At 38.8% G+C, this 57671-nt stretch carries 55 protein-coding genes (2 of these 55 cut by a window edge); 23 read left to right on the top strand and 32 right to left on the bottom strand.

Annotated features, from left to right (window positions below; genetic code table 11):
* Window positions 1–685, bottom strand: the 5' portion of a protein-coding gene (locus HYV86_04585) for a glycosyltransferase family 4 protein (protein ID MBI2573110.1). 320 nt of this gene lie to the left of the window's left edge; only the first 685 of its 1005 coding nucleotides appear in the window; it begins with the start codon at window positions 683–685; its stop codon lies beyond the left edge, outside the window.
* A 66-nt stretch (window positions 686–751) separates the two neighbouring features.
* Window positions 752–2080 carry a nucleotidyltransferase family protein gene (locus HYV86_04580; protein MBI2573109.1) on the bottom strand — a complete coding sequence of 443 codons (1329 nt, stop codon included), beginning with the start codon at window positions 2078–2080 and terminating at the stop codon, window positions 752–754.
* A 91-nt stretch (window positions 2081–2171) separates the two neighbouring features.
* Between HYV86_04580 and HYV86_04575 the strand changes: the two genes are divergently transcribed.
* From HYV86_04575 to HYV86_04560, 4 genes are read left to right on the top strand one after another with little or no spacing between them, the layout of a single operon-like run.
* Window positions 2172–3275, top strand: coding sequence for a DegT/DnrJ/EryC1/StrS family aminotransferase (locus tag HYV86_04575; protein MBI2573108.1), 1104 nt, complete (start codon window positions 2172–2174; stop codon window positions 3273–3275).
* A 53-nt stretch (window positions 3276–3328) separates the two neighbouring features.
* Window positions 3329–4435, top strand: a complete 1107-nt coding sequence (locus tag HYV86_04570; protein MBI2573107.1) for a GDP-mannose 4,6-dehydratase — start codon at window positions 3329–3331, stop codon at window positions 4433–4435.
* Between the two features lie 5 nt (window positions 4436–4440).
* On the top strand, window positions 4441–5211 hold the full coding sequence (locus HYV86_04565; protein ID MBI2573106.1) for a class I SAM-dependent methyltransferase: 771 nt from the start codon (window positions 4441–4443) through the stop codon (window positions 5209–5211).
* Between the two features lie 50 nt (window positions 5212–5261).
* Window positions 5262–6134: a hypothetical protein gene (locus tag HYV86_04560; GenBank protein MBI2573105.1), complete on the top strand. Its 873-nt coding sequence runs from the start codon at window positions 5262–5264 to the stop codon at window positions 6132–6134.
* Here HYV86_04560 and HYV86_04555 read toward each other — a convergent pair.
* Complete coding sequence (locus HYV86_04555; GenBank protein MBI2573104.1) at window positions 6112–6603, bottom strand: NUDIX domain-containing protein; 492 nt, start codon at window positions 6601–6603, stop codon at window positions 6112–6114. The genes HYV86_04560 and HYV86_04555 overlap by 23 nt on opposite strands.
* A gap of 87 nt (window positions 6604–6690) precedes the next feature.
* Between HYV86_04555 and HYV86_04550 the strand changes: the two genes are divergently transcribed.
* The 3 genes from HYV86_04550 to HYV86_04540 are packed head-to-tail and all read left to right on the top strand — an operon-like array spanning window position 6691 to window position 8982.
* Window positions 6691–7230 carry a hypothetical protein gene (locus HYV86_04550; protein ID MBI2573103.1) on the top strand — a complete coding sequence of 180 codons (540 nt, stop codon included), beginning with the start codon at window positions 6691–6693 and terminating at the stop codon, window positions 7228–7230.
* Complete coding sequence (locus tag HYV86_04545) at window positions 7227–8030, top strand: HAD family phosphatase (GenBank protein ID MBI2573102.1); 804 nt, start codon at window positions 7227–7229, stop codon at window positions 8028–8030. The genes HYV86_04550 and HYV86_04545 overlap by 4 nt, the downstream gene beginning before the upstream one ends.
* Entirely contained in the window at window positions 8020–8982 is a 963-nt protein-coding gene (locus tag HYV86_04540) for a hypothetical protein (protein ID MBI2573101.1), read from the top strand. The genes HYV86_04545 and HYV86_04540 overlap by 11 nt, the downstream gene beginning before the upstream one ends.
* Window positions 8983–9065: 83 nt before the next feature.
* On the opposite strand, the gene HYV86_04535 is transcribed toward HYV86_04540, so the two are convergent.
* The 7 genes from HYV86_04535 to HYV86_04505 all read right to left on the bottom strand — a co-directional run bounded on the left by HYV86_04535 (window position 9066) and on the right by HYV86_04505 (window position 16186).
* Window positions 9066–10061, bottom strand: coding sequence for a GDP-mannose 4,6-dehydratase (locus tag HYV86_04535; GenBank protein MBI2573100.1), 996 nt, complete (start codon window positions 10059–10061; stop codon window positions 9066–9068).
* 57 nt (window positions 10062–10118) lie between these two features.
* Window positions 10119–11375 carry a class I SAM-dependent methyltransferase gene (locus tag HYV86_04530; GenBank protein MBI2573099.1) on the bottom strand — a complete coding sequence of 419 codons (1257 nt, stop codon included), beginning with the start codon at window positions 11373–11375 and terminating at the stop codon, window positions 10119–10121.
* Window positions 11376–11491: 116 nt separating this feature from the next.
* Window positions 11492–11908, bottom strand: a complete 417-nt coding sequence (locus HYV86_04525; GenBank protein MBI2573098.1) for a GtrA family protein — start codon at window positions 11906–11908, stop codon at window positions 11492–11494.
* Window positions 11905–12717 (bottom strand): polyprenol monophosphomannose synthase, encoded by an 813-nt coding sequence (locus HYV86_04520; protein ID MBI2573097.1) that lies wholly within the window; start codon window positions 12715–12717, stop codon window positions 11905–11907. The genes HYV86_04525 and HYV86_04520 overlap by 4 nt, the downstream gene beginning before the upstream one ends.
* A 27-nt stretch (window positions 12718–12744) precedes the next feature.
* A complete protein-coding gene (locus HYV86_04515) occupies window positions 12745–13932 on the bottom strand; it encodes a DegT/DnrJ/EryC1/StrS family aminotransferase (GenBank protein MBI2573096.1) in 1188 nt (395 codons plus the stop codon).
* Window positions 13933–13947: 15 nt separating this feature from the next.
* Window positions 13948–14364, bottom strand: a complete 417-nt coding sequence (locus tag HYV86_04510; protein ID MBI2573095.1) for a hypothetical protein — start codon at window positions 14362–14364, stop codon at window positions 13948–13950.
* 4 nt (window positions 14365–14368) lie between these two features.
* Window positions 14369–16186 carry a glycosyltransferase family 39 protein gene (locus tag HYV86_04505; GenBank protein ID MBI2573094.1) on the bottom strand — a complete coding sequence of 606 codons (1818 nt, stop codon included), beginning with the start codon at window positions 16184–16186 and terminating at the stop codon, window positions 14369–14371.
* Window positions 16187–16460: 274 nt separating this feature from the next.
* Here HYV86_04505 and HYV86_04500 point away from each other — a divergent pair, with 274 nt between their 5' ends.
* The 4 genes from HYV86_04500 (at window position 16461) to HYV86_04485 (ending at window position 23488) form a co-directional block, all read left to right on the top strand.
* Window positions 16461–17513, top strand: a complete 1053-nt coding sequence (locus HYV86_04500; protein MBI2573093.1) for a hypothetical protein — start codon at window positions 16461–16463, stop codon at window positions 17511–17513.
* A gap of 65 nt (window positions 17514–17578) precedes the next feature.
* The gene (locus HYV86_04495) at window positions 17579–18331 is read left to right on the top strand and encodes an NTP transferase domain-containing protein (GenBank protein ID MBI2573092.1); all 753 of its coding nucleotides are present in this window, start codon (window positions 17579–17581) and stop codon (window positions 18329–18331) included.
* Between the two features lie 95 nt (window positions 18332–18426).
* On the top strand, window positions 18427–20808 hold the full coding sequence (locus tag HYV86_04490; GenBank protein ID MBI2573091.1) for an ATP-binding protein: 2382 nt from the start codon (window positions 18427–18429) through the stop codon (window positions 20806–20808).
* 1027 nt (window positions 20809–21835) lie between these two features.
* Window positions 21836–23488 (top strand): sigma-70 family RNA polymerase sigma factor, encoded by a 1653-nt coding sequence (locus HYV86_04485; GenBank protein MBI2573090.1) that lies wholly within the window; start codon window positions 21836–21838, stop codon window positions 23486–23488.
* 32 nt (window positions 23489–23520) lie between these two features.
* Here HYV86_04485 and HYV86_04480 read toward each other — a convergent pair whose 3' ends face one another.
* Window positions 23521–24528, bottom strand: coding sequence for a hypothetical protein (locus HYV86_04480; GenBank protein MBI2573089.1), 1008 nt, complete (start codon window positions 24526–24528; stop codon window positions 23521–23523).
* A 101-nt stretch (window positions 24529–24629) separates the two neighbouring features.
* On the opposite strand from HYV86_04480, the gene HYV86_04475 reads away from it, so the two are divergent.
* Window positions 24630–25235 carry an HAD family phosphatase gene (locus tag HYV86_04475; protein ID MBI2573088.1) on the top strand — a complete coding sequence of 202 codons (606 nt, stop codon included), beginning with the start codon at window positions 24630–24632 and terminating at the stop codon, window positions 25233–25235.
* Between the two features lie 2 nt (window positions 25236–25237).
* Here HYV86_04475 and HYV86_04470 read toward each other — a convergent pair whose 3' ends face one another.
* A complete protein-coding gene (locus HYV86_04470; GenBank protein ID MBI2573087.1) occupies window positions 25238–26212 on the bottom strand; it encodes an SDR family NAD(P)-dependent oxidoreductase in 975 nt (324 codons plus the stop codon).
* A gap of 89 nt (window positions 26213–26301) precedes the next feature.
* Between HYV86_04470 and HYV86_04465 the strand changes: the two genes are divergently transcribed.
* Together HYV86_04465 and HYV86_04460 are read left to right on the top strand one after the other, a co-directional pair.
* Window positions 26302–26784 carry an NUDIX domain-containing protein gene (locus HYV86_04465; GenBank protein ID MBI2573086.1) on the top strand — a complete coding sequence of 161 codons (483 nt, stop codon included), beginning with the start codon at window positions 26302–26304 and terminating at the stop codon, window positions 26782–26784.
* Window positions 26785–26857: 73 nt separating this feature from the next.
* Window positions 26858–27217, top strand: a complete 360-nt coding sequence (locus tag HYV86_04460; GenBank protein ID MBI2573085.1) for a hypothetical protein — start codon at window positions 26858–26860, stop codon at window positions 27215–27217.
* Here HYV86_04460 and HYV86_04455 read toward each other — a convergent pair.
* The 8 genes from HYV86_04455 to HYV86_04420 form a co-directional block, all read right to left on the bottom strand.
* The gene (locus HYV86_04455) at window positions 27214–28278 is read right to left on the bottom strand and encodes a glycosyltransferase family 4 protein (protein ID MBI2573084.1); all 1065 of its coding nucleotides are present in this window, start codon (window positions 28276–28278) and stop codon (window positions 27214–27216) included. The genes HYV86_04460 and HYV86_04455 overlap by 4 nt on opposite strands.
* Window positions 28275–28943, bottom strand: a complete 669-nt coding sequence (locus HYV86_04450; protein ID MBI2573083.1) for an NDP-hexose 2,3-dehydratase family protein — start codon at window positions 28941–28943, stop codon at window positions 28275–28277. The genes HYV86_04455 and HYV86_04450 overlap by 4 nt, the downstream gene beginning before the upstream one ends.
* Window positions 28940–30208: a glycosyltransferase family 4 protein gene (locus HYV86_04445; GenBank protein MBI2573082.1), complete on the bottom strand. Its 1269-nt coding sequence runs from the start codon at window positions 30206–30208 to the stop codon at window positions 28940–28942. Before HYV86_04445 ends, HYV86_04450 begins: the two co-directional genes overlap by 4 nt.
* A gap of 2 nt (window positions 30209–30210) precedes the next feature.
* Entirely contained in the window at window positions 30211–30624 is a 414-nt protein-coding gene (locus HYV86_04440) for a DUF2304 domain-containing protein (protein ID MBI2573081.1), read from the bottom strand.
* Window positions 30621–31277 carry a glycosyltransferase family 2 protein gene (locus HYV86_04435; protein ID MBI2573080.1) on the bottom strand — a complete coding sequence of 219 codons (657 nt, stop codon included), beginning with the start codon at window positions 31275–31277 and terminating at the stop codon, window positions 30621–30623. Before HYV86_04435 ends, HYV86_04440 begins: the two co-directional genes overlap by 4 nt.
* Before the next feature lie 161 nt (window positions 31278–31438).
* Entirely contained in the window at window positions 31439–32149 is a 711-nt protein-coding gene (locus tag HYV86_04430; protein MBI2573079.1) for an FkbM family methyltransferase, read from the bottom strand.
* Between the two features lie 3 nt (window positions 32150–32152).
* The gene (locus HYV86_04425; GenBank protein MBI2573078.1) at window positions 32153–34993 is read right to left on the bottom strand and encodes a hypothetical protein; all 2841 of its coding nucleotides are present in this window, start codon (window positions 34991–34993) and stop codon (window positions 32153–32155) included.
* A 189-nt stretch (window positions 34994–35182) separates the two neighbouring features.
* Window positions 35183–35872, bottom strand: a complete 690-nt coding sequence (locus tag HYV86_04420) for a hypothetical protein (protein MBI2573077.1) — start codon at window positions 35870–35872, stop codon at window positions 35183–35185.
* Window positions 35873–35955: 83 nt separating this feature from the next.
* On the opposite strand from HYV86_04420, the gene HYV86_04415 reads away from it, so the two are divergent.
* Window positions 35956–36498 (top strand): nucleotidyltransferase domain-containing protein, encoded by a 543-nt coding sequence (locus tag HYV86_04415; GenBank protein ID MBI2573076.1) that lies wholly within the window; start codon window positions 35956–35958, stop codon window positions 36496–36498.
* The gene (locus HYV86_04410) at window positions 36485–36937 is read left to right on the top strand and encodes a hypothetical protein (GenBank protein ID MBI2573075.1); all 453 of its coding nucleotides are present in this window, start codon (window positions 36485–36487) and stop codon (window positions 36935–36937) included. Before HYV86_04415 ends, HYV86_04410 begins: the two co-directional genes overlap by 14 nt.
* 31 nt (window positions 36938–36968) lie before the next feature.
* On the opposite strand, the gene HYV86_04405 is transcribed toward HYV86_04410, so the two are convergent.
* Together HYV86_04405 and HYV86_04400 are read right to left on the bottom strand one after the other, a co-directional pair.
* Complete coding sequence (locus tag HYV86_04405; GenBank protein ID MBI2573074.1) at window positions 36969–38813, bottom strand: ATP citrate synthase; 1845 nt, start codon at window positions 38811–38813, stop codon at window positions 36969–36971.
* 127 nt (window positions 38814–38940) lie between these two features.
* Window positions 38941–40200 carry an ATPase gene (locus tag HYV86_04400; protein MBI2573073.1) on the bottom strand — a complete coding sequence of 420 codons (1260 nt, stop codon included), beginning with the start codon at window positions 40198–40200 and terminating at the stop codon, window positions 38941–38943.
* 213 nt (window positions 40201–40413) lie between these two features.
* Between HYV86_04400 and HYV86_04395 the strand changes: the two genes are divergently transcribed.
* Window positions 40414–43005: a hypothetical protein gene (locus HYV86_04395; GenBank protein ID MBI2573072.1), complete on the top strand. Its 2592-nt coding sequence runs from the start codon at window positions 40414–40416 to the stop codon at window positions 43003–43005.
* Window positions 43006–43104: 99 nt separating this feature from the next.
* Window positions 43105–43575 carry a TIGR00270 family protein gene (locus HYV86_04390; GenBank protein MBI2573071.1) on the top strand — a complete coding sequence of 157 codons (471 nt, stop codon included), beginning with the start codon at window positions 43105–43107 and terminating at the stop codon, window positions 43573–43575.
* Window positions 43576–43626: 51 nt separating this feature from the next.
* Here the strand turns inward: HYV86_04390 and HYV86_04385 are convergent, their stop codons facing one another.
* Entirely contained in the window at window positions 43627–44067 is a 441-nt protein-coding gene (locus tag HYV86_04385) for a phosphatase PAP2 family protein (GenBank protein MBI2573070.1), read from the bottom strand.
* A gap of 50 nt (window positions 44068–44117) precedes the next feature.
* Between HYV86_04385 and HYV86_04380 the strand changes: the two genes are divergently transcribed.
* Together HYV86_04380 and HYV86_04375 are read left to right on the top strand one after the other, a co-directional pair.
* Window positions 44118–44450 (top strand): hypothetical protein, encoded by a 333-nt coding sequence (locus HYV86_04380; protein ID MBI2573069.1) that lies wholly within the window; start codon window positions 44118–44120, stop codon window positions 44448–44450.
* Window positions 44451–44452: 2 nt separating this feature from the next.
* Window positions 44453–45592 (top strand): hypothetical protein, encoded by a 1140-nt coding sequence (locus tag HYV86_04375; protein ID MBI2573068.1) that lies wholly within the window; start codon window positions 44453–44455, stop codon window positions 45590–45592.
* Here the strand turns inward: HYV86_04375 and HYV86_04370 are convergent.
* The 7 genes from HYV86_04370 to HYV86_04340 all read right to left on the bottom strand — a co-directional run bounded on the left by HYV86_04370 (window position 45578) and on the right by HYV86_04340 (window position 54353).
* Window positions 45578–46225 (bottom strand): hypothetical protein, encoded by a 648-nt coding sequence (locus HYV86_04370; GenBank protein ID MBI2573067.1) that lies wholly within the window; start codon window positions 46223–46225, stop codon window positions 45578–45580. The two genes, HYV86_04375 and HYV86_04370, sit on opposite strands and share 15 nt — an antisense overlap.
* A 164-nt stretch (window positions 46226–46389) precedes the next feature.
* Entirely contained in the window at window positions 46390–47244 is an 855-nt protein-coding gene (locus HYV86_04365; GenBank protein ID MBI2573066.1) for a UbiA prenyltransferase family protein, read from the bottom strand.
* Window positions 47222–49345 carry a hypothetical protein gene (locus tag HYV86_04360; GenBank protein MBI2573065.1) on the bottom strand — a complete coding sequence of 708 codons (2124 nt, stop codon included), beginning with the start codon at window positions 49343–49345 and terminating at the stop codon, window positions 47222–47224. Before HYV86_04360 ends, HYV86_04365 begins: the two co-directional genes overlap by 23 nt.
* A gap of 9 nt (window positions 49346–49354) precedes the next feature.
* Complete coding sequence (locus HYV86_04355) at window positions 49355–50074, bottom strand: hypothetical protein (GenBank protein ID MBI2573064.1); 720 nt, start codon at window positions 50072–50074, stop codon at window positions 49355–49357.
* Window positions 50075–50101: 27 nt separating this feature from the next.
* Window positions 50102–51370, bottom strand: coding sequence for a glycosyltransferase family 2 protein (locus HYV86_04350; protein MBI2573063.1), 1269 nt, complete (start codon window positions 51368–51370; stop codon window positions 50102–50104).
* Window positions 51371–51457: 87 nt separating this feature from the next.
* Window positions 51458–52831, bottom strand: coding sequence for a hypothetical protein (locus HYV86_04345; protein ID MBI2573062.1), 1374 nt, complete (start codon window positions 52829–52831; stop codon window positions 51458–51460).
* A gap of 1 nt (window position 52832) precedes the next feature.
* Window positions 52833–54353, bottom strand: a complete 1521-nt coding sequence (locus HYV86_04340; protein ID MBI2573061.1) for a glycosyltransferase family 39 protein — start codon at window positions 54351–54353, stop codon at window positions 52833–52835.
* A 97-nt stretch (window positions 54354–54450) separates the two neighbouring features.
* Between HYV86_04340 and radB the strand changes: the two genes are divergently transcribed.
* From radB to HYV86_04325, 3 genes are all read left to right on the top strand, one after another.
* Complete coding sequence (radB, locus tag HYV86_04335; protein ID MBI2573060.1) at window positions 54451–55125, top strand: DNA repair and recombination protein RadB; 675 nt, start codon at window positions 54451–54453, stop codon at window positions 55123–55125.
* Between the two features lie 32 nt (window positions 55126–55157).
* Window positions 55158–55742, top strand: a complete 585-nt coding sequence (locus HYV86_04330; GenBank protein ID MBI2573059.1) for a hypothetical protein — start codon at window positions 55158–55160, stop codon at window positions 55740–55742.
* A gap of 336 nt (window positions 55743–56078) precedes the next feature.
* Window positions 56079–56705 carry a 30S ribosomal protein S2 gene (locus HYV86_04325; protein MBI2573058.1) on the top strand — a complete coding sequence of 209 codons (627 nt, stop codon included), beginning with the start codon at window positions 56079–56081 and terminating at the stop codon, window positions 56703–56705.
* A gap of 54 nt (window positions 56706–56759) precedes the next feature.
* Here the strand turns inward: HYV86_04325 and HYV86_04320 are convergent, their stop codons facing one another.
* Window positions 56760–57272: a hypothetical protein gene (locus tag HYV86_04320; protein MBI2573057.1), complete on the bottom strand. Its 513-nt coding sequence runs from the start codon at window positions 57270–57272 to the stop codon at window positions 56760–56762.
* Window positions 57272–57671, bottom strand: the 3' portion of a protein-coding gene (locus tag HYV86_04315; protein ID MBI2573056.1) for a hypothetical protein. 149 nt of this gene lie beyond the right edge of the window; 400 of the gene's 549 nt are visible here — the last part of the coding sequence; the start codon falls outside the window, past its right edge — the gene reads right to left on this strand; its stop codon occupies window positions 57272–57274. The genes HYV86_04320 and HYV86_04315 overlap by 1 nt, the downstream gene beginning before the upstream one ends.

Here is a 57671-nt window from a genome sequence, read left to right as displayed (position 1 = left end):
CAACTTTTCCTTTGAAGGTTATACCTGCGGTTCTTTTAATTCGACGATGATATTTTGTATTGGTTTTAATTGAGGAGTCACAAATAGTTAAAGTTAGATCGGGAATATTCTTTCTTACTTTTTCAAATGCATCAAGAACATCTTGAATTCCTTTGTAGGGGCTTAAATGACTCATAAACAGAAGCGAAGGAACAAGGGAACGTGAGGCTGATCGTTTATAATTTGGAATCAATGGGGCAATACGAGTTTTTGCGATGTCTTTAAATGGTGTTTTCTCTAAAACATCCTGTTGATATTTTGTTTGGTAGGTAATGTGATCAATTCTGTTTTGAAATGAAGGCAGGAGGAGTGGCGTCCAGAGGCGTTGCCAAAATCCGTTGCAGTTTCCATCAAAGAATGTTAAAATTTGTTTTTTTGCATTTACTCTTTGTACTAGACGTAAAAATAGTGGTGAAGGATGAGAAAGATAATGCATGATGTCAGTATTTACTTCTATGCTGTGAAATGATTTGATATAGCGAACGGTAATTCCTTCTCGCGCTAAGGTCATGTTTTTTCTTGAAGTAGAAATTATTTCTATTTCGTGTCCTTCTTTACGCATAGCTTGCGCCATCCACCAAGCTTGTTTACGGATGCCTTCAGCGAGGGGAAATGATAAATCGTGTACGTAGTAGGTGATTTTCACGTAAAATTAGGGGTTTTGGGGCTTTTTAAGATTTGTTGAACTAGAGACTCTGTGCCACCCAATAGCCTAATCTTTCGCGTATTTCTTCGCCACATCTCTCCAAATCGCTTCTAGAAGTACATCGACTGTTTTGTCTTTAGCACCACTTGTTTCAATCACTGGAATGTTCACCAATGTTGCAATCTTTTCATAGGTTTGGTAATGATCAACTAATTGTTGGTGACTCATTTCTTGCTTGCGCGCTTCGATAACTTCAATGGGTGCTTTGAGTAGGAAGATAAAATCTGGTCGTGGATAGATTTGTATTAGCCATTGGCACCAACGACTTTCACGCACATGCTGGTAGTGCACAAACATATCGTAAAAATAACGGTCAATGAGTAAGATTCGACGGCTAGTGTGACGTAATCCAACATTCCAAAAGTATTTTGCGAGATAGTCAATAAATGTATAGGTGAAGATGATTGATTGTTTGAAACTTGTTTTGGACTTGTTTTGATCAGTTTGCTTGGTCTGATTAGTTTTTTCTACAATTTTGTATTCTTTCTTTCTCATCACGCCAGAGATAATCCTTGTTGTGGGAAGAAATGGTTTCCAACCAAAGTAAATATTTTGTATTTTGAGGCTGAACTTTTCGAAAAACGTTGGGAGGTGTTGTTGTGTATTCTTAATTATGGTTGATTTTCCTGATCCGTCAACACCGATAAAGCAGATAGTTGTGGTGCGTTTAGATGGAATCACTTTTTTTGCAAGAAATCGCAAGGTTCTATTTACTAATTGGATGAGGCGAGAAGTATCTACACTTGAGCGCAGAAGTGACGTTACAATTTCAAAGGTACTAAAATGAATTGCGGCAGAGGTACGGTCTTGAAGTTTAGTGATGAGCAAGTTATACGCGGCATTCCAATTATTATCGCTGGTTTGTTTGAGGATATACTTGTAATCAAGTTTTTTGTCTAGAAGATGATGAAGAAGTGTGGTTTTGTATTCGTTAAGTCCGTGATTTTTAAATAGAGCTTGGGCAGCGTAAATCAGCAGTTCGTCTTCATTGCTTGGCACAACGATGGTGGGTTGCGGTGTTTGTTTTCGTTTAAAGAGCTCTTCTTTGGTTAGAACGATCCATCCTAACCAAGATACTTCTTTGTAGAGGTCGATGACGAGCAATTCGCTGTCTTGCTTTTTGGCGAGAAAAGATCGATATCCTTCTTTATCGATTTCAATGAAGCCGTCACGGAGTAACAGGTTTTTGGCTTTGCGATAGTCTTCATCTGTTTCTACAAGAAGGTCGAGATCAGTGAGAGGGCGATGATGGATGTGGGGGTAGCGCAGGAGCAGATAAGAGATCTTTTTCTCAGCGAGTTTGAGAAGGATGGACTTGTATGCTTGTTCTGGCATGGAGAAACGATGCTGAATGGTCTTTTATGTGTTGTGGTATTCTGTTTTCTAATTCATAATGTTTATAACTTGTTTTGGTCTTGTTAGTAGTATGCGTAAAGTCAATCTTGTTCGTCCAAAACTTCATGATTTTAATCTCTTTTGTGAACGGGCTAAGAGTGCGTTTGAGAGTGGTCTTCTTACTAACAATGGTCCATTTGCACAAGAATTTGAAGCTAAAGCATCAGCGTATATGTCTACTCCCACGTTAGCGTTTTCTAATGGCACGTATCCCATTACTATGGTATTGCAGGGTCTTGGATGTACTAAGGGTGAAATTATCATTCCCAGTTTCACGTTTGTTGCGAGTGCGCATGCGGCGGTTGCTGCGGGATTGACGCCTGTATTTGTTGATGTGGACAAAGAAACCTACACCCTTGATCCTGTTGCTGTTGAGAAAGCAATTACATCAAAGACAGTGGCAATTATGGGTGTGCATGTGTTTGGTAATCCGTGTGATATCGATGCATTGCAGCGTATTGCGGATAAACATAAAGTCCCTTTGATTTTTGATGCCGCACATGCTTTTGGTTCAACGTATAAAGGAAAAAAAATCGGCGGGTTTGGTGCTGCAGAAACATTTAGCACTCATGCGACCAAAACTTTAATTTCTGTAGAGGGGGGATTAGTTTCCACACATCATCCAGCATTGATTGAATATTTGAAGAAAGCTCGCAATTTTGGGTTATATAATGCGTATGATAGTGAATTTATTGGTACTAATGCAAAGATGAGTGAACTTCATGCAATTGTAGGTCTTGATAGTTTGGCACACATTGATGAAGCGGTAGCTGCTAAGCAACATGTTGTGTCGTTGTACAAAAAATATCTGGCTAATGTTAGCGGGGTTCATTTTCAGCGTGAACAACGCGATTCTTTTAATGCGAATTTCTTTTTTAGTATCATTATTGATGCTGCGAAATTTGGTATGGATCGTGATCAATTAGCTGAGGAATTAGAGAAACAAGGTGTGATGGTACGTAAGTACTTCTTTAAGCCGTTACATCAACATTTATCGTATCGCGAGTGGAATAGTGTGTCTTTACCTAATACTGAATGGATTGCGAATAATATTCTTTGTTTGCCAACACATACTTCATTAACTGACGACGATGTGGAATATGTGTGTGAGAAGATTAGATGCTGTTCTAAGTAATATCATTTTTCACTCGAAATCTTTTTAAACCATCCCTCTCAAAACACTCTATCGTGAAACGCGCACTTATTACTGGCATTACCGGTCAAGACGGTCCTTATTTGGCAAAATTTCTGTTAGAAAAAGGCTACAAAGTTTTTGGTACTTATCGTCGAGTTTCTACTGCTAATTTTTGGCGTCTACAAGATTTAGGTATTCTTAAACAAATTACTCTTATTCCTGCAGATATGAGTGATATGTCTTCTCTTTTAGAAGCTGTAACTATTTCAGAACCTGATGAGATTTATAACTTGGCGGCACAGAGTTTTGTTGGAAACTCTTTCGATCAACCGTTATTAACCAGCGATGTTGATGCAAGCGGTTCTACTCGCTTTCTGGAAATTATTCGGCATGTTAAGAAGAATATTCGTTTCTATCAAGCGTCAACTTCAGAATTATATGGGGCTTGTGAAAAAGTACCTCAAGATGAAAATACACCTATGATCCCTAATTCACCGTATGCTGCGGCAAAATTATATTCATTTCATATGACTCGAATTTATCGTCATTCTTATGGAATGTTTGCGTGCAATGGTATTCTTTTTAATCATGAGAGTCCTCTACGGGGTCTTGAATTTGTAACTCGTAAAATTACTAATTCTGTTGCGCGTATTAAACTAGGTTTACAACATGAATTACGGTTAGGAAATATTGACACTAAGCGTGATTGGGGATATGCTCCTGATTATGTTAAAGCAATGTGGCTTATTTTACAACAAGATGAACCTGATGATTACGTTATTTCTACAGGTGAGATGCATTCTGTTCGCGAGTTTGTTGAGGAAGCATTCAAAGTAGTGGGATTAAATTGGAAAGATTTTGTCCATACTGACGAACGCTTAAAACGCCCTCTTGATGTTTATCAATTATGTGGTAATAATGGCAAAGCGCGTAAAGTGTTGAAGTGGAAACCACAAGTGACGTTTAAAGAGTTAGTTAAAATTATGGTGGAAACTGATTTAGCTCGCTGGAAGCGTTATATTGGTGGTGAAGTATTCCCATGGGATGCGCCAAATCATACTAATGAAGTGGATATTGTCTCACGTAATGTTGTTCGAGATAAAGAAAAAGAAGCGGGAAAGTCCCGTGGTAAAGGTAAGTTCTCTCTCAAAGGCTGGTAGATCTTATGGATTTGCGAGAATATGAAACATTATTTTCATTAGAGGAAAAGTATTGGTGGTTTGTAGGTCAACGGTGTGTGGTGGAGAAGTTTCTCAAATCAATGGGTACTTCTTCCCATCATCGTTTTCTTGATGTTGGGTGTGGCACTGGTATTAATTTAGTTCTGTTAGGAAAGTATGGCAAAGCCGAAGGGTTAGATTACGCTGATGAAGCGGTAGAATTTTGTTCTCAACGTGGTTTGAAGATTGTACAGGGTAATGCTATGAGTTTGCCATTTGCCGATGGAACATTTGATGCGGTGACTGCGTTAGGAGTATTCTATCACAAGGCGATTACAGACGATGTGTTGGCGATGAGAGAAGCTTTTAGGGTATTGAAGCCTGGTGGGAAATTTTTGCAGCTGGATCCTGCGATGATGTGTCTATGGGGTAAGCATGATGAAGCATTTCATGGTGTGCGACGGTATAGTCGGACGGAGTTGAAACGTAAGTTTGAGACTGCTGGTTTTGTGGTGGAGAAATGTCGTTATATTAATACAGCATTGTTTCCTGTGGTGTGGTTGGTTCGTAAGTTAGGGCGCTTTAGTTCAAAGAAACCTGAATCTGATGTGCAACCTGTTAACTCTGTTGTGAATTTGATTTTAACAAAGTGGTATTGCTTTGAAGTGTGGGTAGCGTGGTATGTGCCAATGCCGTTTGGTGTTAATGTGTTTGCGGTGGGAAGGAAGCCTGTTGATAAAAAAGATAAAAAACAGAATTTTATTCATAAAATTTAAAAAAGAAGGTTTGGGTTAAGTTTTTAAGGGTAGATGTTGAAGGTAGAATTATGGCTGATTATCAATCTTTAGATCAATTTATTAGACCTCCTCATTCAAATAGTGATGAAGAACGTATAAAAATAGTGGGTGGGGGTATTGAATTTTATGTTCCTCGTGGGGATGTTGAAGTTGCAGTTATGAATGATTCTGATAGTTCGTTGTGGCATGCTTTAACTCACGATGTAGGTGTTAAGACTAAAATGATGGGTAGTGAACCAAAAATGGATGATTTACCTTTCAATCGTGTCTCTGCGGGGCAATCGTTTGCTTTTCCACCTGGTCATGTTGGTCTAGTCGTTGTTCCAGCCGGTAGCATTTCTGTTTATCTTCAAAATGGGATGTACGATAGGTCTGCTGGTGAGAATGGTCTTATTGTTACTCATGATGGCAATAATGATGCTGATTACTTAGCTCAACATGGTTATCGACGACGTCAGATTATGGATCTTACTGATCAAGTCAAAACGTATCAAGTTCCAGATGGTCAGGAAGTTACTCCTGAAGAATTATGGAGATTTGGTCTTGGACTTCATCATCATCCTGTAAATCCTCATCGAACAAGTGAGCAATATCCACAAGGAACACCAATTACTGAACGCTATATGGCTCTTTCATCTGAAGGATTCTATTGGGGATTTGAAGCAGTCGAAGGTAACACTGAGTTTGAGCCAGGTACACGTTTTGCGGGTCATGTTCCTCAATATCATGTGCTTACTGTCCCTTGTAACATGTGGCATGTTGTTTCACCTATGCCTGGGCTGAAATTTGTAGGTATTACCAGTGATCCATTTAGTAAGACTAAAGAAGGAGCACCACGTAAAGATGACGCAACCTGGTTTTATGATCTACGAGATGAACTTATGGATGTTCAAAGACGTTAGAATCTTTTAACACTTGCTCAAAGACGTTAGAATCTTTTAACACTTGCTTCACATACTCATGCAAGTTATTTTCTATTTTATTCACCCATTTATGTTTTTCTTGGGTTTTGTCTAATGAGATTACGACGTTTTTGTCTTTTGGTTTGACGAGAAAGCACACGGAAAGATAATGCACGCCCGTTTTCACGTCCGGAAATGGTGCGGTATCAAAGAAGACTTCATAACAGTTAATCTTTCTGACAATTTCGACTTCGATACCTACCTCTTGGAGGGCTTTGCGTTTGACTGCTGTTTCGAGAGTTTCGTTTTTTTGTACTCTGCCACCAGGAATCCACCATTGGCCTTTGGCGGGCTCATCTTTACGCAAGGCGAGAAGGACTTTGTTGTTGTGAACAAGGACGAAGTCTACAGCAGGAATTGGCATGTGTTCGAGGATTTGCGTGTAGAGAGTGGAAGGGATTTGTGACATATAGAAAGAATGTTCTTGACTTCTTTATTAATTTTGGTGTTACTTTCAAGAAGCAAATTTATAAAATAGGTTCTCTATGTCTTTGTTATGGCAATGGAAATACATGCTCAACGGTTAAGACAATGTTTTTTATTTCGTGAATGGAGCACTAACAGTGATTCTTATGCAACACCCTCTTTATCTGGAGAGGAATTTACGTTATATAGGGTGAGTGAAACTTTAATTCATTATGTTCCTCGATTTGGCGTGCTTCTTGATTTTGCAAATGATACGGCTGAATCATTATTACGGGCAATCGCTACTGGGAGTAATATTCCTGGATATGAACGGTCTTTGGATCAGTGGACCGAGAATTCAGGAGATAATGATGATCGCACAAGAGCTGACTTAGTACATGGCACGCGTTCTAGACTATTAGAACCGTATTTTAGAAATTCGGACGACGCAGATGAGGCTCGTCGTGCTTTGTATGGGGAACGCTATCCTGGAATTGCTTTATACGGGCCTTCAAAAGCTCAGGTTCTTGCGCAAATGCTTGATGCGTGCGAAGGTGTGCAAATACCGGGACACAAACCACAACATTATAAAGATTTGAGTGAATTGTTGAAACGTGAATTTTCAAGATGATCTATAAGGCTATTCTTGCAGACATTGACGGAACACTAATCGAAAATGGTAATATCTCTTCTGTTCACGCTGAGTTACAAACATTAATTCAACAATTTCGTTCTACGGGTGTTTTGTTTTCATTATGTTCTGGTCGAGCGCTTGCTGAACAGCGGCTTTTTTATGGTCTTCTTTTGGGGGAAAATAAACCTCATGAAACAGAGGCAATTTTATATGAAAGTTCAAGTATTTACTTTCCTCAATCTAGGCAGTCTCATCAATGCGGCGGTTTGACAAAAAGCCAAATGAGTGCTGTTCAAAAATTCATTGTTGAGAAAAATCTTCTGGATGGTTTAGTTGAACAAGAGAATAGTGAAACATACCAAACTTCATTAGGCTATGTCACTCCTTCCTTCTTTGCCCATAGTCCAGGAGATAGAGTTCTGCTCACTCAAGTATTTCTACGTGTCAAGCCGATTCTCGAGAAAGAGTTTTCATTCTTACGAGTAGTGCAGTCTGCTGATGCTATTGATATTTTAGCAAAAGGAATTCACAAAGGACTGGTGGTTGAAGCGTACTCACGGCGTACTGGTATTGCATTATCGCAGATGGTAGTTATCGGTGATTCTGGCAACGACTTAGAGATGTTTGAAATCGTAGGCAAAGCGGGTGGTATGGTTGCGTATGTGGGCAATGATATAGAACAGGAGAAATTTGTTCAAAAGTTCCATAATGCTTATATACCTCAAAAAAGGGGAGTAGAAGGTACAATAAATGTTCTGAAATTTATATTTAATGGGGGAATTAACAATGGCAAATGATACTTATGAAGCGGTGAAATTTGACAACCAAAGATATTCAGGCGTAGGCGTGCCAAGGATTGATAACCTTAATCGTTCTTATGCTTCACAAGCTCACGCAATTGTTTTTGTTGAAGGTTCTGTTCAAGCCAATCCTTCACAGGGTATTGGTCAAGATTTAACTCCTGCAAACTACATCGCTACTGTTTTAGAACCGGCTATCAAAAGAGGAGAAGTTGCTGATGGTTCTCAAGGTCCGTTTGATGATCGAAAACATCGTTTTCATTCTTTCAGTTTAAGAAGGGTTGAGGGTGGAAGTGAACCTGTTTTATTGGTTCATACTGCGCCAACAACGTATCAAGCTTTTAGGGCTGAACTAGAGGCTGAAAAAGATCCTGCTCGTGGAAGATCTTATTTTGAAGGTCTTATAACTCGAACACGTACTTCTCTTTTCGATGAATATGCATTTCATTCTCGTATTGGCGGCGTAGGCGGCTTAGTATTTTCAAAAACTGGGGCTGTGTATGTCGGAACACGTGCTGAGGGAAATGATGTTGCAGGCCTTGCCGATGCAGTCAGTGCACATATGCCTTTTTTTGGCTACGATCCAAAAGATATTGATCTAAATCTAGCTCTGTTAAAAGCGGTGCAGCGTGAACGTGGAGTTCTTGCTCAAGACATTGTTGCAACAGAATTTATTGGTGCTGGTGGAGACAAATATAGGGGCGATTTTGACTTTGTTTGGTTAATTCATACAAGCTTGCCTGATGAACATTTTACTGGTGATGCGTGGAAACAATATGCTGGTAGAAAAAATGCACAAACTCGATTAGTTGCTGCTCGATCTATGGAAGATGTAGAAAGAATGCTTCAAGCCGATCAGCTTCCTGATGGAACCAAAACGGCTGGCATGCATTATACGTTAGAACATGCTTTGAGAAATATTAATGCTGATGATTTTAAATCTCGTTAAATTCTTTTTTTCTTTCCTTCTTTTTCTAGAATGATAATTGAACAATAAAATACGATAAAAACAATAAAGAAATAATCAAAAACTTAATGCTTCTGTTTCTCTACTTCTTCCAAGGCAGCGTCCATCATGATTTTGACTAACTGCTTGAATTTAACAGAAGGAACAGTGCCAATGGCATGTTTCAATTTTGTGGTGTCACCAAGTAAAATGCTGGTGTTGCCTGGTCGCGCGAAGCGTGGATCGAATTCAACATGATCTTGTGCTTTTAATCCAACATACGCGAATGCTTCGTCTAAGAATTCATGAATAGAATGAACTTCGCCAGTACAAATGATGAAATCATCAGGTTGGTCAAGTTGCATGATTTTCCACGCAATTTCCATGTATTCTTTGGCGTAGCCAAAGTCAATTTTAGCATCGAGATTTCCTAACATGATTTTTTGTTGCAAACCCTTCTTGATACGCGCAACACCACGAACGATTTTACCAGTAACATATTCTTCGGTGCGTCGAGGTGATTCATGATTGTAAAAGACTCCCGTATATACTGGCATCTTAAACACATCACGATAATAACGACATAAAACATAGGCAAAGGCTTTGCCAGCACCATAGGGACTTTGAGGACGCAGTGGTGTTTCTTCATTTTGCACAGCGTCTTTACTCATACCAAAGATGTTGGATGAAACTGGTTGAAAGAATTTCATCTTAGGATCGATTTGTTTGATGATTTCAAGAATGCGTCCAACTGCTGAGCCGGTAATGTCGCAAGAATATCCAACGCCGTCATAACTCCAACTGACGTGATCTTGGTCAGCTTCGTTGTAGATCTCTTCTGGTCGTACGTTGTTAATCACACGGTAGAGTGAAGTTGGATCTGCTAAATCGCCGCGATGTAGCGTGATCTTGTCCATAATGTGTTTGATATTAACAGTATTGCCTGTTGCGGATCGGCGATAAAAGCCGTGTACGTCGTAGCCTTTCTCCAATAGGAGTTCAGCTAAATATGAGCCATCTTGTCCAGTAATTCCGAGTACGAGGACTTTTTTCTTAGTGGTTGGATTGTGAGTTGTTGTCATAGAAGTTATATTAGGGGGCTGATTTAAAAGGATTTTGATAGAAAAAAGAATTCAAACCTATTCCACAACCCTGAAAGTCGGCAATGGCACAATAAACTTGCCCCCTCGACTACGCCACTCTGCTTCTCGTTCATACATCTCTTTAAAGAAGGCATATGGCAAGACTAAGAAGTAATCAGGCTGTGCGGCACGTGCCTCGTCTTCAGACACAATCGGAATCATACTGCCAACAGTATAGCGTCCCCATTTAAACTGAGTGCGTTCAGCTGCTTTTTCGATGATGGTGTGATCTAATCCATAATATTGTAAGATGACATTTCCTTTGGTTGAAGCGCCATAGACCCAGACTTTCTTACCTTGGGCAACTTCTTGTTTGATGAAATTAACACATTTGTGTTTTTCAGTTTCAATGCGGTAATAAAAGTCAAGATAGGTTTTTTTGTCTTGGAGGTTTTTTTCAGCTTCTTTAATTGCAGCAACACGTTGCGCAGCTCCCGCAAATTCATTAGTTTTGGTGCCTTGGCGTCGGGCATAGATGCGGTAACTTTGACCGTTGACTTCGTTGATTTCAACATCAAAGACTTCAAGTCCATTTTTGTTAAAGAGATATTCAAGCGATGCGAATGAATAATATTCAAGATGTTCATGGCAGATGTTTCCTACATCGTTAGTATCAAGCATGTTCTTTGCGCACATGAGTTGGGCGATAAACACACCATCAGGTGTTAGTGCGTCTTTAGCATCTTCAACAAATTGGTTGGGATCTTCCATATCGTAGAACATACCAATCGCTGTCACCACTTTTGCTTTTTTGTCTAGGGTTTTATTATAATTTTGAATGGTCCAGAAATCATGGATGTGGTGTGTAATACCTTGCTTGCCTTCTTCTGCTAAATTATTTGCAGGCTCAACTCCTACGGTAATGAGTCCAGGTACTTGGTAGGTGCGTAACATTGTTCCATCGTTGGAGCCAATATCAAGTACGACATCGCCAGCTTTGAGATGTTGGAGTTGCTCAGCTTTATGAGTTATGTCGCGTAACGCTTTTTTCATGGTATCAGTCACACCTGATTTATACCAATAAAATCCAGCGTAGAGCAGTTCTTGTGGAGCAGTATGTTTGAGCTGGACTAAGGTGCAATTTTCACAAAAGACCATTTCTAATGGGGCTTTAGGACAGCGTGTAATGTCTTCTCTTTTTTCTAAGAAATTGTTGACGTATTGATCACCAAGGGTGAAAAGAAAGGTAAGTTTTGGAGAATAACAGACACGACAGGTTGAACGTGTGGTATAGGTTTGTGGAGAGTGATGCATAATTGTTATTGCTGTTTGAAGATATTTAAAATTATCTGTTGTGGATTAGTATGTGTCAGGGTTGAGGGAATTAATTGGTATTGAGAATTAGTTGGCATTCTATTATTATGTGATTATTATTCTACTTTGTCAATTTTAAAAACAAACTTGCGGTTCAAGATATAATTGAGCATGGAAAAGAATCCCGCGCTAATAACAATTGCTCCGTAAGGATAGGTTTGAAATAGAGAAATATACTTAGTTAGAAGAGAAACCCCTCCAAAGTTAAGAGCAGTAATTACCAAAAAAATAATTGCGTAGTGAAGAAATTCTCCTTTGCGCTTGAAAGTAATAAAACAATGATACGGGAAGAGTACGACGACTTCTAGACAAAGAACTAAGCCATATGAGACAATGAACGGAATATGAAAATATTTATCGAAGAGAAATGTTAATGTGAGATTGATAACAAGCCCTATCCCTCCACCAAAAAGGAATTTTGTGTAGCGAATAAGATCTCCTTTCCAATGTGCCCATAGTTCTTTCGTGTTCATGATGATCCAAACCTAATTTTAAGAATTCGCCAACCATATTGTGCTCCGGCTTTGAAGAGATGCAATACGCTTGTATCTAATTTTGATTTGCCGCCTTTGCGATAGTTGTACTCATAGCCTATTTCAATAATGTTGTAACCTTGTTTATGGGCTTTGTAGAGGAATTCAGCGAAGTATTCACCAAAACCGTGTGGTGAGAAATGGACTTTGTCTGTGACGCTGCGTTTCACAGCGATAAAACCGGAGGTGTAATCTCGCGCATAAAATCCTAATATACAGGAGGCGTAGATGTTAAAAATCCAACTCATTGCGGCGCGCCATTGTGCTCGTTTGTCCTTGCCGTGTTTGGCATAACGTGAACCAACAACAATGTCATTTTTTTCATTAAGATGAGATACTAATTTTGGCACATCTTCAGGTGGTAATCCTAAATCACAATCCATCCAGACTACGACGTTACCTGTTGCTTCGCGAATGCCACGATCAAGAGCAGAGGCTAATCCACGTTCGTGTAGGCGACGAATGACGCGTACTTTTGGGTCATTTAGATCTTGCGCGATTTTCCACGTGAGGTCTGGGCTGTTATCGTCAACGATAATGATCTCGTGAAGGTCATCTTTGAGTGCTGCGCTGATTCGTTCAATGGCTTCAACGATGTTTTCTTTTTCGTTATAAGATGGAAGAACAACGGAGACTTTGTTTATTGATATTGGCTGAGCACTATTGGGAAAGATATCTGATTCTGTGGTATGAGATTGTATTTGTTCTGCTCTTTTTTCTCCCTTTTTTTTACTGCTTTGACGTGCCATGATTTGTGTTAACTTTTATTGTTAATCTTATTGCAATTCTTGCTGAATCTTTTTAATGGTATTTACAATGTAGTCAATTTCGTGTTCTGTTAAATGACTTGAAGAAGGGAGGTAAAAGCCTCGTGTTTCAAGAAATTCTGCATGAGGAAATGCGCCAGTGCAATTTGGTTTGTTTTTTCCTTTGTAATTAATGTAACACGGTTGTTTGTGCATGCCGATAAAGAAAGTTCTGGTTTCTACGCCGCGTTTTTGCAGTTCTGCGCAGAGTTGGTGCATGGTTAGACCAAACGAATCTTGAATTACCAGTCCGTACATCCAATAAACATTTTTTGCCCATGGTGCTTGAGGTGGGGTGATAAGACCCTGAATTCCTGCGGCTTTGATTTTTTGTGTGTAGAGCACAGCGTTGCGACGACGAGCATTTACTAACTCATCAATGCGTTCAACTTGCGCTAAACCAATGGCTGCTTGAATGTTGGTAAGACGGAAATTGTATCCTGTTTCTTGATGGAGAAAACGAGGTTGTCCAAAGTAATGGTTTCGTAAATCTTTGGCGCGTTTTGCCCATTGTTCGTTGTTTGTAACAACCATGCCACCTTCACCAGTAGTGATAATTTTATTTGCGTAAAAGCTAAAACAGGCGATGTCACCAATCGAGCCAATTTTGTGTCCTTTGTATTCAGCGCCGTGTCCTTCGGCTGCGTCTTCAATGACAGGGATGTTATGTTTACGGGCAATAGCCATAACTGGATCCATATCTACAGGATGTCCGTAGGTATGCACGACCATAATGGCTTTGGTGCGTGGCGTAATCTTTTTTTCAATTTGAGCAGGGTCGATGTTCCATGTTTCTAATTCGGAATCAACAAAGACCGGTGTTGCCCCAAGCTGTACGATAGGGTTACATGATCCAATCATGGTGAAACTGGGAAGAATGACTTCGTCGCCTTCGCCAATATTCATCGCTGCGAGAGCAAGATGAATAGCAAGAGTACCATTGGCACAGCTAATGCCATACTTTGTTCCACAATATTGTGAGAATTTTTCTTCGAATTGAGTAATATATTTTCCTGCTGATGAGATCCAGCCAGTTTGAATTGCTTCTGTTACATACTTTAATTCATTGCCGGTAAGGGTTGGTTCACAAACAGGAATGGTGCGTTGAGGTGGAAGCGGGGGAAGAGTTTGGGTTGTTGAACTGGTTGTTTGTGTCATGATATTTATTCACCTTTAATTATCCTGGAAAAATTCTTTTTCTACGTCACGACCACGATATGGTCCTTGTTTTAGTTCAAGCATTTTACTTTCTTCAAGAAAGACTACTTTGTGACCGCAGTTAAGTAAGAGAGCATCTCCTGATTCTAAGATTACGATACTGTGCTTGATTTTATTATGATACAAAGTTACTTCTAATTTTCCCTGAATAAGGTAGAAAAATTCTTGGGCAGGGATGTTATGCAGATTACTAAACGGGATGTGTTGGTGCGGATCGATGAGTGTTCCTTTTGGGCGTAGATGCATTCCTAATTGAAATGGAAATTCATCTGGAGTGAAAAAACTCGCACCCGGTGTAGAAAATGCCGCTTTAATATGGATTGCTAGTATTTGTTCTTGGTCTTTGATGATGTTAGTGTTTGCTGTGGTCATGGTGTTATTGTATTTCTTTCTCTTCTTTTTTATTTTCTTCTCTTATTTCTTCGGTTGTTGTTTTTTCAACAAATGTTGATTTAGAGTGTTCTTTATTGGAATGTTGATTTGCTTTACTTATGGCAATATACATTAAGTAGACAATAGTGACTAAAATTAGGAGTAATTCAAGGTAGAGCACAAGCATTCCTGCATAATGGGCTAGAAATCCAACTCCTTTAGGTTCATAGTAATCATCATTATTTTCTTTTGCTCTCCAAGCAATTGAATATCCCCAAAACTGGTTATTTTGATCTATGAGTGTGTATATATTCGAGCTAACTTGGACTGTTCCTTTATAGATTATAAAGTGATGTCGTGCTCCTGCTTTTTGTTCATTTCCTGAAACTTCTGCAACTTTTTCAAGATTTTGTGTAATTGCTCTACTAATTACTTCACTTTGATTGGCAATTCGATTATAGTCTTCAGTTCTCCACGCACAGGTGGTTTGCGGACCACATTCTACATAATAGAATGGAATGTTGATCTTTGGTCCATTATAATCTTTAAGACTATTTGAATATTGTACGAATGTGTCTGTTTGCATATAGTACTTACGTCCAAAAGACCAAGCATGAATCCCATTATAGATTCGTTGATCTGCGACAATTAACGCGTTGCTTTCTATATGTTCGTGAACATATTCTCTGAGATTAAGAACTGAGGAATCGGACGTAAAATCGGTTCGAAGCATGAAAAGAGTAGTGATTATGATTATGCCTATTATAGTCGGTTTTAGCAGGCTATATTTTGGTTTGGTTGCGAGATACTCCCAGAGCCAATTCATACCAACACCAGCAAAGAGACTACAGGTGAGGGGGATAAAGATGTAATGGGTCGGACTTCCAGTAACTCCTGCAAGGTATATTAAGAATGGGATAATTCCAGCAATGAAAAGAGTTATTGCAGCGTTATATTTCTTAGTACGATGGGCGATGATAAATCCGAATATGCTAAAGAAGATGAGCAGGAAATCAATTTTAAGAAATTCAATTCCTCTACTTGAAAAGACACTGGCGAGGGTGTTGGTGTTCCATGCTTTATTTTCAAATCCTGCAAACGCATTTTTTCCTACTCCAAAAAAATCTGAAACATAGTAATCCGTATATCCTGTGTTCTGATATACTAACATGTTGTAGATGATTAATGGACTAAGGGCGATTACGGCAATTATTAATGCTGTGCCGAGGTGTTTTGTTATCTCTTTTCGTTGATGGGGATGTTTATTCCATTTTTGCGCTAATACTATTACAAAAGCAGGCGCAAGAAGCAATACTAAGTTACGGCTTAGAACTGCGAGGATGAAAAAAAGTGAGGTAAGATAGAGATAGGTTTTTTGAGTTTCTTTAAGGTAATAGAGAAAGAAATAGATGCTTAAGAGGGCGAGACTAAATCCCATCATATCCATTTCATAATTATATCTGATGGCGAATGCGGACACGGCAAAAAAGAATGCGGCAAATAGTCCGGTTCTAGAACTGTTAAAATGATCTTTCCCTATCAGAAAGAGTATAATTGTGCTGAGTACTGCGAAAATGATGGAGGTGAGTCGAGCGGTGAGTGAAGTAGGTCCAAAGAGCATAAACCAGATGTCGGTGAAATGTGAATAGAGAGTTCCTTGCTGAAGTGTTGAGAGAACATTTGCTTGGTTGATGTTGATGGCGTTAACAGTATAGACCATTTCGTCTGGTTTCATTTCTACGTTTATTGCAGCAAAATAACGCAAGGTAAAACACAGAAGCATAATTGCTATGAGAATAAGACTGGTCTTGCTTAACTTCATGTTATTCTGTTTTCTCTTGTTTCTTTTAAATATTTGTGTGGTTTGGGTACTCTGTCCTAAGCTCGTTTTGATTTGGCTTGCATCGAGTTCAGCTCTCGCCAGTTTCATAGCTTCTTTCGTTCCAGCCCCGTATGGGGCAACCCCCGGAACTCTTAGGATGTTTTATAAAAAATAACTTCACAAAAGATGCAAACCTTTTTAGGACAGAGTGTGGTTTGAGCTTATCGATACTTTCTTCATAACTATTATAAAGTGCTGCAGGGTTGGTTTATGCATGGTTACTCTTGCTCTTCCTGCTTTGGCTTCACATGAGGGTCAGGTACGTTATGTTGTTTCATTGCTAGACGATTTAGTGGTAAAGCAGGGTTTTCACGCAGGAATTCAATTGTTGTTATTTAGTAATGTGATAGATGATGTTGCGGTTGCGCGAGATGTGGAACGTATTTCAAAAAACGTTGTACCTTCCTCATTTCGTAAAATATTTCATGCACCTATTTCTCCCCATGCTTATGACTCTCGCTTGAATTTGGCATGCGAAGAGAGTGTTGAAGTGTATGTCAATCTGGCTCACCTTGTAGAACGCTGTGGTGGCGAGTCAATGATTATTCATACTAATTGCACCTACGATGCAACTCAATGGAAATCACCGTTAACTGACCGTGAATATATTTCCAAAACTGTTTTACCAAAAGTGTATGCTCATATCAAAGCAATTATTGATCAAAGTCCTATCCCTATCTTATTAGAAAATCTTCCGAATCCACTCAAAGGCGATGCTACTGCTAATCCTCATCAGACGGTGTTTGATCCATTTTTAGCAACCATTGGGCAGATAAAGGAATTTTATGACAGCGTTGATCCACGTCTTGATTTTTGTTTTGATACTTCGCATTATGGTATTTTAGCGCGTCAAGTGAATCGACTTGCAGCAAAATATGGCGTCCAGATTACTTCTCATCATATTGATCAAGAAGGTCTTAAACTCTACCCCCAAGATGTCCTACCACAACCTTCGCTATTAGAATTATACCCTGAATTAAAGCGTTATTTTAAGAAAAAAATAACCTGTGTGCAGTTGGCAGATTACCGTGGAGAATGGCGTGCTGCTCAGGGAATTGATAAGGGGTCAGTGTTTGACGAGGGATATGTTGTGGGAGAGGGCGATTTAGGACAAGAATTGTTGGACATGACGGTTGCGTATGCTCGCGATTACCCTACTGGTATTATTTCTGTTGACGTGGGGGTAGCTGATTTTTTGAAACGTGATGAGCAGATTGTGAGTTTGAACAGAGTGGTTGCAGCGTTGAAGAAGGCGAAGGTGCGCTAAGGTTTTTTTTGATCTAAATCATTCATCCACAATCTATATAAAGCCGTTTTTGAGTGTTATTTTATATGTCTGGTGTGAATACTATTGTAAGTCAAGATGATCGTTCTGCGTGGCCAGTTGTTTTGCTTTGCGGAGGTAAAGGTACTCGAATGTGGCCTTTAACAGAGGATGTTCCTAAACCGCTCATTCCTATTGGGGGCAAACCCATTTTATGGCATATCATGGATCGCTATTCATCGTACGGTTACACTCATTTTATTGTGTGCTTAGGGCATATGAAAGAGAAAATTCGTTCTTATTTTGCTAATCCTGCTAATATCAATCCTACATGGAAAATTGAATTGGTTGATACTGGTGAAGAGAGTTCTAAATCAGAACGTATTGCGCAAGTTAAACACTTGATTAAAACTGATCATTTTCTACTAAGTTATGGAGATGATTTGTCTTCGGTTGATATTAACCATGTGGTCGATACTCATTTGTCGCGTGGGAAGATGGTGACTCTTACGTCCGTTCCGTTGCATTCTGAGTTTGGGGTGTTGGAATTAGATGATAAACATCATGTGCGTTCATTTCGAGAAAAACCACGGCTTTCTGAATATTGGATTAATGGTGGTTTTTATGTTTGCAATAAACAAGTTTTGAGCAATTTAGAGGGTGGCGAGTTTGAAGATGTCGTGCTAAAGAAATTGGCTGCTGCTGGCGAAGTGACTGCGTATAAATTTGAAGGCTTCTGGAAGTGCATGAACACCAGCAAGGAAGCAATTGAATTTAACAAGATGTGGGATGAAGGAAAAGTGTTGTGGAAGAAAGGGTAATTTTACATTGATGGATTCATCAATTGATTAATTAATTGGTAATAGTGTTTCTAAATTAATAATCTTTATAAGGGAAAAATACACTTCTGATCTTAATGACTGACACTTCTGGGGTAATACATGTTTCTCGACGTCATGCAAGTGATTTAGGTGTTATGATTGGCGATACGATTTTTCCGAGTCCAATTCATGCAATTCATGAATTGGGCGGCAATGCGCATGATGCCGATGCAAGTACATTTTCTGTAATATATCAACCAGGTTCACAGGGTCGTCTTGTTTTAGAGGATGACGGTTTTGGAATGAGTCCTGGCCAAGGTCTTGAAGATTTTTTTCAGATTGGGGGAAGTACCAAACGAGATCTTAAGAGAGAGGGAAAAACGACCCCTCGAGGTCGCCGACCTATTGGTAATTTTGGATGGGGATCTCTTGCGGTGCGTTATCTTGCTCAAAGTCATGTTTTTGAGAGCTGGAGAGGGGGAGTCTATTCTCGTGTTGAAGAAGTGTTTAGTGAAACAGATCAAGATTATGATCCCATTCGAGTTGTTACGCAATCTTGTGATCCTCAATTACATGGTACCAAATTAACCCTTACAAATCTTCGAGAAGTAACTCAAAGTATTAATTTAGATCATTTAATGCGATCTCTGTCGACACAAATGCCCGTTGAGCTGAGTGATTTCCAAATGAGGGTTAATGGTGTTCAGGTTACTCCACCAGCGCTTACAGCGGCTACTAAATATGTTTTTGGTGTTTCAGACAAAGAGTTAGGTGAGGTAACGGGGACGATTTATTATTCTCCTAAAAATTTGGGCGATCTCTCGGGCGTGTACGTTAAAGTAAATGGACGCGCGATTGGTGGCCGTAATCTGGATTTACTTACCACTCTTTCTGCTGCTATGGCAAGTAGGACATATGCGGTAGCTCATGCTCAAGGAATGGAAACGGAAATTAGATTTACTCGAAGAGAAGTAGGTACTGGTGAGAAAGCTGATCGTCTTTATGGCATTCTAGAAACTGAATTACGTCGGGTACGACAAGATCAAGAGGGAAGCGCTGTTGATACTAAATTACATGATGCCTATCGTTTTGTAGCCGAACAATTACCCTTGCTTGGAACAAGATTAGCACGCGTATTAGGGGAAGAAGGTGCGTATACTTTTAATTTTAGTGATACTCGAGCAGGAGATATGCTTAATGTGGATCGATCTGGAAAAATAGTGTATGTCAATCCCCGCAGTGACGCATTTCGTATGCATGGTGTTGCTCGTCGTGAAATTGATTCTACTCTAGCATTGTTATTGGAACGATCTCTTGCTTGCGCAGTTACTACAAGACCTGCAGACTGGTCGCGCATGGCTCTTCTTGCGCAGGAATTAGGAAAAGAAAGTCATCCTCGTGTAGGCAAAGGAAGATCGTTTTATCTTAAAGATGTGCTTCCTCGCGCTGAAGTTCCTGGAGAAAAAGCGGATAGTACTCTACCTATTGTTCCTACTCGATTATATTCTTATCATGAAGCGGCTCTACGCAGTGGATGGCATCGCGAGTTGCAGAAACGCCTTGCCGAAGCAGGAAGACTTACGACTACGCATGAACAAGTGTTGGGATCTGATCTTGAAACTGCTATGGCTGCGCTTTCTGATTATACAACTTTATTTCAGGTTGTACGTGGTATTGCTATTCCTGATGGCATGTCTGCGGCATGGCCTGGAAATACTGAACGTAAGATTGAGGCACGCTTAAATCGAGATCCTTCTTCTCGTCCTTCATGGATCTTAGACTTAAATCAAACTGAAGAGGGTAATTCTCTTTATGCTGTTCATAGCAAAGATATTACTCGTTTTAAAGAATATATTTTAGGAAGAAGTACTGATGAGGTAGATTATTCTACTCTTGAATCTCCTTTTGAAGTTGCTACTGTCTTGAGTACTCAGTATCAATCCGCATTTACAAATCGCTTTTTTGCTGATTTAGTTAAGAGGTGTGTTTTACGCGCAGATGTTTTTCAATTTAATAGCACTCAAGAAGAAGTTAAAGTTGTTGCAGCGGATCTTGCTTCACGTTTATCTCATTTAGGGTTGGGTGAGCGTCCTTCGTCTGGACATATTCATTTGACTCAACTCTCGGAGTTGTTGTATGTCACATCAGATGATGATCTTGAAAATGCGTTTGCCCATTTGACACAGCCAACAGGTTCTCGTATGGTTTCATATGATGTTGCAAGATCATTGTATCAAGCATTGGTGACTGGTTTTTGTAGAACTATTCAAGATAATCTTTCACGAAATTCCGTAATGAAAGGGTTAGGATACCTGACTGCAAATGAAGCGATTAAAAGTATGGGAGAAAGAGGAATAAGACCTCGAGATGCACAAGTAGGTTTAACAAGAGCAGGAGAGAGTCGCGTTTTAGGTATGTATCATCGAGATTTTGTTAGTTCCTATGTACCATCATCTCCAGTAGGTCCTAAAACTTAATTTTGTTTAGGGCTTCCTTCATATGATTCTACGGGGTTTATGATTTATGAATCAATCTTTTTCAACACTTACTGAATCGATACGAACACTCCAGGGACGAGGACTTTTTGAAATAATTCTGGAAGATCAGGTACAACGATTGGGTTTGAGTAATTATGTTACTGGGTGTTCTCCAGTCATTTCGAGTTCAGGTACCGGTTATTACGTTGCGAGTGTTGCTGCTGGTTTACTGCGAGATGATAATTTTCATCGAGAATATGCAGACACCATTCCCTCGCTTCCTTTGCATCTATCTCTTGATGAATTACGTTTGATTCGCCATCATGGTGAAATTGAACTAGATGAAAGTGTAGTTACTTCTCGTTTGGATACATTGATTTATGAGGGTGTTGTACCTGCTCGTGATGGTCGTGTACCTGTTACTTATATTGATTTAATTTTGGAAGATTATATTTGTGCTCAATTTGGTGATACACCCACATATTCTTCAGAAATTGTATTTCCTACCTTATGGGATGTTGTTCGCAGTGTAACGCCTGTCACAAAAATCAATGGAGCAGCGCAACAACTCAATACGGTTAGTGTTACAGGGGTAGCTGAAGAAAAAGTTACGCTGGATCAAGATCAATCGATTTCTGGTGCTACTCCTACACCTGAGTCTGGAAGTGTTGCTGCTTTCATTGAGAATTCTTCTTCCTCTTCTTCAGGTCCTGCTAAAGGGATGGGTCGTCAAACTAAACATGGAGATGATCCTTTAGGATATTATAAAGAACACTATAAGGGATTGACGCGGGGTCAGTTACAAAGAGAAGATTCTACTTTATATGCTCGACTTCGTCGTGAAAATTTAATAGATCAGGTTCCTCTTGGTGAAAGAGGTGGTTTTAGATCGAGAACAGCCGCATCAGGTACCGGAAATGAAGAAATATATTCTCCTGCGTTGGATGGGGTTAATGCTGATGGCACTGAAAAAGAGGCGAAAGAACGAAGAGGTAACTCTACTGGTAATGAGAATGATATTATTCGAATGTACCTTTCACAGGCTGGCGAAATTCCATTGTTGAATCGTGAGAAAGAAGTTGATTTGTCACAGAAAATTGAACAGGGATATCATTCTTTGTTAAGAAAAGTGTTACGTTTTGAGGGGTACGATGCTGACTTTGTTGGTTTAATGGTGTTACGCAACGGTTTATCGTTGAGTGGCGCAGCGGAAGCGATCGATCCTTTTTATGACCTTATTAGTCCCGTATTAGAAGATCCTTCTACAGCAGTTACGGGAGTTGATGCGTTGAAGCAGAGTCTTCTTGGTCTTTGTTCTGATTCAATTAAGCCTGCTGTACTTGAGCAAGTTGTAAGAACATTTTCCACTTGTGATGGAGGGAGAAAATCGCCTCGTTATGCGGATTATGTTTCACGATTAAATAGTTTTCTTGATCAGCGAGATTATACTAATCTGATTTTGACACTTTGTGAACCGGCGAAAGCAGAGAACGTACGGTTAGGTGAAAGAGAAATATTGTCGGTTCTTCGTTTAAAATATGCTTCTGATACTCATGGGTCAGAAGAGTTGGCGACAGATGGTTCTTCTGAACCACACAAAGAAGAAGGTGATGGATTAAGAATTCTCAAACAGTTTCGAAATTATCAAAAAGTATTACAACGGGCTATTGCAAAAGAAGATGGGGCGCGTGTAGATCAAGCAATTGAGGATCAAGTCAATTATTTTTATAGCAATTTTTATAATAAGATCAATGACAATGATGTCGAACTTGGTTCTGGAGAGGGTTTAGGCGAGAGTTCAGATTTTGTTCATCGAGCAGATTACGTTCTTGATCGTGCTGAGGTTATGCAAATTGCAACAAAGTTAGTTAATCAATATGGAAGAAATGACCGTGTTCGAGGTCTACAACAAATTATAGCTGAAATTGAGGGTTATACTGATCACTTTGTTAAAGCAAATCTTCGATTAGTGGTAAGTATTGCAAAAAAGTATCTTAATCGCGGTCTTTCTTTTTTAGATTTAATTCAAGAGGGGAATGCAGGCGCGATGCACGCAGTAGAAAAATTTGAGTATCAGCGTGGGTATAAATTTAGCACGTATGCATCTTGGTGGGTTCGTCAAGCAGTTACAAGAGCTATTGCGGATCAGGGAAGAACAATTCGTGTCCCGGTTCATTTGGGAGAGAAATATAACAAAATCAGACGAGAATTGGCACGTCGTGAGGCAGAAGGCCTTGATACTTCTTCTGAGGTTGTTGCAGAACATTTAGGATATGAATTAAAGCATTATGAGACAGTTTTGAGGTCTTTTACAAATGCAATTTCTCTTTCAACGCCAGTTGGTGATGATCATAGCGAACTTGGTGATTTTGTGGCAGGTCATGTAGAAGATCCCGGTATAGAATCGACAAGATTATCTTTGGAACAAAACGTACAAGGTTTTCTGCGAGATCATTTGGATGAACGGGAGCAAAAAGTTCTTTCGCTACGCTTTGGAATAGGAGTACAACGGGATCATACTTTAGAAGAAGTGGGTACTTTTTTTGATCTTACTCGAGAACGTATTCGACAGATTGAAGCGCAGGCACTTAGAAAATTACGTAAAGTGCGATGGGACCCACGTTTTGACGAGTTAATGAAATATTGGGCGTCGTTAGAAGGGGTTGGTGATGGTGATTGAGGGAATTTCTGAGTTATTATTCTTATTATGGTTCAGAATAACTGATACTCATCCATTAACTCTTCTGCTGCTTTGATTGTTCGTTCAAGTCCATGTTTATTTATGCAATGCACAAGAATGGGGAGTGCTCCATGCGCCAAGACTTTTCTTGCATTTTCTTGCCATAGTTTCGTTGCGTCATAGCGGTGTTCTCGTAAAAATTGTGTAACTGATTCAGGGTCGTCATCGACGAATACTAATTCACTGTGTTCAAGTTGATCGGTGCTTGTTCTCCAGCGTTCTTCTACTTGCACTGCTGTTAAATTCGTTCTGATTCGGGGAACGTATAACGAATTGTTTGAAATTTTATGTTCAAAGATTCGACCTAAAAATTCGAGGGTAATGATATCTTCTGGTTTTAAACCAAGTTCTTCATCTGCTTCTATAAATGTGGTGTCAAATAAAAGGTGTCCTACAACTTCTACTGAGCCTGCGGGCGTTACCATAAATGTATTGCTATATGCTGCGCCTGCTCGTAATCCTAATGGGATCTTGTTATCAATGGTTACTACCACTCCGGCTATTGAGGCTGAGTCATTGTTTGTTTGGGGAATTATGTTTCTTCTTCCTAGTTGCGTAATATAACTGTGATTTACGAGAGCATCAATTTCAAGAGTATTGGTTTCTGAGTTGTATTTGTCTGGGACAGCAGCATCACGGCGAAAGAGAAGAGGTTTGTTAAACCAGGGGATATAAATTCCTGCAGCAACTTGTTGCCAATCTGTTCTTGATATTGCTTGTCTTGAGAGAAGATCTGTAACTTCTCTTTTCCAATCATCATCCGCAGCAAGGCGACTTTTCACTGCGCTACCTTGGTCTGGTGTATACTTCAATGTTGGGACATTTTCCAAACCTAATGCTCTTTGTGTTTCTTGGACACGTTCTGCAACACGCGAGGTAAATTCTCTGAGGTATTGTGCATCAGGTAATTCTGAGATTCTTATCTGGTCTGGTTGTGCAAGAGGAGTACGATAGCGTTCGCAGAGAGTTACAAGAGCCATATTTGTAAATAGTAAATGGTGCTTTTTAAATTTTTACAAAATTATTACTATTAAATGACAACTTTAGCAAGGTTTAAAAATAACTTCTTATTTTCAAAGATATGTCTTATCGCGCATTGATTTTTGATTGGGGTGGAGTTTTGATAGATAATCCTGCACAAGCTCTTCTGGATTATTGTGCTACACGTTTTGATACTACTCGTGATGAACTTAAAGCAGTCTTAGATCCCCATTTTGCTGATTTTCAACGAGGTCGAATTGAGGAAGATACTCTCTGGGAAATTGCTGCGATGAAATTAGGTTGCGAAAAGCCTAAGATTTTTTCATTATGGGGAGAAGCTTTTCGTTGTGTATATCAACCAAAAAGTGAAATGTTTGATCTTGTACGTGAAGTACGAGCCGCTGGATATAAAACAGGGTTTCTTTCAAACACGGAAGAAGCTCCAAGACGTTTCTTCGCCGAACAGGGATATCATGCTCTTTTTGATGCAACGGTTTTTTCCTGCGCAGAGGGTATAGTTAAGCCTGAAACAGCAATTTATCTATTGGAATTGGAACGATTGGGTGTCAAAGCAAATAAATCTGTTTTCATTGATGATAATCAAACCTATGTTGATGGTGCGAGAGCTGTAGGAATTACCGGAATTTTGTTTGAGAGCCCACAGCAGGTTCGTCAAGAATTACAAAAATTAGGGTTTAAAATTTAGCTCTACTTCTTCCCAAAATATCCCTTGTACCATTCGAGTGTCTTACTCAACCCTTGTTCAAGCGAATGACGTGGTTTCCAGCCAAGAAGTTTTTCTGCTTTGGCTCGGGAGAGGTACTGTACGTCAATTTCACCTTTGGCTTGTCCTAAGACTTTGGGTTGAACTTGTTTGCCAGCAACTTTAACAATGGTGTTGACAAGTTCAAGAACACTGACGGGTTTTTCTGAAGAAAAGTTGAATGCTTGTCCAACAATTTCAGGTCGGTGCATATTTTCTGCTAATGTGATATAAGCATCTGCGGCGTCTTCAACGTACATGTAATCACGCTGAGGGGTACCATCGCTACGAATGATGAGTTCTTGTCCGGTGATGATTGATTTGAATGTGTCGGGAACAATACGTCCAAAATTAATGTCAGCTCCTCCATAGATGTTGGCTTTACGTGTAACACAGATTGGCAAATTGTACATTTTGTGATAACAGCGAGCTAAGACGTCAGCACAGACTTTGGATGCGTCATAAGGATATATTCCTCGCAATTCTGATTCTTCAGTATACGGAAGTTCTTCATGAATGCCATACGCCTTGTCGGTTGAAGCAACAATTAATGCTTTAAATCGAGGGGAGGCAACTTCGCGTACTGCTTCGAGTAATGTCCAGGTACCTTTGATGTTGGTTTCAAATGTGCTTAATGGTGAACGATTGGCAATCTGCACAAGGGCTTGCGCGGCGAGATGGAAACAATATTCGATTTCGTATTCATTGATGATACGGCGGAGAAGGGAAAAGTCAGTGATGTCGCCGTGGACAATATTCACTTTATGTTCTATGTGATGAAGTTTGAGGGCGGATTCTTTTTTGTCATCTCTGGCTAGGACTACGACGTTGGCTCCACGTTCTACGAGAACTTTGGCAATCCAGCCACCAATGAAACCATCAGCACCAGTGATAAAGACGTTTTTGTTTGACCAATCCATGGGTATTAGTCAGGATAGGGGCTTTTTAAAAGTTATGGATATTAAATTGTGTCAATGGCATTATATATCCTTACTTTTTCTTGAAACCTATGTCCCATCTTCATGATAAAATTGATTTTACTGTAGAGGTATTTATTGTCTGTGGTAACGAGGTTTTGTTACGAATTCATGATAAGTATAAATTTTGGTTAAGTGTGGGTGGTCATATTGAGCTTGATGAAGATCCTTGTCAAGCAGCTATTCGTGAGGTTAAAGAGGAAGTTGGTCTTGATGTCACCCTTTATCATGATAATTCATATTTATTGCGACAAGATGAAAAGTACAAAGAATTGATAGCTCCTTGCTTTATGAATCGACATCGAATCAGTTCAACACATGAGCATATCAGTCTAGTTTATTTTGGCATTGCAACAACAAAAGATCTTATTCTTTGTGATAATGAAAAAAGTGATGGGTGTAAATGGTTTACGAGTGAGGAATTAGATGATCCCGTTTATGGGGTTCGAGAACAGGTTAAGATATATGCAAAACGTGCTATTGCTGTAGTTGGTACTGGTAGAAAAGAAGCGTAATTTTGTTATTCTTAGGTGAGGGTAGCATTAGATTTATATTTCTGTTATTTCTCTTTATTCTAGGTGATTATTTATGGATGTTAAACATACTCTTTTGTCTGATTTTCAGGCCATGCTTTCTATGGTTCAACCTTATGTGCTCGATGCTCACAAGTTAGATGCATCAGCTGTTGCTGATTGTATTCGTGATGTGGAACGACGGGCGATGCAGGCTGGTGTGACGGTCAAAATGCCCGGTAGCGGTATTGCAAGTGATGATAAAAAGAAAATTGATATGTATCTTGGTCAAGTCCATACTTCTATTAAAAGTGTGCGTGATTTAGGTGATTCCATGTTGCTTGCAGATAAAAATTCGCAGTATTTTTCTGCAAGAATGGCAGATATGTCTCGGTCAGTTCAGCAGGGAATTTCGTTGATCAAAGGGATGAATTAGAGAATTTTATTTTTAGTTTTTTTCCTTTCTTTCATAATATCTTCATAAACTCTTTCCAATTCCTTACCAAACTTCTCCCAGGTATATTGTTTAGCTAATACAAAATTCTTCTCTCCCATCTTAGTAGCTCTATCTGCGTGTTTCATCAGTTTATCAATGGCATGAGCCATGTCCTCAATATCTCCAATCTTGCAAGCGTATCCCTCGTATTCTAGCGGAACTGTTGAGACGATCGCACAGCCAGCGGCCATGGCTTCAACAACAGTAAAACCAAATGTTTCGCCGTAGGATGGCAGAAAGAAGACTTGGGATTTGCCATACATTTCAAAAAATGGTGTGCCATCTTTAAGTCGCATAGGTGAGAATGTTACATTGGGTGTTGCTTGTGCTTTGAGTTTTGCTTCCTCTTCGCCCCATCCCATCATCACAAACTTATGTTGAGGCAATTTTGCAGCAACGGCAAGTACGTCATACACACCTTTTTGCCTGGCGAAACGACCACTAAAGAGAATGAATGGTTCTTTGACGAGTGGTTTGTAATGTTGCGTATCAACGCCAGGATGGATGATTATTGATTTTTCTGTGTTGATATTATGTTCTTGGGCAAACTGTTGAGAGAATGTACTAAGAAAAATCTTTTTGGTATAAGAACGGTTGACTTGGATTCTTTCGATAATTTTAGATATAGTGCCTTTGAATCCTGGTCGTAATTCTTGCCATTGTTTGCCCCAAAAACTCATGACAAATAATAAAACGGGCTTACGCTGGATTTTTCCAATCAGCCATGAAGGAAAGCACCCATTATACGTTGCGGTTTGGATGATGTCTGCCCATTTTGCTTCTTTGTAAATAGAATAGAATGCAAGATTAAGCAGGAAGCGACTGCGTTTAAGACGTTTGGTTGGGATTTTTTCGTAGTGTGTGATTTTAGAATCACCCGTTGTTAGCACACGCACCTCATGACCTTGTTCAACAAGTTTTTTGGCGGTTTCATAAACAAGCTTTTCTCCACCACCGGCAAAGTCAGGCATGAATAATTCATGGACAAGAAGAATTTTCACTCTTGCACCCCTATCTTTTTTATTTTCGAACTTTTTACTCCATTTTTTATTTCCATTACGCCTGAGATCATAATGTGCCCTAACATTTGGGTAAGATGGTCTCCTACTAGATTGAGTTTTTGTAACTCTTTTATTTCTTCAAGTGTTGCCCAAAAAAAATGATCTTGCGTTGGGGTCTGTGTTTGAAGTTGCACAAAGAGATATTCGTTATGTTTTCCATAGAACATGCCTGCGTCTTGTGGAGCAGCAAAACGGAATAAAGCAGGCTTTGTGATAAGGTCTTTGTAGGGGATAGGATATTTGTTGACGTTCTCATGGTTTGATTGGATAGTGGTGGTGAGAACGATGTGACCGGGTGTCGAGTTTCCTGCTTCTGCTTTAGCTTGCACGAGAAATTTGTCTTTGTATTGCGCTAAGAGCACTACTCCATGTGCTTGACGTTCTTGAAATTGATGTGGTGATGTTGAATGGATCATGGCATTTTCATACCATGGCTCACCAGGTTTTTGATATGCAACAATTACGACTTCGTAATATTTTCCATCTTTTTTTTCAAGTTTACCTTGTGATGTTATGTGCCATTCTTTTGATTCTGTAAGGGGAATAATCTTTTGTTGAAGTGTACTTTTCTGCTGTTCTTCTTTAAACCAAGTGAGGATGTTCATTTTTCTTCTTTTACTTTTTTAGCATCTTCGAAACGTTCAATGTGCAAATCTTTTGTCCTGCTTCCCCGGAGGGAGCGTCCCCCCGCGACGGACTCGTTATTGTCATTGTTTACGTTTCGACCTGATGATGCTAAAAAAAGTAATTTCTCATATAATGTAAGGTACTGTTTAATGGTTTCGTCCCAGGAAAAAGTCTTTTTTTCTTTGGTAGAAAATTCATTATTCATGACGTGTATCATTGCTTTGCTAAGTTCAGTGGTTGATCCAGCTTTAAACATTCTATATTTCCCCGAGACGACTTCGGGCAACGACCCTGCATCACTTACGATTACTGGTGTGCCAAGACTTATTGCTTCGAGGGTAGTATAACCAAAACCTTCAGCAAGCGAAGGTATAATCACACAGTCTGCAGCGAGAATGTAATTACCTAATTTTTCGTAGGGCACCGATTCTTCTATAGTAATAACCTGTTCGAGTTTTTTGTCTTTGATACGTTGGACTAATGCGTCATAGCGAGGTTTATAGGAATCTTTTGATCCTAAGAGCATTAAGAGTCGTGCGTGTGGGTGACTTTTGTGGAGCTCTTGCATAGAATCAATGAGTGTTTCAAAGCCTTTAGATGCTCCTGGTCTGCCCCAGGCAAAGAAAAGAAATTCGCTTTCTGTTCTGTATTTTTTTCGAATTGCTTGGGTTTGTGTTGGTGAGAAGTTCTCTGGGTTCCAGAAAGTGGAATCAAATCCGTTATAAATTCGATGTATTCTATTTTGTTTTATGCCATGCGAGAGGAGATCTTTTTTAGTGGCATCAGAAACACTGACATAGGCATCATAATTGGGGATGTAGATTAGTCGTTCCAATAAGTTATGAATCGCGCTTTTGAACCAAGAAAATCCAGTGACTTTTTGCCATTTACCTATCCAGATTTCGTGTACCATGAGAACGACGGGCTTACGTCGAATTTTTGCGGCAATCCATGCAGGAAATGCTGCGTTGAAAGTAGTAGCTTGGATGATGTCAATATTTTTTGTTTCTTTGATCGTTCGCCAGATTCCTGTGAAGCTGAAGAGGTAGCGGGAGTTGGCAGAATGAACACGTTTTATGATCACGCCGTGATGTGTTTCTTGTGTTGGCGTTTGAGGAAATTTATGTGTTACAACGCTAACTTCATGTCCTCGTTTAACATACCCCTCTGCAAGATTGCTCAGAACTACTTCTGCACCTCCAAAATGAGGATAATAATTTTCACACACGACAAGAATTTTCATTTTTATCTATTCTCATTCTCGTCGTTTTTTGGTTCTTTATTGATCTCTTTATTATTGCTTTCTTTATGGTGGGTGTGCTGCGTATGGGGGTGCGCTACTGCGGTTTCACGCACAAGTTGTTCCATTTTTCTTTCCATTTTTTTTACAAGGCTATAGTTGTAAAAACCTAAACCCAGAATGGTAAAGAATCCTACTACTACAAAAAAATCAAGGCGACGATAAAAATTGAGAGGTTTAATGATGGCATCAAGAATTGATGGGACGATGGCGAGTGCGATAAGAACAATCCATCCCACCATCCAAATACTACATTCTATACTACTAATTTCTTTGCGTTTATATTTGACAAAAGTAAAATACATCATGGCTACGCCAAAAATAATTCCTAATAATTGAATCCAAAATGTTGTGCTCATCGAAAGATCCTCCATGCGATCATTTTTAAGACGATTTTGACACCATCAATTACCGTTGTTCCTTTGTAACGGTCGCCATAAATTGTTTCAATAGGATATTGGGTATGGGTTAGTTTTGCTTTTCCAGCATTAACGATCATTTCAGTTTCCATAAAATAATCTGTTACACGCCAGCGAATTTTAGGATAAATATTTGCATTAAATGAACGATAGCCACATTGACTATCTTCTACTTTAATGCCGTAGAGTACGCGTAAAACTTGATTTATAAACGTATTGCCGAAGCGAAAGACAAACGGCATGCTCTTGGTAATGATGCGTTTGCCAAAAATAATGTCATGTGAATCAAGTAGTTCAAAAAAATGGGGAATATGGGCTGGGTCGTGCTGGCCATCAGCATCCATAACAACTATTCTTGTAGCTCCTTTAGTAAGGGCATAATCGCAGCCGGTTTTGAGTGCTGCGCCTTTACCAAGATTAACATTGTGGCGTAGGGTAATAACATCATGCTTTTGCGCTTCCTGGCTGGTGTGATCTTTTGAGCCGTCATCAACGACAATGATATGTGTTGAGGGGATGTATTTAACGGTTTTAGTAAGAACTTGTCCAATATTTTTTCCTTCGTTATAAGCAGGAATAATCACATAATCCATAGTATTCTTCCTCTAAAAGACGGCTTATAAACATTGTGAAATGGAGGTTTAAATCAAATAAGCAGAAATATTCAATGTTTTCTTTAAATAGTGAAGTATACTTTAAGATGTCAAAATGATAGAACTAGGATGATTGGTTGTATTGAAAGTATGTTAGTGAATTATGTCAATTTCTCTTTGGGTAAAAATAATTGATTATGTCCAATTTTGGTCGTGGCAACATACTCCTGTTCTTGGAGTAGGAGATTGATTGGTGCAGCGTCTTGTCCGAGCTCTAATAATAAGACTGGTCGACTTTCTTTAAGTAAACGTGTCATACCTTGAATTACTTTATATTCAAATCCTTCGGTGTCGATTTTGATAAAATCTGCATGGGGAATTATATCATCTAATTTGTTTAAAGATACCATTTCGCTTTGATCTGTTTTTATGGAAAGGCTGTTATTTCCAAAACACGTTTTGTCAAGATATAATGCAACTTCGCCTTTCGTATCACCTATGGCTGTTCTTATTGGTTCTATGTTGGTAGTTTGGTTATCTTTGATGTTTTTGTTAAGTAATTCAAATGATTTTGAAGTTGGTTCTATTGCAATTACTTTTTGTGCTTGGAGGTGTTTAGCACAATATAGGCTATAAAAACCAAAAGAAGCACCAACATCTACCACTATTGATTTACTATTCACATGCTGGTTAAAGATTGGCAACAGTCGACTAAATGTATTTTTAGAATAAATATAATACGGAACAATCTCGGGCTGAATATTAAATAAAATTCCTTCTCTTTTGATTGTTTTTGGGTGTATCCATTTCCAGAAGAAGGTTTTTGAAGGAAATATTATTTTATGAAATAAATAGGATCTTACTTTTTTCATCTTCTATGTTCTGTTTGAACTCGCCTCTTTCTTGAGTGCTTCATTCTGACACTCCCAGTCAACTTTCCAGGTTAAAATTCGTTGTCCATCAATTTGGCGACCATCGTCATATTTGTCAAAGCAATACAATCCTTTTCCTTCAAAGAAGAAAAGGCGAGTAAACATACTATTTGCTTGGAGAGGGTCGGCAAGTAATGCGGCATACTGTTCTCCAGATGGAATAAGAACAACCGAGAATCCTGCTTTATTTCCAGTGAGTTCTTTTTCAAGAATATCTGTGGATGTAGGATACACGATGCTGTTGGGAACTAGTCCGGGTGCTTCGATGATGGTTGCGTTCATGGTTGTTAGATTTACATGAACTGTTGCGCGTTGTCCTTGAAGATTTATTGGGCAACGAAGTGTGTCGTTATTCGGTCTGGCACAGCCATTTGGTCCGCTAATATAGCTTGGCCAAGGAGCAATCCAACGATCTCCACTAGTGCTTTGAATTTCTTGATAATTTTTCTGCGCTTGTTCTAGGCTCATTTTAAATGAGTTATTCATGTATTGTATTGCTTGTTCTTTTGTCTCAAGCTTTTTGACATTTTGATAAATGGTGGCACGACTAAAGTCCCATGCACCAAAATGCCCCCACACACCACTCTTACCAATCATATCTTGAGAGGTGATAAGATAATTGGGAATAAGATCTTCGCAATGCGTGTAAGTGAGCATATCTTGCGCTTGTTCTAATGTGAGACCAAATTCTTGATATTTTTTGATTGCTAGATTTCGATCTTTGATGAGCACAACTTTGTTGATGATCGAAATAGACTTGAGACTATCTTGGGTGTATTCATCTAATTTGTGTGGTGCAGTTTCTTGTGCGCAGTTAAGCATGCGTAGTATTCCCACTGATTCAGCCTGATTGCTGGTGAGAAGCGCTTTTCCTACCCAATGAATACGTTCGCCTTGATCTCCTCCATCAAAAGTAACCATACGTTCAGAGATGCTATAGAACCAGTGTCCAAAATCCCACCAACTGGTAATAATCGCACTTGGTCCTTCATTTTTTATTTTAGTAAGAAGATTTACCCATGTATCATTAATATTTGGGGTAAGGCTACGACTAAGATCATACGCTGTACTTAATGGACTAATGAGTGTGAGTAACAGCATAACACTGACAATAACAATACTGGCAATCTTGGGTAGATGCATTTCTTTTTCAAGCCAGTTGCGTACCCAGGTATAAATGAAACCCATGGCAAAGCCAACAGCAAGAGCAAATGCAGGGGCCATGAGAATGCCAAAGCGAACACCTTTTGTTGATGCATATGTTGTTCCGGCAAACCAGATTAAAATGACAATAGCAGTGATGGCAAAATGGCGTTCTGCTTTATGTTGTTTGAAAGCATGCCAGATAACAGTGCAGATACCAAATATTGCTAAGGCAAAGAAAAATTTGCCACCTAATGAGTTGATAATACTATCAAATGAAACTGTGTTAAATTCGGCAACGGTGGTTAAGACGTTTGGCCAAATGCTTTTGATACCCACTTCTTTAAGTGTGATAAATTGAATCGGGCGAACGAATGCTCGTATAAAAAGTGTAAAGTTTTGAAATAGTGTGACAAAAATTCCTGTGGTGAGAATGATTGTTCCTAAAATTGTTGCTCTTTGAATGATATTTTCTTTGAAAAGATTTCTCTGGTTGCGATGGGTTGCAAACCAAATTGCTGATTCTAATGCGATGGCTGCAATGATAAATAAGAATGAATACCACCATCCTGTCCAAGCAGCGGAATGTACAGCAATGGTAAGGCCAGTAAGAGCTGCAAGGGCGATACGATAGGTTCTTTTTTGCGTGCTGTAACTTTCGATAAAGAGCCAAACGGCAAGGAGAGGAAATAAGATGTTAAATGAGTCGGTATCGGAGAAACCAGCAGGAGTACGTACTAAGAGTGCTCCATTAATTGCAAGGATTGTTGCTGCAAAAAATCCCCCTACATTTCCGGCGATTTTTCGTCCAATAAAAAATGCAGGGATTAATGAAAGGCCTATCAAGAGTACGGGCAATAGGAACATTGCACGCATTAGACTGATGTCTCGATCAAAAAGGTGTAGGAATTGGTAGAGATATGCTCCAAGATACGGGTTTAATTGCACTGACACTTTTTTGTCAATTCTTCCGTCACGTAAACTAAAATACGAAACGCCATCTTTGATTTCATCTCCCAAATGTCCATGGGCAAGATAATTTCGCGCTTCACTATACCATAGATACGGGTCGATTTCAAGTAAATAAGTGTCGCCTTTTTCGTCTTGGTACTGGCTACGATATTGTTCTGAGAGAAATTGGATATCTTGTTCAACGCGATCTTTATTTTGTTCAATGGCTTTGGAGAATTCCTGATCTACCAATGAGTTAAGATTCTGCGGGGGCAGATTAGGATATTGTGCTGCAACTTGGGTTTGAATTTGGTTACGATACATGTTATGTACAGTTTGACGCGCCCATTCATCCGTTATTGGCAATTCTGATGTTTGCATACGGAAGAATGTTGAAAGTCCAAATGCGAGAAGGATAAGAAAGAGAGGAATGATCCATCGTGCGTGTTTTGTCCAAAGGTTTTTCACATCAACGGTTTCATCTGATTTTGTTCCATGATGTGTTTGATGGGTTGTTGGTTGGTGAGTTTGATGTTGAGTTGGTAAATGTTCTTTTTTTTCAGAAACGGTGTCTGATGAAAATAATGAAGTGATTTTCTTGCCTATGCTTTTTACATCTAGGGAGAAATCGTCTTTCTTTTCATCGGTTTTATGTTCTGTCTGAGAATGCTCTGAATGTTGCTTGTCCACCTTGTGGGATTTGTGAGGAGGTTGGTTTATAAAACTTGTTGTGGTGCGTTATGCGTATTGAGGCAGCGTAAATGAGGGGATGTATAACTCGAATGAGAATAATTTGTGAAGATCTCGTAATTTCTCTTTTTTGTATTTTTTCGAGACTTTCTAGAAGAGCTTCTTTTAAGTAACCGATCTATTTACTTTCTAGGTCATTCTTTCAATTTGAATCGTGGCTTCTTCGATTTCAAATGAGCCAGAAAAACCCGAGTATGTACTGGTTATTTTATTAACACCCCATTTTAATTTAATACTTTTATTTAGTTCTTCACCATTTACTTTGACGTAAATTCTCGTATTAGGGGTTAATATTACTTCATCTGTTTGGAACTCCAGGTTTATAATTCGTAGTGGCATAGGCTGACTACCAGAAAATGTTTGTTTTAATGCGAAGTTTATCTTTTGTCCGGGGAGTAAACTATGGTATTCTATTGGTTCAGGTACATTGGTAGGTGAGAGACTTTCTCCAGAGTCGAATTTTATAATTACCTTATAAGAGATAGGAGCTAAATGGCCTTCAATTTTCTCGAGGGTTCTAGAATACTCATCTAATTTACGTAAGTCACTACGCAACTTACTTACAAGTGGGAATAATCTTTCTCTCGCAGCAGCGACAATAACATGTGCGTTCCTTTTTCGATCTTTTAACCCTTGAAGACCATTCTCTATTTTCTGCCAGTCTGTCCCTAAGTTTTTTGCTACACCCTCAATATCTTTGAGAACTGTTGTAATCCCCGATACATCTTCAGTAAGAGTTTTAGCTTCAGCAAGAATTCTTCCTATCTCCTTTTTTTCAAGTTCTTTCCAAGCCTTTGCGTCTTTACCTAAGATTCCCATAAATATCTTAAGTTCAGAAAAATGTATTTAAACTTTTCTGAATCACAATCTTTATAAAAATAGTATGGTTTAACCGTACTAAAATGAAGACTTCAATGAAAGAGCTGTTTTTCAACCATCCCACCAAGCAATGGCACTTTGAAGGGTTATTAAAAAAATGTGGATTAAGTCGAGCTCAAACCAATGAGTGGCTCAAGAAGCTACAGGCTGAAAGATTAGTGAAGCGAGTTAAACCGGCTGGCAAGATGCCGTATTATGTTGCAAATTATGAGGAACCACACTATCAAAATTCTAAAAGATTTTTTGGACTTACTGCGCTTCATGAAGTAGGTCTTTTAGACTATCTTGTCTCTCTTGAGAAGACTGATAGTGTTATTCTTTTTGGCAGCTTTGCCCGTTGGGATTGGCACGAGGGAAGTGATATTGATCTTTTTGTATACGGTGATGTTGATGAAGTTTTGGTAGGCAGATTTGCTGCAAAGCTTAAACGTGAGATACAGATATTTTCCGCAAGGAATCAGAAAGATCTTACAAAGATGGGGGGTCCATTACTGCGAAACATTCTAAAAGGAATGACCATAAAAGGAAACATCCCTCTTGAGGTAATTAAGAATGCGGCAGTATAAAACAGTTGAAGAAGCGTATGATATTTGTCTTACTCAAGGAGAAATTGTTCCAAAGGCAGAACTCGAGAAAGAAAGAATTAAATCTTTTATAGATGGTGCAATTGATCGATATCAAGATGTTAAAGATTTAGTTACGAAGAAACGTTGGGTCAATGCGTATATTATTAGTTATGATGTCCTGCATCAACTTACTGAAGCGTACATTCTCTTTGATAAGATAAAAGTAAAATCTCACTTATGTCTATTTTCATATCTTTGTGTTAAACATCCAACACTTGAAATCAGCTGGGATTTTTTTGAAAAAGTGAGGACAAAACGTAATGGTGTTTCTTATTATGGAACCCCAATTACTCAAAAAGATTGGCAGGAAGTTTCGTTGCAATTCTCACTTTATATTGGTTTGTTGAAGGAAAGGATTGAAGAGGAATTAAAACAATAAAATTCTATAGATATACATCTAGGTGTTAATCTTACAAATAACAAATATCATCTGTGGGATGGCGATACAAGCCTTCGCCTAATCTTTTCTGATCAAGAATATGTCCAATGATGCCAATACTACGTGAGACTGCAAAAATTCCATTCATATACCCCACTGCAACAATATCTTTAATTTCATCATCCGAGAATAATTTTGATCCTTCAAGCACATCTAAGAAGAGCGCAGCGATAGTGCCATCAACATTGAGAATTAAAGAATCTGCTTTCTTGGTTGTTTCATCTTCAACACTTAATGCGTATTGCAAATATTTTGTTTGTGGAAAGTTCTTTTTGGCAAAATCTTTGAGTAACTCAACACGTTTGTCAGGATTCTTTTTAGATTTGACACGGTGTCCAATACCGGGGATGCGAATGCCTTTTTGTTTCATTTCTTCGATGAATACTGCGGGGGTGAGTTTGCGATCAACTGCATCTTTGAAATATTTTACAGCATCGTCAATCGCGCCACCATGCACTGGACCGATGGTGCTTAATCCGGCAATCAATGAGCTAATGACATCTTTTCCCGCGCGTGCAGCAACCATGGCGTTATGTGCTGTCGCAACAGCTGGTCCGTGATCGGCACATAGAATAATACATTCGCTAAGAAACTTGCTAAAGTATGGTGGCAATTGTTTTTTGAACCAGAGCAAACCAATAACATCTCCTACACTCAGGTTTTTTTCCACAACGGTAGAAATAGGGATTTTATTATACGTTGGTTCATCGCCGCGATCATCTGAAATGGTTGATGTAAATGATGAAGGTCTGCGTACTAATCCTTGTTTTACAAGTTGATTGTAGTCTTGCGGAATAGCAGGAGGTTGTGTTTCTGTTTTAGGCATGATCTTTTTTTGCAGCACTAGCTCGTTATATACTTTATGGATCGTCGCTTCAAATGATTCAAAATTTTCAGGTACGGTAATCCCTGCGTTTTTGAGCGCTTTGTTTTTTGCTTGCGCTGTTTCCTCGTCTTTATTGGCTTTGGCGCCAGCGTGACCAAATTGCACTGAGAAAGGAAAAAGGTTTGCACAGGTTCCCGAAACCCACATCACAATTGGTTTGGTAATTTTCTTTTGTTGTTTTGCTTCAATAATTTCGTATTCAGCACGTCCACCCAGTTCGCCAAGCGCAATGATCATTTTGATATTGGGATTTTGTTCAAAACGTAGAATGTGATCAAGAAGGGTTGAACCTGGAAACACATCTCCTCCAATCGCCACTCCTTCATAGATTCCATCTGTGGCGCGTGAAATGATATGAAACATCTCATTCATCATGCCGCCAGATTTAGAGACATATCCTACGCTGCCTGGTCGGTAGAGTTTTGCTTTGAGAATGTTTTCAATCATTCCACCAGCATGGCCCACACGAAATTGTCCTGCAACAAGTGCACCAACGGTTGCTGGACCAATGATCGTTTTGTGATGTTCTTTGGCGATTGCAATAAGTTCTTTGACTTGGCGTTCAGGAATTCCTTCTGCAACGATAGTGATAGTTTTGATTGATGGAGTGAGAATGGCTTCTTTAGATGATTGATACGCGGAGCGAAAGGATGCAAAGTTAATGATGGAATCGATTGCTGGGTGATTTTGTACTGCTTCGTGCAGAGTTGGATAGATAGGAAGCAAGATCTCTGTTGCTCCAAAAAACGCTTTGTGGTACCCTCGGCGTCCAGAGTGAATGATTGCAGCAATACTTGGCGTTGTTCGTTTAGAGAGGAAGTCGAAGTCAAGCATACGTTGTACTGGTTCTTCTTTGAGATTGAGGAAGAATGTCTGTGAGTCTTTCGTGAAGAGTTCGTAAGGTTGACGTTTGGAGTATTTGTTTAGCATCTTCTCACTTGTCGTTGTTGTCTTCATTGTAACGGTCGACCCCCTAGGGGCAATCCCCCCGACCTCTTATGCTGGTTTATAGTCAAGCTCGACCTTTGGATGCTAAACAAGTATAATGATCTATTTTTCATCGTAGTGCTTTCACCCCAGTTTGAATCACTGCGGGCATAGGTGTTGAGGGTCCATATACTTCAATGGAAAGGCCGAGTCGCTTTGCCACTTTTTCGATCTGTGCTAAGCCAACTTCATAATTTGGTCCGCCGCGACGTACGCAAATATGGATTTGCGCTTCTTTGAGCTTTTGATGATATTCTTCTAATGCTTTAATAGCACCAGCAAACGTTTTGGCTACATCAGTAAAATTAGCAATGCCACCAACAATAAAAAGGATCTTACCTTTGGTTGAATCTTGGAGCATGCAGTCCAGAATTGTTTTGGTGTATTCATAAAATTCATTAGTCGTGGGGTTGCCGCTGGATTCGCCGTAATTACCAATATCGTTGCCTTTGCCTAAGTTGCTGATCATATCTAAGTAAATAATACTAGCACCACCACCACCAAGAATGTTCCAGATTTTACCTTTGGGATTGAGAACTGTGAGTTTGAGGGATGCACCACTGTTTTGGTCGATTTGTTCAATGTACTCTTCTTGTGGATAGAGTTTTTTTCCAAATTCGCGAGGAAATACGGGTATGTTCCACATTTTTTCTTGTTTGAAAATGGCGTAGTCATCTACATTCGCAACACAGTCCAGAAGTGAGATGGTGGTATTGTTTGTATTGTTCTTTGTGATGGTGAAGGGGTTGAGTTCAAGATACGTAAAATCAAGATCGCGATAGATTTGAAAGAGGGAGTTCATGAATGGAATTAATGTGGGATGTTTTTGTGTGATTTGTGTTGGCCAGTTGATTTCTTTTGCTTGCGTTGGCACTTCAATCTTGGTTACTTTATCCCAGCGGTCTTCGATCTCATAACCCCCTTGGTCATAGAAGTAAATTAGATCATTGTTTCTTTCTGATGTAAACGAAAGATAGAATTCTTCCTTATGTGGGACAAATGGTTCGATAATGAAATGAGTGAGGTTGTCTGTTATGTTGTTAATTTTGAATGGTTGATTTTGATATTTTTCAAGATAAGTGAGAACTTGCTGCCAGTTGGCATTGACTAAGACTAATCCATATTTAGCACGCTTGCCAAAGAGTTGGTCTGGTTTGATTACTAGTTGTGTGTTCGTGAGCCAAGAATGTTCTTTGATAAGGGAATTAAGGTTTGTTTCTGGTGTAATGAGGGCAGCTTTCCAGCTGATGTTACAATTTGGAGCAGAGTGCTTAAGCTGTTGAGTGATGATTCTTTTTGCATCAAACTCTCGGATTTTACGGCGAGCCATTAAAAGTTGGATCGACAAATTCCCTTTTTATAGCTTTGCGAAATTAGATACATAATTTTGAGCGATGGAAATAATGTTTTTAGCGTTCTGGAAGAAAAGTCAGTGACTTTTGGTTCTTCAATTGCTTATTTTTCCTGATTTGATGACTTAGAGCAAATCAGTACATTTTTATATTTGCAAGAATTACTTCTGATTAAATTAGAGGTGTTAGATATGGTTTTTCAACGTAAAGATAAGATTATTCTATTTTCTTTAGTAGCACTTGTGGGCATTATTTTGCTTGCATCGCTGCTTTCTTCTGGTGATGTAGTTTCTGAAGATCAACTTAGGGCGGAGCTGAAGACTCTTTCAGATGAAGAGTTAACGGCACTCGCTTCAGGTGATTCTGGTGCGATTGCGGGGTTAGCAACAAAGCGAGTGGCCCGCACTCCTGTTGCAGCGAGGGCTTCTCCTGCTCAAGTAGCTGCGGCAGCTCGTCAAGTACAAGCGTCTTCAAGATCAGTTGCGGTTAAGAAATCTTCTTCTATGATGGATGTGGTTGCTGCAAATGCTCGGGTTCGTTCTCAAGCAGGTAGAGCAGGATATGCGGCAGCACAACGCAGTCGTGATCAAGCAATGAGTGCGTCTTGGGAGAATTTGCGTTTAGCTGATAATGAAAAATCAAAAATCACTGTTGTTTCAAATGGCATTAATCTTGGATGTTTACAACTTCAGGCCGAATTAGAAAAGAACTTAGGAAATAGTTTCCCTACTGAAATTCGAGACATGCCTGCTTCCTGTTTTACCGATGATATTATTCGTGATCAACTCTTTTATGAATATTGTGATGAAGTAACATCTCTTCGTGCTAAAGATGGTGTAAGTATGCCGGGATGGGTACCTGCTCAAAAGATTGCGCGTCAATCAGTGTGCTTATCTGAGAAACAAACAGCAAAACTAAGTGCTGCATTACGAAGTGGGACAAACACGGTTTTAGGTACTCTTAATGCATTTGGCTATGAAAATGCTCAGGGCAATTTTTTGAATCTGATGTTGCCTGCATATCTATTAATTTATGATGTTGATAAACACCGTGGAAAAGATTCTGGATTGTATCAACTGTTTAAAGAGCATAAACAAAAGATGAAAGATGAAGTGCGATCAAAAGGATGGGCAACAGAAAAAATGATGTTGTATGATCGTGTATCAGGGCAACTTGTAGGTGCTCCTGTGTGTAAAGGAAATGCTCGCGATAATTGCGCAAGTCCTTCAGCTCTTTTGAATTCTCTTCGACCTGGCGCTCTTAACGATGGTCATTGTCAATTTGGTGATATGGTACAACAAGGATCTAAAGTTGTTCCTGAAACTGGAGAAGAGAGTTATAGTTGTCCTACGTCGCTTTGTGGTGGTGGATTAATGGATCCCATGCAAGCTGGCGCCGCAGGTGGGGCTGCTCCTGGTAAACAAGCTGATGCTGCAAAAGGTCCTGGCTTTGGAGCAGAGACATTAGGTGGTCAATGGGGGGCTGAGGCGACAGGAAGTGAAAATACAATGGCACAATCGTTATGTGGTTCCTTAGCTAATCCCGGGAATGGTGGTTTTGCAGGCATGGGTATTTTTGGTGATGAATCATGTCTGAGTGCAAGTGTATTTCCTAGTGATGCCGATATTGCTGCTGGTCGTGTGCAAAATCAAGCTAATCAACAGCGTAGTCAGATGGTTGCTTGCATTGGTGCTGCAGACGCACGAGAACAAGCTGCTGGCGCAGGTGCATTGCAACCTGGTCAACGGCGTGATACGATGTCGTTGCAGCGAGGAAATCCATTGAGTGGCGGATGTGGGTTGGCCAGTGACATACAAGTAGGTCGTGTAAAACTAGATGGACATGGCACAGGAACTCAAGTAAACAAATATTTTGGAAAAAATATGGATTCAACCACCACTATAACAACAAAATTTGCAGATGGTAAAGTAGATAAGATTGATACAAAAACAGATTACGTATATCAAAATGAGGATGGTTCTTCACGAACCGAAACACATAGTTCTTCATATGATGGGGAAGGAAAATGTACCAGTGGATGTGATGAACCTGATTTATCTCAATCACAAGCAAAAGCCGCTGCAGAAGATGCAGAGAAAGCTGCTGCAGAAGCTAAAGAAGCAAAAGGCACTGGTGCTTCATCTTGTGCTGATCCAGATTCCTGTTCTTCATCATGTACGGGAGCAAACGAACAAGCTTCATTTAGCGGTGATTGTATGGGCTCTCAAGCTGCCCAAGATCATCCTGGATTTGCTGGAGCTCAACAAGGTCCTGGACGTGCTGGTCCAGTATCAAATCCGGGAGCTCCTGGTGCAGATCGAAATCCAGTGAATCGTGATGCAGCGGCTGCAGGAAGTTGTCGTGCCATGGGTTCTGGTTCTGATAATGTCTGCGCGCAAGTGATGTGCGGTGAGTCTAGCAATATGGCTGCGAATACAGGAATGGCAAATGTAGGGGGTATGGCAGTGAGTGAAGGCGGTCGTGCTGGCACAGGAAGTGGGGGAGGTAGGGGTGCTCCACGCGATTCGATTGGTGTCACAGGCAATAATCCTGCTCGCAACCAAGCTCTCCTTAACAGCCTTGCGTGCTGCGGTATTGGTGGTGTAAACCTTCAACGACAAATGACTTTGAATCGCGGCTGTGAGGTCATGCGATGTGCAAATGAAGATAATGGTGGTGATTGTAGTTGTACGGGTAGTCCTGATGCATCACCTAATGGGCCTGGATTAGAAGCAGGTGGTGGTCTTGGAGGAGAAGGCGGTCCTGCTGCAGCACGACGATAGTTTTATCTTTTTTTTACCATTTTCTTTTTTCTTACTTTTCTGAGCATATGTTCTCCACTACTATAACCTTTAAATACTACTTCTGCTAAAGTACCCCTCATGGCTGCATGTGAAATGTGTGGGAAAATTTCAAATTTAGTGACTGCAGATATTGAAGGAAGTGTGCTTCGTGTCTGTGCTGTCTGCGCTAGTTATGGTCAAATTCGACGTGCTCCTAGTGAAGCAACGTATCGACGTGCTCCAGTTAAAACCATGCCTCAGGAAGAGTTTGAAGTTATTTCTCATTATGGCTCTTTGTTACAAAAAGAACGGTCTAAACGTAAACTCACTCAAACTGATTTTGCTGCATTACTTCAAGAACGAGAGAGTGTAGTCGCAAAATGGGAAGCAGGTTCTCTTAAGCCTGATCTTGATGTTGCTCGTCGGATTGGTAAGATTTTAGGGATTAATTTTGTGGTGAAACAGGGTGGCGGGACATCTGAAGAAAAACAAGATGAGAAAGGTACGGTTAAGAAGGGTGCGGCTGAATTTACTTTGGGCGATTTTGTAAAAGTAAGGAAAAGAAAGTAGATTTTTGAGAATTATTCTTGATTTTTGTTGATAGGATATTTGAACATAGATCTAAATATATACTACTGCTATTCCTATAATACCACCTAATACTGCTCCGCCTAATAAATCAATCCAGTCATGCTTCTGAAGATAAATCCGAGAATATGATACGGTTAATGCAAGTATAACAACCAGCCCTTGGAGTAGCGGGTTGTTTAGATGGTTCCAAAAGATAATGGGGAGAAAAATGGCACGAGCAGTGTGCATGCTTGGAAATGATGAAGCGTCGATACGTTCGATGATATTTTGATGTTTTTGTTTGAGTGGCCGATCTTTGTAATATATAAGACGAATTATGATGCAGATAACTAAAATGAGAAAGAGTCCTAAAACGGTTTGAAAGAGAAGTTCATATTGCTCTGTGGCGAGGAGTATGAGACAGAGTAACCCTGTAAAGACAAATCCTCCTAAGGTGGTTATGTCGCGAAATGCGTCTTGAAGAAGATTCATAATGAAGGTAGGGGCATAATTTTATATATACTTTTTGCTGTGATACTAAAATGGTGACGACGAGGCAGTGGGTAGTTCTTAATGTATCTCTGGGCTTGATCGGGTTAATTTTGTTGTTATATCTTCTTGGTACTCCTTTTGCACTTATTGGTAGGGCGCAATACACTCTTGCATCAGGTGAACCCTCTTGTTTAGTTGAGTGGGAGGGTGAAAGTACTGCGTTAGGTGATCTTGATCGTTGTTGTCTGGCAGCGGCAACGCAACTTAGTTGTGAAAAAGATGCGGGAGAATATCATTGCACTTCCGCTGATTATGGTGTTGCGTATACTTTGAATTCTAAAGCGTATTATTATTGCAAGACGCAACCATATTGGAGGCACTAAGAGTGGTTGCTAAAATATTGAAAAAATCCAAAGTATCAAAATCGAACGTATCAAAAACTCTAATTCAAAGCACTTTATTCCATAAACGTATCCTTATCTGTCTGAGTGTCGTCGTGTTTATTCTGCTTTTACTTACAGTGGCTAAGGCTCGTGGTTTATTTATTTCAACAGATCCCGAACCGGTTATTGTTGGAAATACCGTTGATCTGGATTCTTTTACTCTTGAGCAGAAAATTGCGCAGATGACAGTATCCTTATGGCTTCCAGAAAACATGGAGGTTTTTCGTCGTATGCAACTGGGTGGCGTGCATATGTTTGCACTCGAATCAACAGATGCGTTTTCCACATCTATTCGTAAGGCACAAGAGGGTGCTACTATTCCTTTCTTTATTACGGCGGATGCAGAAGGGTGTATTAGTCCGTTTATTCATATCACTAATTTAACATCTGCATCTTCGGTTGCTACGCTTGGTGAGGCGTATGAGAAAGGGTTTCATGATGGAGAATTTATGAGAGAAATGGGTTTTAATGTGAACTTTGCGCCAGTAGTAGATTTAGGGGATACGATCTGGCGTTGTCGTACATTTCCAGGTGATGAAAAACAAGTAGCGCAATTTGCCCAAGCGTATACGCAAGGTTTGCAAGCACAAGGACTCATTGCAACAGCAAAACATTATCCGGGTAAGACATTAGTGGTGCGTGATCCACATAAATTTTTAGTTGGGGCGGAAATTGATGAGAAAGATGTCTATCCTTATTCTTATCTTGCAGAACATGGTACTGTTAAATCAATCATGGTGAGTCATTTGATTACGACGGGTGCGGTGGATTCACAGGGTATTCCTTCTGTGGTTTCGTCAAAGGTTATTGCAGACTTGAAGCAGCAGTATAAAGGGTTGATAATTTCGGATGAAATTCATATGTTGGGGTTGAAAAACTTTTATCCAACTGTGGATGAGATGTATGTGGCGGTGTTTGCTGCGGGTAATGATATTGTGTTGAATTTTGATAAAAACCCTGAAGAATTGCATCGCATGATTTCGATTGTTGCTGCGGCTGTGCGTGATGGGCGAATTAGTGAGTCGCAGATTGATGCTTCGGTAAGGAAGGTGTTAGAAGCGAAAGGTCTAGTGGTGGTGTAGGCTGAAAATTCGTTTTTTCCTTGGCAGCTCTAATGGAATTAGCCTTCCCTGAAAAATTAAGTCGCCGCGTTGATCTTTTTTTGAAGTTTGTAAGAAAAAGGTATCTATCTTAATATAAATCATTTTTATGTATTTATTGTTACTTACATCAGAATAATTCATTTCAAGATATAATTTTGGAAAGTCTTTTATCCGCTTCATTGACATCAAATCTTCTCTATAACTTAATATCTCAATCATCGATGCGAATAATGCTTGGTAATGTAAAGGCAAATCTAAAAAGTTATCCTCCTGTGGTTTCTTATTTGATTCAATAAAGATTGGGTTATAACTTTCAGGAAAGATACTAACCCACTTTTTTCTTTTGCCTATTTTTATTTCAACAAAATCCCGATCCTGTTTTACATTAATATTTTTATTACCTAATTCATTCACAACATTTATCGCTTTCTTGAGGTCATATCTCCATCTAGCACTGAAATTTTTAGCAGGTCCTAATCCAATATTATGAAGTGTTAGTGAATATCTTTTTAATGAATTAACTTTTGTATTCTCTTTATTAATAGGTTGCCAATCTGAACTTCCATCACAATAAATCTGAAATGTTGTATTTTCTATTAGGACTTCTGGCATATAGGAACTTCTCCTCTGTTTTCTCATTTCAAATAGAGTCCACAACGAGATTAGAGAAGCTAGGGTCGGGATAATAACAGAGATTATTCCAATAATCATAATTCAAAAGAAAGATTTGATCTTAAATAGATTTATGTGATGAAGTAACTTTATGTTTCTTAAGTTCAATATAACCCTATTGCAATGCTAATTATCCATAACAATGATATAATCACAAGCCATCCATCTGTATACATCTTTTGGGGATGTCTTGCTATAATTGAACCGTTTATGATGAGCTGATAATAGCGAACTACAACGAGCAATGCAAGGGGGATGGTGTACATTAATGAGGTATGTGGGCCAAGTATGCTGTACAGGGTGTAGGAGCCAAAAAGACCAGTTGTACTGGTTATGAAAATAATTTTATTTCGTTTTGGGGTATAGAATGAAAGAATGGGACGAGAATCATTGTTTTTCAAAAAGGCGCGTTCTGAGTAGCGTTTGGCGGCGCTTAGAAAAAGAGCCAGAAAGAATGGACATAAAATCAGCCAGGGAGAGATGTAAACTTTGATTGCGAGTGCTCCGGCAACGGCACGAATAACGAAGAGCATACCGATGGTTACTATGTCTGCAGGAGGCAGGTGTTTAAGGAAGTGAGTATAAAGTGTACTTACACTGAGAAAGATGATTATTCCAAGCATGATGATTGGTGAGACTGATAATGCAAACAGAAGTGAGATTCCTCCCAATGTGGATGCGAGTATTAATGCACTGGCTGTTGATATTGTTCCTGCGGCAAGGGGTCGTGTTTTTTTCTCCGGATTAAACCGATCTTTTTCTTTGTCGTTATAATCATTGATGATATAATTGACTGATGAGGCAGCGCAAAATGCAATGAATGTGAGCAATGAACTTTGCCATGCTGCGGTGTTAAGAATATTTCCTGAGAAAATGATGGCGAGAAAGACCAAGAGATTTTTGTACCATTGATAGGGACGAAGAAGGCAGAGATATTCACGAAATTTGAAATGGTTCATTCGTGTTTAGGGTTTGGTGAAGAATTCCTATAAAGCTTTCGATATCTGCTGTTTGTGAATCATTGAGTGATGGTGCCCAGATATCAATAACTAGGTGTGGATCCTGCTGGAGCTGAATTCGTGTCATTTCTTGAAGTTCTGCAATAGAGTACGTTTCTTTTGTCTTCCAATTCTTAGTGGTGTACATATCAACTTTTGTACAAGTGATGGGGACTAGCTTGGTTTGAAGCCAGGCGCCTTCGTAACACTGTTTAACTGACTGTGGGAATGGTTCATTATAATTTGTCCAATCATCTCCAAATGGAGAGATAGAAATAATCTTTAGGGACGTCTCTTGTTTAACGTGCTCTATGAATTGGATGGTATTACGTTCTGGTCTTGTCAAGACACCAAGAGATATATTCTTGTGAAGAGTACTCAAGAATTCTTTTGTAGAAATGCTAAGAGAAGTATTGGCTGCACTTATTGTGATAGTTAGTGGGGTATGAGTTTGATTAAGACTAGTTATAATTCGTTGTACATTTTCTAAATTTTGAATATTCCCTTCTTTATCAAGTTCTATTTCATTAAGACGAAATTCAATAGTTGGTGGTAGGGGGGGTAGGTAGGTATAATTGATTGATTGTAAACAGATTTGAGGATTTATGGTTGTGGTTGCGTTTTTGCTAAAGATGATGATAGGAAATCCATGGTAATATCCACATGTGATTATTTTGTTGCGAGAGAGAAGATATGATACCATTTGTGTTTGTTCTTTTTGGCAGATGGCTTGAGATGTTAATAATGTTTTGGGACAGGCAAACTGTGATGGATCGAGCGCAAGCCATTCTATGTTTATATTTTTTTGATATTGTTCGAAAAGATGTCCTTGATTTTGCCCGTCAATAAATTGTCCTTTACCTGCAAAATCAGCAAAGACGACGGGATTTGAGGTGAGCATTATTTTTTGGTTAGGATGTAATGAATTTAATGTGGAAGTAATTTGAGATGAGTGTTCATATTGTTGGGGAAGAATGATATACAGATTGATCGCGATGGTCAAAATGCCAAGGGCGATAATCACTTTCTTAAAGACCTTGGAAAGATTAGCTTGACTAATTCCCATGGCTGCGATAATAATTAAAAAAGGAACAACAGCTAAGATATAACGGGGGTCAAAGCGAGGGACACGTAGTCCGAAGTAAAGTAAAAAGAGTATAATGGTAGTAGATAGTGTAATCAATTCTTTTCTACGTTTGTTCCACAATAGCGGAAATGTAGAGAGGCAGACAAGGAGTAATAATGGTTCAAATTTTATCAAGGTTACAAAATATCTTCCTACTGATGCGGTTTCATAGACCCAGGTATCTTGTTCAACAATCAATGAACCTTGTATGAATGGAAGTGTTACTCGTTCGAGAAGAGTTCCTTCGTACATTGTTATGTTAAAGATAAGAAATGGAGTAATGGTAAGCAAAAAAATACCCATTATTTTGATAGACTCTGTGAGTAAAGAGAGGGGATTATCTTGTTTTTCTTGTATTTTCTGGATTAGGAAGAGGATTCCACAAGGTAATAGGAGTAATGCAAGGGGGAACTTAAATAGAAATGCAAGCGCGAGTGTCATGCTGGCTAAGAGATAACGTTTTTGAAAAGTGGTAAGAATTGCTGTTGCACCTAGTGTATAGGCAATAATATCTGTAAGAATATATCCTGAATGAAGAAAAATAAGACTGCTGGTACTCATAAAGAAGAGAACCCATATTGCAGTAGGAAGACCGGAATACTTTTTGAGAATTAAGTAGAGTACATAGAGACTAACACAACTTAGTAATACTGTTGCGATTCTTGCGATAAGTAGCGATGAGAAGGGTAGAAGTTGAAATGGCACGAGAAGGGCAGGTAGTGCAAGAGGACGCAGTGCTTCAAAATAGCCATATTGACCAGCGGAGATGAAATAGCGGGCAATGGAGAGATAGACCGTTTCATCAAAAAAAACTCGTTGTGTTGTCCATTTGATGATGGCGCATAGAATAAAAAAAGTGAAAAGTAAGAACAAAATGATTCTTGTTTGGTGATGTGCGGTCTGTTTTTCTAGACTTTTTTTGAATCTATTTTGCATGAAGTTAGTTTATTGTGATGTTATTTTAACTTTTTTCTCTTCCATGATTTTACATTCAGGTGGAACTTGGCTTTTAAGTGTTTCAAATTTAGTGCAAATGGTTTGCATAAGTACTTCTACTGATGTAGATCCATGAAACTTCTGATCTTCAACAAGAACGCTAGGGAACTGAGTAATATTGTGTGACTGCAACAAAATTTTGATCATGGGTTCTTCTTTGAAAGTAGAATCTAGTGAAAAGATCAATAGTTTGTTACCAAAGATTTTTTTAAGATAGCTAAGAATTTCCCCTTGAGTATCATAAGGGTTATCATCATAAAAATAGATCACTTTTACATTTTCTTGGAGGCAGGTTTTATCAATATCTTGGGAGAGGAGAAGAAATTGTATTTCGGTGAGAAAATAGTCTTGCAGTGCTAGATTAAATTCGCTTTCTTTGAGCATGGATCGTTTTTCATATTCAGCAACTTCTCCCATCTTTTTTTGTAGTTGGTCAATGTTTGTTTCAAGAATCTGGTGAAGAACACCACAATCAGCAAGACCTTGATCAATGTATTTTTGTTGAAGTTGGAGACTTTGTAGTCCTACTTTTTCTGCAAGGATTAGTTCTTTGGAATGTTCAAGACGTACGTTTTCAAAAAGCATGCCTATAAGTATTCCTACACCAAAGATAATAAGAGTAAGTATTAGTGCAAGAAGATATTTTTTGGTGCTAAGTTGTCGTTCCATAGTAGGTTCTACTCTTTTTTATCTGTTTTAATGCCAAAAGTTCTTCTTTTTCTTTATAAACATATAGGCGATGTACACCCATACTGTGGTAAGAAATAGTCCGTATACAAAGAAATAGGTGAATAGGGAAGTCCAAGTTTTTCCATAATTGGTTATTTTTTCTCGAAGCAGTTTGAATGATAAGATCATAATTAAGAAGCTTAAGATGATAACAGTGGCGGCAATAGTTAATTTGAAGAAGGGGAGAATCAAAGGGTTAAATTCAAATGTATAGTGTTTGATGAGTGTTAATACATCGAAGTTGACTGCACTTAGACTAAGATAAAATTGATATCCTCTTTTGATGAGGCTTTGGATGAGAGCAGTGGTAAGAATAAGTACAATTATGCCAGAGCTGATGATGGTGGGCATACGCATCATTCCAAAATCACCATATTTTTTGTTAAAGATTAGTTCTTTGTAGGCGATGGTGTTATCTACTCCTCCTTTATACCAACGAACGCGTTGACGAAAGAGGGTTTTCCAGGTAGCAGGTACTACGGTTTCAACGGTGGTGTCGAAGGTCTGAAGAATTTTATAATTATGTTTTTGTAGACGAATTGCCATTTCTAAGTCTTCGGTAATGGTTTCTTCGCTAAATCCTCCTAATTTACGAACTACTGCACTACGATAGATGCTAAATGGGCCCGGTGTAACATGGATGCAATCAATTTTTGCGTTAAGAAATTTATAGAACATGTTAATGATATATTCGGACCATTGGACTTTTTCAAGGATGGTATTAGGTTTACGTACTTTAAGTGTGGGACAAACAGCTGCAACTTCTTGTTCTTCAAAGAGGGGAAGCATTACTTGCAAAGCGTTTTCTTCAACAAATGAATCAGCATCAAGACAGGCAAAAAATTCTCCCGTAATATGTTTAATTCCATTGTTGAGAGCTCGACCTTTTCCTGCATTTGTTTGATTGAGAAGTGTAATGTTATAATTTGGATGATTTTGAATAAATGTTTTAACAATTTCTGGCGTTTTGTCTTTAGAACCGTCGTTGACAACTATTATTTGGATAAGTTGAGTGGGGTAACGTAGCCGTACTAAAGAGGTAAGAGTTTGTTCAATTGATTTTTCTTCGTTATATGCAGGCACAATTACACTAAATTGGGGCAGGGGTGAGTCGTGTGCAGGGGTTGGTTTTTCTTTTTTATCTGGATTAAATAGAATTAGAAGCCAGAATATGGTCAGAAAGAGAAGGAGGAAATACGTTACAAGAAGGATGCTATCAAGGAAGGTGATGATCATGTTGGGTACTGTTTCTTTTTTAATTTCTCTTTTCTATGCTTTTTTTTAATTAAATATTATTTAATATTTTAATTGAATATGATCTATTTAAGTTTGTTTGTAATGCCAAACTGTGGTCTGGTTGGCTTGAAAAACTATTTTAAATCTTTCGTTCTGGAGTAGAAAGAGGAGCTTCTCGTCAGAGGGTAATTGCGTAATTACGCGTTGGGGAAGATAGATATATTCAATATTTGCATTATCAAGGAGGGGAAACAATTCATTGATATATTGGGCGTTTAAGATTGCATCGGTGACATTTTGATGTTCTGGCGAATTCATTTTTGTAAAAGGGGTTCGTTGAGCAATTGCAAGAATGACATATTGGTTTTCTGGAGTAGAAAAGATAACATTTTGAGGTACGGTATTTTTGTTAATCCATTCCAATGCTTGTAGTTCTGGTGTAGTGGGTGATATGTTTGTCGCGGTTTGTTGATAGCTCATGAACGTAAATAAGAATCCCAATGCTAATAATAACAGGGTTAAGTTGCGAATAGGTTCTACTTTCCATTTTTTGTTATATAAATATAATATCCCTTGGGCGGCGAAGAGTGTTAGGACAATAGCAATTGGCGCAAGCAGAGTGCGATCGATAAAATAGATCCCTATCGAACCGACAATTGCGATAAGATAATACATTCCTTTTTTCTCTCTGAAAAGATCTACGATCCCAGTTATACAAAGAAGCACTAGAAAGAGACTAATTCCAGTTATTCCATTCAAATCGAAGATAATATTAAATGTGGAAGGTTGTTCAAGGGCAGGGTTTTGTAGAGGTACAAGAGAAATTAATGAGCTTAATAGGGTTACTGCTGCTAAAGAGCCCCCTATAACCCCATAAAACATTCTGTCTTCACTTTGTTTGAAAAAATAGATTCCTAAGATGATTATAGTTGTGATGGCGAGGGCTATGGTCATTTGTGTTGATAGGAGCAGAGTTACAATTCCTATGCTTTTTATGCCCCAATTTTTACTTTGCAACAGGATTAAACTTAATAATATTAATAACAGGTAAAATGAAACTACTGATATTGTTGAGAATAGAATCAGCATGGCAGGCGTTATAATTATTAAGCCAAGGCAAATGATTTCTTTTTCTAGAGAATTAAACTCTTTATGTATTAGGATGAACAATAGACTTATACAGCTCATTGCAATAATTGGCGGTATAAATGCTAGGGCATTTAGGGGTAATTTGCTGGTCAATGAAGTTATGAGGTAAAGAGAAATTGAACTTTCTATTGGGGAAGATTCTAAATCTATTTGTTTTGGTTGAAGAAAATATGCACTTTCAAGTCCGCGCAATAATGGTTGTTGGTTATACCAAGAATTTAACAATGGGGTAATAAAGATCAGAAGACTAATACTTAAAATAATGATGGTAGCATATGTTCTGGTTTGTGGATTTTTTTTTGTTACGATCATTTTATTTTTTTAATTTCAATTTTGAGTTTATTTTGTCTTGGTTAACTGTGCTTTCTAATGTGCATTTTACTTTGTAAATCTTAACTTCTTTACTATAAATTGGTTCAAAGCAGGATGGTTCAAAATATCGAAAATTAGTAATCCCGTAGGTTTCTTGAGCTCGTGGTGTTAGGACTAAATATTTCATCCCATATTTTTCTAACAATTCAATTGCTTGGGTTTGAAATGAAGTTGTATACAAAGATCGTAAGTCTTTAAAACGTTGTTCGACGTCAGGAATTAGCGTAAATTGCTCATCCATTAAATTGGGATGTTTGGCAAAATATGTTACCATGTTGCCTTCTTCAAGTAAGGAGACTACTCCTGCTTTGTCGTCAACACTTTTGTCAAGCCACTTTAATGCTTCAATTTCTTCAACTAGGGGCGCTTGTGTTCGTTGAGGGGCAGTGATGGTTGCGGGAAGAATAGTTGCAATGACTACAAATATGATTACAACACTGATTAATGTTATTTTTTTGCTTAATTTTGTTTTACGAGTATACTCGATGATCTCTTCATAAAAGAAAGCAAAGAGAATAATTAGAATAATACTAAATAAAGAGAGTGCGAAATTAAGTTTCATAAACCGAAAAAAAGTAAGAAGCGAGATGGCTAAAGCACTACTTATGATAATGATGGCTTGGTTATTTCTGGCATAGAACAGATTTTGGTATACTACGTATACTCCTGTAAGAAATGGAATTATTGTTACGGAGAGCATGATTTGAATTAATGAGGAATGGGGAAAATATTGTTGTACTATTTGGAGGGGGATATTTTGCCAGATAAAACTTAATCCTTGCGTGAGGAATGTTTGTTTAAAGAAGATAAGTTGAATCCAAATGAAAAAGAAAATTGAGAATAGGATGATCTCACTTTCCTCTGGCGGCACTTTTTTGTTTTCGATGAAATTTAATACATAATAAATTAAAAAACTAAGGATAAGGAAAATGGTTGCAGAACTGGTAAGACAGCTTGCAAAGAAGAGGAGGATGTAGAAATAGATATAGTTTGGTTCTTTGATCTTAAGAAACGTATAGATCGTTAGAAAGATAAGGGGAATGAATAATGTTTCTGGTGTAATACTGTTAGGTGTAAAGAGGAAAGGCAATATTCCGGTTAGACCAGCACAGATAAGGGGTATCTCTTCGTTTTTAGTAACTTGTCGAACAATAAGATATACTATAATTGTTAATAATGCTATATATAAATTTGAAAATAGTATGGCGGCGATATCAATCGGCATGATTAAACTAGGAATTGCAAGGGTGTAATGAAATAAAGGGAGAAAGCGTAATTCTCGTCCGCCATACGAGAGTGGATCGTTAAAAAGAGGAAGTCCGGTATCTCTAATTGCTTCAATGTTACGTAAGTGGAAATATGATTCGTATGTAAATGTTGGCTGGGAAAACGCAATCCAGAGACGAATGAGTAAAGTAAGAACAAAAATGGCAGTAAGAATCCAGAGGTGCTTTTTGTTCATGGGATCAGATTAAACGGTTTGGCGTATATAAAGTTGATGGGGAGCTAGGTCTGTATTCTCATAATCTTTATATTCTGGCTATTATCTGTGTATGCTAATGAAAATAACTACTGGTTCGGCTTTTTTTGATCGTTTTCTGGCTGGTGGCTATGATGCTGATGTGGTGACAACTCTCTACGGTCCTTCAGGTTCAGGTAAAACTAATCTGTGCCTACTTGCTGCTGTAGCTGCAGCGGTAGAAGGTAAACAGGTTTTGTTTATGGATACAGAGGGGGGAATTGCGGTGGAACGCATTATGCAAATAAATCCGGATGTTAATACTATCTTGCCACGTATTTTCTTTTATCATCCAATGACGTTTGCAGAACAACGAGAGATGTTTGAACGATTACGGGATGTCATTACTCCTTCTGTTGGGTTAATTGTTATTGACTCTATTTCTATGCTCTATCGTTTAGAATTAGGGAAAAGTGAGGAAGTGTACGAAGTTAATTCGGCGTTAGGCAAGCAAATTGCGTTGCTTGTGGAGATAGCTCGTCGTAAGCAAATACCTGTATTGATTACAACGCAGGTGTATAGTGATTTTGATAATCGTGATAAAGTGAAGATGGTGGGTGGTGATTTGCTGCGATATGGTTCAAAATGCCTATTGGAAGTGCAGAAGCTTGCGTCTTGTCGTTCTCTGATCTTGCGTAAACATCGCGCGCTGCCTGAAGGGAAAGAAATATTGTTTAAAATTGTGGAGAAAGGAGTGGAAGAGGTCACACAATAAGGCGTTATGCAATAGGTTGGTGCGAGGTGTTTATGAGACAGGTTATTATTGTGGGTGATGCGTGTTCTGGAAAATCTACAGTCTTAAGGTTATTACAACAGAAGGGGTTTAGGGTTCTTTTTGAAGAAGGATTGCCTGTGATTCCTCCAGATGTTGAACAAGATAAGTTTCTTTCTAATAAATGGTTTATTGATTATTATCGGTCACGCGAGGAGGGTATTACTGTTCCCACAATTTTAGAATATGCTCTCCATTTTCAATATCCTTTTACAGTGGCACAACGTCGGACAGGAAAGATTACTCCTGGTGAAGAAGTAATGTTGATTTCACACTTAGCTCACCTAACTCATACCAAACCTCTCACTAAGGATACTATCGTGTTTCATCTGACATTAGATAACTCGATAATCTTATCTCGCCTCGCTACAAAGAAATTATTCAAACCAGCAAGTCATGTTTTGTATTTAGATGCATTACGGGAGGAGACGCAGCGCTATTTCTCTGCTCGAGCTACGTATTACAAGATGGATACCCTAGGAAAACAACCGGAAGAGATAGCACAATGGATTGAGGATATTTTGAGCAAAGAAAATGTTCAACTTAGTTCATCTAGCTAAACATTTAAAAAGAACTGCAGGTTTTGTATTCTCATAGCCAACTCTACTCTTTACGAAGTGTAGAATTGCTGCGTGAGGCCATAAATACCGCAGACTTGAAGTGTAAATATAATCCCTTCTTGTGCTTGTTGATAAGTTTGTTTAGCATCTTCGAAATGCTCAATGTTAAATCAAATGTCCTGCGTTCCCGTAGTCCTGAGAAATCCCGGTGATTTCTGGGATCCCGGAAACGTCGTTGCGTTTCCCAGGAGGTGCAACCCCTCGCGACGGACTCGCAGTGATTGTTGGAGGCATTTCAACCTTATGATGCTAAACAAACAGGAATAGGTGAATAACATGAAAGACACAAATGCAATTGTAACAGAGACATCTGATGATTTTTTGATTGATTCTAATGAGTATCTTAAAAGTGGTATTCATATTGGAACTAAGTTTAAGACCAAATATATGTCTAATTTTATTTACAAAACTCGTCCAGATGGGTTAAGTGTTCTTAATTTGAAAAAAATTGATGAGCGTTTACGTCTTGCAATCAATCTCTTATCTAATTACGAACCACAGGATATTTTAATTATCTGCCGTCGTGAGAATGGATGGAAATCACTTCGCCAATTGGAAAAATTGACTGGTATTCGTGTGATTACTGGTCGTTATCCTCCTGGAATTTTAACTAACTCTAATTTGGATACTTTTACTGAGCCAAAAATTATCATGGTTTGTGATCCTTGGCCTGATCGTAATGCTGTTGAAGATGCCAATAAAGTAGGTATTCCAGTTATTGCGTTATGTGATACCAACAATCAATCTAACAAAATTGATTTAGTTGTGCCTTGTAACAACAAGGGAAAGAAATCTGTAGGCATTTGCTTCTATCTTGTTGCTCGTGAGTATCTTCGTAAACGTGGTGTACTTGGTACTAATGAAGAGTTACCTGCTAAATTAGAAGATTTTGTTGACGAATAGGGTCTTGGGTCTCTTTTTCTTTATTTTCTGATTTTTTCTTTTTTTTATATTGTGTTAACTTGTTATTCTTTCATTTTGGATTAATTGGTAAATTTTTTCAACTGTTGTTGTGATGTCATTAGTATTTTCAATTACTACTTCTGTCGAATGGGGGGCTAAGGTCATTTCGTAAGACTTCTTTACTTTTTCAAATTCTCTTTTTTTAGCTCCTTCTCTTTTGTTGTTTCTCACATAGCAAATTGCTAAGGGGGCATGTAATGTAATATAAAGCGGTTTTCCAGTTATAACTAAATCAGTAAGTTCAATTAGTTTTGTATCAAAAAGTCCATCTATAATCGGAAACCGCTTTTGTGTGATCTGATTATTTATCTCTGGTGCAATCATATTCATCGTATCTTGGCGTCTTTTAGATGAGGGTTCTCCTCCTATTAGGTCTCTGCCAATTAAGTCTAAACAAAAATATGAAAAAATAATATTATCTAATCTAAGTTTTTCCATTAATTTGTATGCAGTGGTAGTTTTTCCAACACCAATTGGTCCTCTTAGTACTAAATAATCTATGGGCATTATGGTATTGTGTTCTCGGACAATGGTTTATCTATACTGTAGCAGCTTGGTGCATTACACACTGATTGACAACTCGAACCGGTACAGTCGGCGGTGTATTCAGAGAGATTCCATATTGGGTGAGTTCTTCCAAAATTTGTTTCATATGCTTGGACAAAATTTTCAATGCTTGCTTTCATATCGCTTAGTGTGGTAGTACTGGTATTTGGTTCATGATGAATATATCTTCCTAAGTTATCTGAACAAAACTGTGTGTACTCTCTAGTAAAAAGTATAAACTGATGCCATGTTGCATCCACTTCTTGGCTAGTCATTGCCACGGGTCCAGCGGATGTTGCAGCAATGGCTAGATATTTTTTTAATTCAGAAAAACCTGTTTGGTATGCTTCTTTTGTTGGA

The organism is Candidatus Woesearchaeota archaeon (assembly GCA_016188115.1).
Classification (GTDB): domain Archaea; phylum Nanobdellota; class Nanobdellia; order Woesearchaeales; family GW2011-AR9; genus JACPIK01.
Note: the sequence above shows the minus strand (reverse complement) of the source record. Positions and strands in the feature narration are given on the sequence as shown.

Coding starts and splice junctions, on each gene's coding strand:
- HYV86_04580 (MBI2573109.1), bottom strand. CDS start 2,080: ATGCCAGAACAAGCATACAAGTCCATCCTTCTCAAACTCGCTGAGAAA.
- HYV86_04575 (MBI2573108.1), top strand. CDS start 2,172: ATGCGTAAAGTCAATCTTGTTCGTCCAAAACTTCATGATTTTAATCTC.
- HYV86_04565 (MBI2573106.1), top strand. CDS start 4,441: ATGGATTTGCGAGAATATGAAACATTATTTTCATTAGAGGAAAAGTAT.
- HYV86_04560 (MBI2573105.1), top strand. CDS start 5,262: ATGGCTGATTATCAATCTTTAGATCAATTTATTAGACCTCCTCATTCA.
- HYV86_04555 (MBI2573104.1), bottom strand. CDS start 6,603: ATGTCACAAATCCCTTCCACTCTCTACACGCAAATCCTCGAACACATG.
- HYV86_04550 (MBI2573103.1), top strand. CDS start 6,691: ATGGCAATGGAAATACATGCTCAACGGTTAAGACAATGTTTTTTATTT.
- HYV86_04545 (MBI2573102.1), top strand. CDS start 7,227: ATGATCTATAAGGCTATTCTTGCAGACATTGACGGAACACTAATCGAA.
- HYV86_04540 (MBI2573101.1), top strand. CDS start 8,020: ATGGCAAATGATACTTATGAAGCGGTGAAATTTGACAACCAAAGATAT.
- HYV86_04535 (MBI2573100.1), bottom strand. CDS start 10,061: ATGACAACAACTCACAATCCAACCACTAAGAAAAAAGTCCTCGTACTC.
- HYV86_04530 (MBI2573099.1), bottom strand. CDS start 11,375: ATGCATCACTCTCCACAAACCTATACCACACGTTCAACCTGTCGTGTC.
- HYV86_04525 (MBI2573098.1), bottom strand. CDS start 11,908: ATGAACACGAAAGAACTATGGGCACATTGGAAAGGAGATCTTATTCGC.
- HYV86_04520 (MBI2573097.1), bottom strand. CDS start 12,717: ATGGCACGTCAAAGCAGTAAAAAAAAGGGAGAAAAAAGAGCAGAACAA.
- HYV86_04515 (MBI2573096.1), bottom strand. CDS start 13,932: ATGACACAAACAACCAGTTCAACAACCCAAACTCTTCCCCCGCTTCCA.
- HYV86_04510 (MBI2573095.1), bottom strand. CDS start 14,364: ATGACCACAGCAAACACTAACATCATCAAAGACCAAGAACAAATACTA.
- HYV86_04505 (MBI2573094.1), bottom strand. CDS start 16,186: ATGAAGTTAAGCAAGACCAGTCTTATTCTCATAGCAATTATGCTTCTG.
- HYV86_04500 (MBI2573093.1), top strand. CDS start 16,461: ATGGTTACTCTTGCTCTTCCTGCTTTGGCTTCACATGAGGGTCAGGTA.
- HYV86_04495 (MBI2573092.1), top strand. CDS start 17,579: ATGTCTGGTGTGAATACTATTGTAAGTCAAGATGATCGTTCTGCGTGG.
- HYV86_04490 (MBI2573091.1), top strand. CDS start 18,427: ATGACTGACACTTCTGGGGTAATACATGTTTCTCGACGTCATGCAAGT.
- HYV86_04485 (MBI2573090.1), top strand. CDS start 21,836: ATGTACCTTTCACAGGCTGGCGAAATTCCATTGTTGAATCGTGAGAAA.
- HYV86_04480 (MBI2573089.1), bottom strand. CDS start 24,528: ATGGCTCTTGTAACTCTCTGCGAACGCTATCGTACTCCTCTTGCACAA.
- HYV86_04475 (MBI2573088.1), top strand. CDS start 24,630: ATGTCTTATCGCGCATTGATTTTTGATTGGGGTGGAGTTTTGATAGAT.
- HYV86_04470 (MBI2573087.1), bottom strand. CDS start 26,212: ATGGATTGGTCAAACAAAAACGTCTTTATCACTGGTGCTGATGGTTTC.
- HYV86_04465 (MBI2573086.1), top strand. CDS start 26,302: ATGTCCCATCTTCATGATAAAATTGATTTTACTGTAGAGGTATTTATT.
- HYV86_04460 (MBI2573085.1), top strand. CDS start 26,858: ATGGATGTTAAACATACTCTTTTGTCTGATTTTCAGGCCATGCTTTCT.
- HYV86_04450 (MBI2573083.1), bottom strand. CDS start 28,943: ATGAACATCCTCACTTGGTTTAAAGAAGAACAGCAGAAAAGTACACTT.
- HYV86_04445 (MBI2573082.1), bottom strand. CDS start 30,208: ATGAAAATTCTTGTCGTGTGTGAAAATTATTATCCTCATTTTGGAGGT.
- HYV86_04440 (MBI2573081.1), bottom strand. CDS start 30,624: ATGAGCACAACATTTTGGATTCAATTATTAGGAATTATTTTTGGCGTA.
- HYV86_04435 (MBI2573080.1), bottom strand. CDS start 31,277: ATGGATTATGTGATTATTCCTGCTTATAACGAAGGAAAAAATATTGGA.
- HYV86_04430 (MBI2573079.1), bottom strand. CDS start 32,149: ATGAAAAAAGTAAGATCCTATTTATTTCATAAAATAATATTTCCTTCA.
- HYV86_04420 (MBI2573077.1), bottom strand. CDS start 35,872: ATGGGAATCTTAGGTAAAGACGCAAAGGCTTGGAAAGAACTTGAAAAA.
- HYV86_04415 (MBI2573076.1), top strand. CDS start 35,956: ATGAAGACTTCAATGAAAGAGCTGTTTTTCAACCATCCCACCAAGCAA.
- HYV86_04410 (MBI2573075.1), top strand. CDS start 36,485: ATGCGGCAGTATAAAACAGTTGAAGAAGCGTATGATATTTGTCTTACT.
- HYV86_04405 (MBI2573074.1), bottom strand. CDS start 38,813: ATGCTAAACAAATACTCCAAACGTCAACCTTACGAACTCTTCACGAAA.
- HYV86_04400 (MBI2573073.1), bottom strand. CDS start 40,200: ATGGCTCGCCGTAAAATCCGAGAGTTTGATGCAAAAAGAATCATCACT.
- HYV86_04395 (MBI2573072.1), top strand. CDS start 40,414: ATGGTTTTTCAACGTAAAGATAAGATTATTCTATTTTCTTTAGTAGCA.
- HYV86_04390 (MBI2573071.1), top strand. CDS start 43,105: ATGGCTGCATGTGAAATGTGTGGGAAAATTTCAAATTTAGTGACTGCA.
- HYV86_04385 (MBI2573070.1), bottom strand. CDS start 44,067: ATGAATCTTCTTCAAGACGCATTTCGCGACATAACCACCTTAGGAGGA.
- HYV86_04380 (MBI2573069.1), top strand. CDS start 44,118: ATGGTGACGACGAGGCAGTGGGTAGTTCTTAATGTATCTCTGGGCTTG.
- HYV86_04370 (MBI2573067.1), bottom strand. CDS start 46,225: ATGCCAGAAGTCCTAATAGAAAATACAACATTTCAGATTTATTGTGAT.
- HYV86_04365 (MBI2573066.1), bottom strand. CDS start 47,244: ATGAACCATTTCAAATTTCGTGAATATCTCTGCCTTCTTCGTCCCTAT.
- HYV86_04360 (MBI2573065.1), bottom strand. CDS start 49,345: ATGCAAAATAGATTCAAAAAAAGTCTAGAAAAACAGACCGCACATCAC.
- HYV86_04355 (MBI2573064.1), bottom strand. CDS start 50,074: ATGGAACGACAACTTAGCACCAAAAAATATCTTCTTGCACTAATACTT.
- HYV86_04350 (MBI2573063.1), bottom strand. CDS start 51,370: ATGATCATCACCTTCCTTGATAGCATCCTTCTTGTAACGTATTTCCTC.
- HYV86_04345 (MBI2573062.1), bottom strand. CDS start 52,831: ATGATCGTAACAAAAAAAAATCCACAAACCAGAACATATGCTACCATC.
- HYV86_04340 (MBI2573061.1), bottom strand. CDS start 54,353: ATGAACAAAAAGCACCTCTGGATTCTTACTGCCATTTTTGTTCTTACT.
- radB (MBI2573060.1), top strand. CDS start 54,451: ATGAAAATAACTACTGGTTCGGCTTTTTTTGATCGTTTTCTGGCTGGT.
- HYV86_04330 (MBI2573059.1), top strand. CDS start 55,158: ATGAGACAGGTTATTATTGTGGGTGATGCGTGTTCTGGAAAATCTACA.
- HYV86_04325 (MBI2573058.1), top strand. CDS start 56,079: ATGAAAGACACAAATGCAATTGTAACAGAGACATCTGATGATTTTTTG.
- HYV86_04320 (MBI2573057.1), bottom strand. CDS start 57,272: ATGCCCATAGATTATTTAGTACTAAGAGGACCAATTGGTGTTGGAAAA.